This is a genomic window from Paenisporosarcina sp. NPDC076907, assembly GCF_050269735.1.
GTDB lineage: Bacteria > Bacillota > Bacilli > Bacillales_A > Planococcaceae > Paenisporosarcina.
This window is the reverse complement of record NZ_JBNNIX010000001.1, coordinates 793,766-851,436: the sequence shown is the minus strand read 5'-3', so window position 1 is coordinate 851,436 and position 57,671 is coordinate 793,766. Positions and strand designations below refer to the sequence as shown.

The 57,671-nt window shown below is 37.5% G+C and carries 54 protein-coding genes (2 of these 54 running past the window's edge); 12 read left to right on the top strand and 42 right to left on the bottom strand.

Features of this window, described 5'->3' with window-relative positions; all coding sequences use genetic code 11:
• The 6 genes from ACQKEV_RS04140 to ACQKEV_RS04115 form a co-directional block, all read right to left on the bottom strand.
• A protein-coding gene (locus ACQKEV_RS04140; protein WP_427443628.1) for a hypothetical protein crosses the window boundary here: on the bottom strand, positions 1-1,326 show its start. 2,757 nt of this gene lie to the left of the window's left edge; the window shows 1,326 of its 4,083 coding nt (coding positions 1-1,326); the start codon lies at positions 1,324-1,326; the stop codon falls past the left edge of the window.
• 107 nt (positions 1,327-1,433) lie between these two features.
• Positions 1,434-2,264 carry a flagellin gene (locus tag ACQKEV_RS04135; RefSeq protein WP_427443627.1) on the bottom strand — a complete coding sequence of 277 codons (831 nt, stop codon included), beginning with the start codon at positions 2,262-2,264 and terminating at the stop codon, positions 1,434-1,436.
• A gap of 179 nt (positions 2,265-2,443) precedes the next feature.
• Positions 2,444-2,665, bottom strand: a complete 222-nt coding sequence (gene csrA / locus ACQKEV_RS04130) for a carbon storage regulator CsrA (protein ID WP_427443625.1) — start codon at positions 2,663-2,665, stop codon at positions 2,444-2,446.
• A 3-nt stretch (positions 2,666-2,668) separates the two neighbouring features.
• Positions 2,669-3,118, bottom strand: a complete 450-nt coding sequence (gene fliW, locus ACQKEV_RS04125; protein ID WP_427443623.1) for a flagellar assembly protein FliW — start codon at positions 3,116-3,118, stop codon at positions 2,669-2,671.
• A 260-nt stretch (positions 3,119-3,378) separates the two neighbouring features.
• Complete coding sequence (locus ACQKEV_RS04120) at positions 3,379-4,041, bottom strand: ribonuclease H family protein (RefSeq protein WP_427443621.1); 663 nt, start codon at positions 4,039-4,041, stop codon at positions 3,379-3,381.
• Positions 4,042-4,227: 186 nt separating this feature from the next.
• Positions 4,228-4,728 carry a C40 family peptidase gene (locus ACQKEV_RS04115; protein ID WP_427443619.1) on the bottom strand — a complete coding sequence of 167 codons (501 nt, stop codon included), beginning with the start codon at positions 4,726-4,728 and terminating at the stop codon, positions 4,228-4,230.
• Positions 4,729-5,124: 396 nt separating this feature from the next.
• Here ACQKEV_RS04115 and ACQKEV_RS04110 point away from each other — a divergent pair, with 396 nt between their 5' ends.
• Positions 5,125-5,781: a hypothetical protein gene (locus ACQKEV_RS04110; RefSeq protein WP_427443617.1), complete on the top strand. Its 657-nt coding sequence runs from the start codon at positions 5,125-5,127 to the stop codon at positions 5,779-5,781.
• 203 nt (positions 5,782-5,984) lie between these two features.
• Positions 5,985-7,082 carry a hypothetical protein gene (locus tag ACQKEV_RS04105; RefSeq protein WP_427457729.1) on the top strand — a complete coding sequence of 366 codons (1,098 nt, stop codon included), beginning with the start codon at positions 5,985-5,987 and terminating at the stop codon, positions 7,080-7,082.
• A 175-nt stretch (positions 7,083-7,257) separates the two neighbouring features.
• Here the strand turns inward: ACQKEV_RS04105 and ACQKEV_RS04100 are convergent, their stop codons facing one another.
• Positions 7,258-9,351, bottom strand: coding sequence for a DUF2628 domain-containing protein (locus ACQKEV_RS04100; protein ID WP_427443614.1), 2,094 nt, complete (start codon positions 9,349-9,351; stop codon positions 7,258-7,260).
• A 448-nt stretch (positions 9,352-9,799) separates the two neighbouring features.
• The gene (locus ACQKEV_RS04095) at positions 9,800-10,552 is read right to left on the bottom strand and encodes an N-acetylmuramoyl-L-alanine amidase family protein (protein WP_427443612.1); all 753 of its coding nucleotides are present in this window, start codon (positions 10,550-10,552) and stop codon (positions 9,800-9,802) included.
• 371 nt (positions 10,553-10,923) lie between these two features.
• Here ACQKEV_RS04095 and ACQKEV_RS04090 point away from each other — a divergent pair, with 371 nt between their 5' ends.
• Positions 10,924-12,024, top strand: a complete 1,101-nt coding sequence (locus ACQKEV_RS04090; protein ID WP_427443610.1) for an SGNH/GDSL hydrolase family protein — start codon at positions 10,924-10,926, stop codon at positions 12,022-12,024.
• A gap of 143 nt (positions 12,025-12,167) precedes the next feature.
• On the opposite strand, the gene ACQKEV_RS04085 is transcribed toward ACQKEV_RS04090, so the two are convergent.
• Positions 12,168-14,453 (bottom strand): YncE family protein, encoded by a 2,286-nt coding sequence (locus ACQKEV_RS04085; protein ID WP_427443608.1) that lies wholly within the window; start codon positions 14,451-14,453, stop codon positions 12,168-12,170.
• A gap of 318 nt (positions 14,454-14,771) precedes the next feature.
• On the opposite strand from ACQKEV_RS04085, the gene ACQKEV_RS04080 reads away from it, so the two are divergent.
• Genes ACQKEV_RS04080 through ACQKEV_RS04070 form a run of 3 tightly spaced genes read left to right on the top strand, consistent with a single transcriptional unit; the run spans position 14,772 to position 15,930 of the window.
• Complete coding sequence (locus ACQKEV_RS04080; RefSeq protein WP_427443606.1) at positions 14,772-15,191, top strand: double zinc ribbon domain-containing protein; 420 nt, start codon at positions 14,772-14,774, stop codon at positions 15,189-15,191.
• A gap of 28 nt (positions 15,192-15,219) precedes the next feature.
• Positions 15,220-15,579, top strand: coding sequence for a DUF2085 domain-containing protein (locus tag ACQKEV_RS04075; protein ID WP_427443604.1), 360 nt, complete (start codon positions 15,220-15,222; stop codon positions 15,577-15,579).
• 39 nt (positions 15,580-15,618) lie between these two features.
• Positions 15,619-15,930, top strand: a complete 312-nt coding sequence (locus ACQKEV_RS04070; protein WP_427443602.1) for a zinc-ribbon domain-containing protein — start codon at positions 15,619-15,621, stop codon at positions 15,928-15,930.
• A gap of 56 nt (positions 15,931-15,986) precedes the next feature.
• Here the strand turns inward: ACQKEV_RS04070 and ACQKEV_RS04065 are convergent, their stop codons facing one another.
• From ACQKEV_RS04065 to ACQKEV_RS04040, 6 genes are all read right to left on the bottom strand, one after another.
• Complete coding sequence (locus tag ACQKEV_RS04065) at positions 15,987-16,499, bottom strand: hypothetical protein (RefSeq protein WP_427443600.1); 513 nt, start codon at positions 16,497-16,499, stop codon at positions 15,987-15,989.
• A gap of 38 nt (positions 16,500-16,537) precedes the next feature.
• Positions 16,538-17,065, bottom strand: a complete 528-nt coding sequence (locus ACQKEV_RS04060) for a GNAT family N-acetyltransferase (RefSeq protein WP_427443599.1) — start codon at positions 17,063-17,065, stop codon at positions 16,538-16,540.
• A 164-nt stretch (positions 17,066-17,229) separates the two neighbouring features.
• On the bottom strand, positions 17,230-18,099 hold the full coding sequence (locus tag ACQKEV_RS04055) for a polysaccharide deacetylase family protein (protein WP_427443598.1): 870 nt from the start codon (positions 18,097-18,099) through the stop codon (positions 17,230-17,232).
• Complete coding sequence (locus ACQKEV_RS04050) at positions 18,096-18,554, bottom strand: poly-beta-1,6-N-acetyl-D-glucosamine biosynthesis protein PgaD (RefSeq protein WP_427443597.1); 459 nt, start codon at positions 18,552-18,554, stop codon at positions 18,096-18,098. The genes ACQKEV_RS04055 and ACQKEV_RS04050 overlap by 4 nt, the downstream gene beginning before the upstream one ends.
• Positions 18,518-19,771: a poly-beta-1,6-N-acetyl-D-glucosamine synthase gene (pgaC, locus tag ACQKEV_RS04045; protein ID WP_427457727.1), complete on the bottom strand. Its 1,254-nt coding sequence runs from the start codon at positions 19,769-19,771 to the stop codon at positions 18,518-18,520. The genes ACQKEV_RS04050 and pgaC overlap by 37 nt, the downstream gene beginning before the upstream one ends.
• A 636-nt stretch (positions 19,772-20,407) precedes the next feature.
• Entirely contained in the window at positions 20,408-21,721 is a 1,314-nt protein-coding gene (locus ACQKEV_RS04040; protein ID WP_427443595.1) for an esterase/lipase family protein, read from the bottom strand.
• Positions 21,722-22,174: 453 nt separating this feature from the next.
• Between ACQKEV_RS04040 and ACQKEV_RS04035 the strand changes: the two genes are divergently transcribed.
• Complete coding sequence (locus ACQKEV_RS04035) at positions 22,175-23,044, top strand: LCP family protein (RefSeq protein ID WP_427444822.1); 870 nt, start codon at positions 22,175-22,177, stop codon at positions 23,042-23,044.
• 172 nt (positions 23,045-23,216) lie between these two features.
• Here the strand turns inward: ACQKEV_RS04035 and ACQKEV_RS04030 are convergent, their stop codons facing one another.
• Genes ACQKEV_RS04030 through ACQKEV_RS04020 form a run of 3 tightly spaced genes read right to left on the bottom strand, consistent with a single transcriptional unit; the run spans position 23,217 to position 24,581 of the window.
• On the bottom strand, positions 23,217-23,504 hold the full coding sequence (locus ACQKEV_RS04030) for a hypothetical protein (RefSeq protein WP_427443594.1): 288 nt from the start codon (positions 23,502-23,504) through the stop codon (positions 23,217-23,219).
• 7 nt (positions 23,505-23,511) lie between these two features.
• Positions 23,512-23,871, bottom strand: a complete 360-nt coding sequence (locus ACQKEV_RS04025; protein ID WP_427443593.1) for a hypothetical protein — start codon at positions 23,869-23,871, stop codon at positions 23,512-23,514.
• Positions 23,868-24,581 (bottom strand): hypothetical protein, encoded by a 714-nt coding sequence (locus ACQKEV_RS04020; protein ID WP_427443592.1) that lies wholly within the window; start codon positions 24,579-24,581, stop codon positions 23,868-23,870. The genes ACQKEV_RS04025 and ACQKEV_RS04020 overlap by 4 nt, the downstream gene beginning before the upstream one ends.
• A 305-nt stretch (positions 24,582-24,886) precedes the next feature.
• Here ACQKEV_RS04020 and ACQKEV_RS04015 point away from each other — a divergent pair, with 305 nt between their 5' ends.
• Positions 24,887-25,963: a hypothetical protein gene (locus ACQKEV_RS04015; RefSeq protein WP_427443591.1), complete on the top strand. Its 1,077-nt coding sequence runs from the start codon at positions 24,887-24,889 to the stop codon at positions 25,961-25,963.
• A 286-nt stretch (positions 25,964-26,249) separates the two neighbouring features.
• Here the strand turns inward: ACQKEV_RS04015 and ACQKEV_RS04010 are convergent, their stop codons facing one another.
• Both ACQKEV_RS04010 and ACQKEV_RS04005 read right to left on the bottom strand, forming a co-directional pair.
• Complete coding sequence (locus ACQKEV_RS04010) at positions 26,250-27,878, bottom strand: hypothetical protein (protein ID WP_427443589.1); 1,629 nt, start codon at positions 27,876-27,878, stop codon at positions 26,250-26,252.
• A 506-nt stretch (positions 27,879-28,384) separates the two neighbouring features.
• Complete coding sequence (locus tag ACQKEV_RS04005; RefSeq protein WP_427443587.1) at positions 28,385-29,047, bottom strand: hypothetical protein; 663 nt, start codon at positions 29,045-29,047, stop codon at positions 28,385-28,387.
• A gap of 318 nt (positions 29,048-29,365) precedes the next feature.
• Here ACQKEV_RS04005 and ACQKEV_RS04000 point away from each other — a divergent pair, with 318 nt between their 5' ends.
• On the top strand, positions 29,366-29,692 hold the full coding sequence (locus tag ACQKEV_RS04000) for a hypothetical protein (RefSeq protein ID WP_427443586.1): 327 nt from the start codon (positions 29,366-29,368) through the stop codon (positions 29,690-29,692).
• A complete protein-coding gene (locus tag ACQKEV_RS03995) occupies positions 29,692-30,306 on the top strand; it encodes a transposase (RefSeq protein ID WP_427443584.1) in 615 nt (204 codons plus the stop codon). The genes ACQKEV_RS04000 and ACQKEV_RS03995 overlap by 1 nt, the downstream gene beginning before the upstream one ends.
• A 77-nt stretch (positions 30,307-30,383) precedes the next feature.
• On the opposite strand, the gene ACQKEV_RS03990 is transcribed toward ACQKEV_RS03995, so the two are convergent.
• The 11 genes from ACQKEV_RS03990 to ACQKEV_RS03940 form a co-directional block, all read right to left on the bottom strand.
• Positions 30,384-30,800 carry a hypothetical protein gene (locus ACQKEV_RS03990; RefSeq protein ID WP_427443582.1) on the bottom strand — a complete coding sequence of 139 codons (417 nt, stop codon included), beginning with the start codon at positions 30,798-30,800 and terminating at the stop codon, positions 30,384-30,386.
• A 69-nt stretch (positions 30,801-30,869) separates the two neighbouring features.
• Positions 30,870-31,403 carry a hypothetical protein gene (locus ACQKEV_RS03985; protein WP_427443580.1) on the bottom strand — a complete coding sequence of 178 codons (534 nt, stop codon included), beginning with the start codon at positions 31,401-31,403 and terminating at the stop codon, positions 30,870-30,872.
• A gap of 510 nt (positions 31,404-31,913) precedes the next feature.
• Positions 31,914-32,831, bottom strand: coding sequence for a type II secretion system F family protein (locus tag ACQKEV_RS03980; RefSeq protein ID WP_427457724.1), 918 nt, complete (start codon positions 32,829-32,831; stop codon positions 31,914-31,916).
• A 3-nt stretch (positions 32,832-32,834) separates the two neighbouring features.
• A complete protein-coding gene (locus ACQKEV_RS03975; RefSeq protein ID WP_427443576.1) occupies positions 32,835-33,782 on the bottom strand; it encodes a type II secretion system F family protein in 948 nt (315 codons plus the stop codon).
• The gene (locus ACQKEV_RS03970) at positions 33,779-35,116 is read right to left on the bottom strand and encodes a CpaF family protein (RefSeq protein WP_427443574.1); all 1,338 of its coding nucleotides are present in this window, start codon (positions 35,114-35,116) and stop codon (positions 33,779-33,781) included. The genes ACQKEV_RS03975 and ACQKEV_RS03970 overlap by 4 nt, the downstream gene beginning before the upstream one ends.
• Entirely contained in the window at positions 35,116-36,291 is a 1,176-nt protein-coding gene (locus tag ACQKEV_RS03965; RefSeq protein ID WP_427443572.1) for an AAA family ATPase, read from the bottom strand. Before ACQKEV_RS03965 ends, ACQKEV_RS03970 begins: the two co-directional genes overlap by 1 nt.
• A complete protein-coding gene (cpaB, locus tag ACQKEV_RS03960; protein WP_427443570.1) occupies positions 36,291-36,863 on the bottom strand; it encodes a Flp pilus assembly protein CpaB in 573 nt (190 codons plus the stop codon). The genes ACQKEV_RS03965 and cpaB overlap by 1 nt, the downstream gene beginning before the upstream one ends.
• 30 nt (positions 36,864-36,893) lie before the next feature.
• Complete coding sequence (locus ACQKEV_RS03955) at positions 36,894-37,814, bottom strand: pilus assembly protein TadG-related protein (protein ID WP_427443568.1); 921 nt, start codon at positions 37,812-37,814, stop codon at positions 36,894-36,896.
• Positions 37,814-38,194, bottom strand: coding sequence for a TadE family protein (locus ACQKEV_RS03950; RefSeq protein ID WP_427443566.1), 381 nt, complete (start codon positions 38,192-38,194; stop codon positions 37,814-37,816). Before ACQKEV_RS03950 ends, ACQKEV_RS03955 begins: the two co-directional genes overlap by 1 nt.
• Positions 38,191-38,700 (bottom strand): A24 family peptidase, encoded by a 510-nt coding sequence (locus ACQKEV_RS03945; RefSeq protein ID WP_427443564.1) that lies wholly within the window; start codon positions 38,698-38,700, stop codon positions 38,191-38,193. Before ACQKEV_RS03945 ends, ACQKEV_RS03950 begins: the two co-directional genes overlap by 4 nt.
• A 64-nt stretch (positions 38,701-38,764) precedes the next feature.
• A complete protein-coding gene (locus ACQKEV_RS03940; protein ID WP_427443563.1) occupies positions 38,765-38,932 on the bottom strand; it encodes a Flp family type IVb pilin in 168 nt (55 codons plus the stop codon).
• 137 nt (positions 38,933-39,069) lie between these two features.
• Between ACQKEV_RS03940 and ACQKEV_RS03935 the strand changes: the two genes are divergently transcribed.
• Positions 39,070-39,393: a DUF192 domain-containing protein gene (locus ACQKEV_RS03935; RefSeq protein ID WP_427443561.1), complete on the top strand. Its 324-nt coding sequence runs from the start codon at positions 39,070-39,072 to the stop codon at positions 39,391-39,393.
• A 220-nt stretch (positions 39,394-39,613) separates the two neighbouring features.
• On the opposite strand, the gene ACQKEV_RS03930 is transcribed toward ACQKEV_RS03935, so the two are convergent.
• The 9 genes from ACQKEV_RS03930 to ACQKEV_RS03890 all read right to left on the bottom strand — a co-directional run bounded on the left by ACQKEV_RS03930 (position 39,614) and on the right by ACQKEV_RS03890 (position 53,866).
• The gene (locus tag ACQKEV_RS03930) at positions 39,614-39,799 is read right to left on the bottom strand and encodes a hypothetical protein (protein WP_427443559.1); all 186 of its coding nucleotides are present in this window, start codon (positions 39,797-39,799) and stop codon (positions 39,614-39,616) included.
• A 478-nt stretch (positions 39,800-40,277) separates the two neighbouring features.
• Positions 40,278-40,880: a hypothetical protein gene (locus tag ACQKEV_RS03925; protein WP_427443557.1), complete on the bottom strand. Its 603-nt coding sequence runs from the start codon at positions 40,878-40,880 to the stop codon at positions 40,278-40,280.
• Positions 40,868-44,122, bottom strand: a complete 3,255-nt coding sequence (locus ACQKEV_RS03920; protein WP_427443555.1) for a RecQ family ATP-dependent DNA helicase — start codon at positions 44,120-44,122, stop codon at positions 40,868-40,870. Before ACQKEV_RS03920 ends, ACQKEV_RS03925 begins: the two co-directional genes overlap by 13 nt.
• 1,310 nt (positions 44,123-45,432) lie before the next feature.
• Complete coding sequence (locus tag ACQKEV_RS03915) at positions 45,433-46,572, bottom strand: S1C family serine protease (protein ID WP_427443553.1); 1,140 nt, start codon at positions 46,570-46,572, stop codon at positions 45,433-45,435.
• A gap of 15 nt (positions 46,573-46,587) precedes the next feature.
• Entirely contained in the window at positions 46,588-47,805 is a 1,218-nt protein-coding gene (locus tag ACQKEV_RS03910) for a zinc ribbon domain-containing protein (protein WP_427457721.1), read from the bottom strand.
• A 471-nt stretch (positions 47,806-48,276) separates the two neighbouring features.
• A complete protein-coding gene (locus tag ACQKEV_RS03905; RefSeq protein WP_427443549.1) occupies positions 48,277-48,675 on the bottom strand; it encodes a hypothetical protein in 399 nt (132 codons plus the stop codon).
• A 254-nt stretch (positions 48,676-48,929) separates the two neighbouring features.
• Positions 48,930-49,871 carry a hypothetical protein gene (locus tag ACQKEV_RS03900; protein WP_427443548.1) on the bottom strand — a complete coding sequence of 314 codons (942 nt, stop codon included), beginning with the start codon at positions 49,869-49,871 and terminating at the stop codon, positions 48,930-48,932.
• A complete protein-coding gene (locus ACQKEV_RS03895; RefSeq protein WP_427443547.1) occupies positions 49,861-51,720 on the bottom strand; it encodes a hypothetical protein in 1,860 nt (619 codons plus the stop codon). The genes ACQKEV_RS03900 and ACQKEV_RS03895 overlap by 11 nt, the downstream gene beginning before the upstream one ends.
• Entirely contained in the window at positions 51,698-53,866 is a 2,169-nt protein-coding gene (locus tag ACQKEV_RS03890; RefSeq protein ID WP_427457718.1) for a hypothetical protein, read from the bottom strand. The genes ACQKEV_RS03895 and ACQKEV_RS03890 overlap by 23 nt, the downstream gene beginning before the upstream one ends.
• Before the next feature lie 582 nt (positions 53,867-54,448).
• Here ACQKEV_RS03890 and ACQKEV_RS03885 point away from each other — a divergent pair.
• Positions 54,449-55,414 (top strand): hypothetical protein, encoded by a 966-nt coding sequence (locus ACQKEV_RS03885; protein ID WP_427443543.1) that lies wholly within the window; start codon positions 54,449-54,451, stop codon positions 55,412-55,414.
• Between the two features lie 279 nt (positions 55,415-55,693).
• Here the strand turns inward: ACQKEV_RS03885 and ACQKEV_RS03880 are convergent, their stop codons facing one another.
• Together ACQKEV_RS03880 and ACQKEV_RS03875 are read right to left on the bottom strand one after the other, a co-directional pair.
• On the bottom strand, positions 55,694-56,425 hold the full coding sequence (locus tag ACQKEV_RS03880) for a hypothetical protein (RefSeq protein WP_427443542.1): 732 nt from the start codon (positions 56,423-56,425) through the stop codon (positions 55,694-55,696).
• A 547-nt stretch (positions 56,426-56,972) separates the two neighbouring features.
• Positions 56,973-57,671, bottom strand: partial view of an ADP-ribosylglycohydrolase family protein gene (locus ACQKEV_RS03875; RefSeq protein ID WP_427443540.1) — the 3' portion only. The gene runs 567 nt beyond the window's last position; only the last 699 of its 1,266 coding nucleotides appear in the window; its start codon lies beyond the right edge, outside the window; the stop codon is at positions 56,973-56,975.

Below are 57,671 nucleotides of genomic sequence, written 5' to 3'. Positions count from 1 at the left end.
TGCACCATACAATGTACGACCTGAAATGCCAGATAATTGATCTTCCACTTCAATCATTAGTTTTACGGTTGCCTGTTGTGTTGAAGTTTGCTGTACTTCAATTTCGCCATGAACAAACTCGGGTCCTTCCCAATCAGGAGTTGTCCCCGCTACAGTGACAGTACAATGGTTAAAATCCTTAGAATTATCATTTAAATCAACATAACCTGTTATCGTTCGAACATTTCCAACTGCATCATGCAAAACAACTGACGTTAATATCCATTTCCCATTCTCCTCATATTGTCCTACAAGGTATGAACCCACATAGTCGCCATTTGCATTTTCATGTAAATATAGTGACTTTAATTGGCCATTTGGAGTCTTATAATTAACTGTAACGAAGCTTACACCAGATTCATCGTCCGATATGCTTGCTTTTACTCCAATGCCCTCCTTTGCTTTAACTTGAAGGGAAGTAACAGCAATCTCATGCAGCAATGGGGCTTGAGAATCTTTTATTGTTCCAACAACTTCTATATTACAATGATTTAAATTTTTACTATTATCTTCATTATCTATATAACTAGTGATATATTTTGAATTTCCGGCAATATCACTAACCACTACTGATTGTAAAATCCAAGAGCCACTTTCATCATATTTTCCAATGGAATATTCTCCATAATATTGACCATTTTTTAGCCCTAAACGAATAGTCTTTGTCTTTCCGCTAGGCTTTCTATAAATAGCTTCGACACTTGCTACGCCAGATTCATCATCTGCCACTTCAGCTGTTACTGCGATTTTGTCATCTATGCTTAATTGTGAAGTAGCAACCGAAATATATTTCAATACTGGGGCAAGTTTATCGGTTGATACAGGCAAGGCAACGCCTGATACATTCAAAGACAGCGTAGTAAAATCCACTTTCTCCCCATTTGTTTGAGACATCCCATTAGTTAGATTAACTGAATTTTGCTTGTTATCTTCAAGAAAGATAGAGTGGGCTTTCCATTCTCCAGCTACATCTATTTCTGTAACACTGATATAAGCTTCATATTTCCCAGTGGCTGTATTTAAGAGAAACGGTCTTTTAAGTATCTGGCCATTGGGCTTTGTATAGGTGATTTCTCCTTTATTGAATCCAGATAATTCGTCTGATATTTCAGCTATTATTTTCACAGGTTCTGTCGGAGACAATTCCTGGCTCGATAGACTAATTGAAGTAATCAAGGGTTCCTGAAGATCAGGAGTCATGCCGGGAATTTCCACATCAATTGCATACGCAATCGTTTGTATAAATATCAAAAGGATGGTAATAAATGTAACTAATATTTTTTTCATAGAGACCTCTTTATAAGTAATATTGAACCAATACAAATGACCTATGCTTTTGGTAAAAAAATAAACTCTGGATATTCCAGAGTTTATTCCTTTGAAAAAAGTAATTATTAACGAAGTAATTGAAGAACACCTTGTGGCTGTTGGTTAGCTTGAGCCAACATCGCTTGTGCAGCTTGAGAAAGAATTGAATTTTTAGTTTGTTGCATCATTTCTTTCGCCATGTCTACGTCACGAATACGAGATTCAGCAGCAGTTAGGTTTTCAGAAGAAGTGTTTAAGTTATTAATCGTGTGCTCTAGGCGATTTTGTTTTGCACCTAATTGAGAACGTTCATCTGAAACTAATTTGATTGCATCATCAATAAGTGTAATAGCAGCAGTTGATGTTGCACTATCAGCTCCTAAATCAATTAAGTCTACTCCTAATGCACCTGATTGCATGTCAGCAAAAGTAACTGTTAAAGTCTGGTCTTCATTAGCACCAATCTGGAAAGTAAAATTGCCGTCTGTAGCAGTTCCACCTTTCCCGTCTAATAATTTTTGCGTATTAAACTCAGTAGTTGTTGCAATACGATCAATTTCCAGAATTAAATCCGCATTTTCTTTTTGAATCTGTGCTCTATCATCTGCAGTATTAGTATCAGATGATGATTGAACAGCTAATTCGCGCATGCGTTGAAGAATATCGTGAGTTTCGTTCAAGGCACCTTCAGCTGTTTGAATCATTGAAATACCATCTTGAGAGTTTTTAGATGCTTGCTCTAATCCACGAATTTGTCCGCGCATTTTTTCAGAAATTGATAAACCTGCTGCGTCATCTGCTGCACTGTTGATACGAAGACCTGAAGAAAGTTTCTCCATGTTTTTCATTTGTGCATTACTTGCGCTACCTAATTGGCGATGTGTGTTAAGTGCTGCGATATTGTGGTTAATTCTCATTTTGTATTACCTCCGTGTAATGTTTTTTGTTTTTTTGCAAGAGTTCAAATCCGTTTGAACTTCCTTACAATATTAATATCGGAAGTAGATTTAAAATGTTTAGCGTTTTTTGAAACTATTTCTTTAAAATTTTTAAAAAATAAAAAGCCTGCTAAAATATCGCAGGCTTACCCATAAATTCACTTCTTCATTTTCAAGAAATCACTCAAGTTAATGACATTCGAAGTTGCTCGTCGATTCTCTTCCTGAATCTCCAAATAAATTTCCTTCCGGTGGATAGTGATATGCTTTGGTGCTTTAATCCCGAGTTTCACCGTTTCTCCTTCGATAGCAGTAACAAAGATTTCAATGTCATTATCAATAATGATGGATTCACCTTTTTTTCTTCCAAGCACTAACATCTGCTACACCTGCCTTGCTTCAGCACCTTGGAATAAAGGCTGCTTAATTAAATAGTCTTTGTTATCCAAAACAATCTGCATGCCAAGTTGTCTATTGTTATTGATGACAAGCGGTGCTTTTAAGTTAGTTGTCGCATCCTTAATTTCACCCTTTGCTGTAACCGTTGTTAAGACGATTGCATCAGTTGGATCTTTCAATTCAAGTCTATCTACCATTTGTTCTTCTAGTTTAATGTCGTATTCCTTAAAAAACGAGAAAGGATCTACTAGAAAGAAGTTCACTGCTTCTTCCTCTATCGATTGCAGGAAAAAGAATGGGGATTCCTCGTTTTCATCTGCCGGCAATAATGCATATTTTTTAAATTCCTCAAATCCTGGAATCCCTTTATCGAATGTAATGATACTGCTATCAGCTACTTCTCTTTCACCAAAACGGCTTGTATGTATCTTCATAATGTCTCTCCCTTCGTTTCTATGAGCGATTCGATGTTTATACTATTTCCTATTTTTACACAAATCGTGTTTAGTCGCAGTATATATTATACATTCACTGACGATGTTCTTATGGATTATCACCTTGCTGATAAAAAATCTTCTATTCTCTTCATATATACACTCCAACTTATCCTACTAATTCTATACAAAAAAATGCGACCGAAGATAACATTTCGGTCGCTCCTATATTTGGTACGGAATTTTCACTGTCTGTTTCCCTACTCTGCTTTTATCTCACTGGTAGCCGTTATTTCAGTCCCATTCAGTGCTTGTGTAGCCAACCTGTCCGCTTCTGCATTCGATTTTCGCGGGACCAGTTTGTACTCTGGTTGGATACCGAGGCGTTTCAGCTTATCATCAATTCTGTCTGCCCACTTGGATAAGTTCGACTCGAGCGCCGGCCACTCCCCGTTCATTTGGTTAATGACCACCTGCGAGTCACCGATGAACAGCACTGGGAGATGGTGGACATTTAAAAGCTCCAGTTCCTGCAGGCACAAATAAAGCGCCGCATATTCAGCTTCGTTATTTGATATGAGCTCGGCAGATGGTGAATTCCGTCGCAACCTGTACGACTTTCCACTTTGGTCATAATAAATAACGCAACCCAAGCCCGATCTGCTGGTTTCAATGTCGAAGCCGCCGTCGAAATATACTTTGATGTTATGTGCTTCGGTTTCTAATCCTTTTAAATAACCCTTCATTTCCTTTACTGTCCACGTTGCATCAAACCGATCAATGAAGGTCATTTTTTTTGCGCGTCCGGTTCTCTCCATGTCCTCCGCAAGCAATATTGCTTGTGCGACCGGCATTTCCTCGGAGTTAAAGACGGTTTCGGTCCCTTTCGGTGTTCGATAAACCCATTCTATTCGGATATACATCGCTAGTCCTCCCTCTACCAGTAAGCCTGTATTCTTATTATTTTTCCCATTTAACTGCTCATTATAAACCGTCTAAGTTTCGCCAATGCAAATAGCGCATTGTTTTCTACTAATATACTCTAACTTAAACAAAAAAAGCCTTGTCGCAATCAATATGCGTCAAGGCTTTATTATAAGTTTTAAGTTTTATTTTTTAGATGAAGCTACTTGAGTTACTTTTGCAACTCGTTTAGCACCTACATATTTAGAACCCCAATAATAAGGATCATTAATGCTTGAAACAGAAACACCTTTGCTTGATCTAGAATGAATGAACTTTCCATTACCGATGTAAATCCCTACGTGAGAAACACCTTTACCTAAAGTATTGAAAAATACTAGATCACCAGTCGCAAGGTTACTCTTTTTAACTGAAGTACCAGTAGCGTACATACCTGCAGACGTTCTTGGTAATGCTACGCCAACTTTTTTATATACATAGCCAATAAATCCAGAGCAATCAAAGCCTTTAGTCGTTGTACCGCCATAAACATATTTAATACCCATTAATTTATTGGCATTTGATACAACTTGTGTTGAATTGACATTACTTGCGGCATCCGTTTGGTTTGCAAATGGTGCCATCATTAAAAATAAAGCAATTGTACTCATCAAAATGACTTTAAGGAACTGAGATTGTAATTTCATAAATTTGAATCCTCCGGTATACGCATGGCTGCAATATATTTCTGAAAATTTAACTAAAGTCAGTTTACCATGTTTTAAACCTATTTTATTTTACATTTATGTAACAAACACGTTACATTTAACTACAAATAATTCTAAATTTACTGTTTATATTAATTTTAACAATATTTTTTCTATTATTACGACACAATAATCAATTAGAAAAGTTATAACAGATATTGCTTCCCTTTCAATTGCAGGATAAGTACACCAAGTTATAGAACTTATTTTAATAGAAATTGAGTATCTAGATAATAGAAGGAGGTCTGCCATTCTATAGTAGATTGTATAGGTAAATTAATTCTTTGATTCTGCCTTTGGAATGTTGAAACTAGACACTGAATGGAGGTAATTTTTATGAAAAAAATCGTTTCTGTCATTTCATTGTTATTCTTATTTTCACTTGTATTTACTCCCTCCAATGCTGAAGCAAAAGTGATGTGGGGTAAAACGGAACTCAAAGTTGGACAGTTGGGGAAAGTAATCGTTTTGACAGACACCAATTTGTATAAAATTAAGGCAGATCAGACTTTATCAGTTGTCCGTTTGTTGAAGAAGGGTGACGAGTACCGTGTTTACAGTTTTAAAAATAATCATGGCGGTTTATACGGAGTCGGTGGAGGTACGTTCATTCAAAAGGCCCTATCAATCAAATACGAAACTCCTTCTAAAAATAAATTAGCTCTACTAGCATTAGAAAATAATGTAGATTCCAAAGAACCGAAGGACTTGAAGACTTATGAAACTGAACAGACACCGTATGAGTTTTATTCGTTCCATGAACGTTTTAAAACGATCTCTGATGGTTGGGAAGTTTACCAAGGCACGACATATGATAAAGTTTACACAGTATTAGGAAAACCTTATATGATTAGAGATTTGACGGACTCCGGCTATCCAGGTGTAACGCAATGGAAATACCAACACGTCTACACTCATGGCGGCTCTTATAGCATAGATTATGTATTAGTATATTTTTATAATGGAAAAGTAATAAGTTCATTAGAATTGTAGAGATGACTAAATGACTCCGGAATTTCTCTGGAGTCATTTTCCTTTGAGTAATACTAAATTACTATAACCTTATACCTAGAATAGTATCTACCATATTGAAATTCCGATTATTGATTGTTAGAATTTAACACAATAAGAAGATAAAATGATAACAACTTCCTATTAAATAAAAATACATAATGACTATTTGGAGTGACCGATTGGTGAAAACAGTGAATGCTTTAATAAATACAATAAACAGTGAGTTGTGGTCTGCTTTAATTGGCGCAATTGTGGGGCTTCTCGTCAGTGTGATATTTGACGATTCGTTGAGAGAGTTGAAGAGAAACATGAAAAGAAGATATAAGCGGCTATTTACTGAGAAAAATGAATTTAAGTCCCACCTATTTACGATAGGAAAGACCTCAACCAACTTTTTTGTAGTAGATGGAGACGGACTAACTGAGATAAAACCCGAAAATATAGAATGTAGAGTCAGTAATGATCCAATTCAACTGCCCGAAGAATTGGAACAATTGAAAAAAGAAATTGCTGATAATGAAGCATTAAAAGAATTAAATGGGATGGAACATAAGTGGAATGGTCCTTTGTATAGTTTGGTTAAATACCGCAATAGTAGAACCGAGCATAATGAAGACATGACCGTTTTATTCAACTTCCATAAAACAGATTATTTTACTTTTCAGGCTCTAAATATGCAGTTAAGTCGACAATTAATGTCCGGGAAAACAATAGCAGAAGAATATATTCCATATAACCGATTGGAAACTTTACAACCGATTTTAGCAAATGGATTCGGTATTGGCTTGGTTATCATAACATCCGATCAAGATATTATTTTCACCCAGCGAACCGAATATAGTGGTACAAGAGGGAGTCAAATGGACATCAGTGTTGTTGAAGGCGTGCATCCTCACTTGGACAACAATCCTCCCGACTTATTCAATACTGCTATTCGGGGAGCAAAAGAAGAACTTGGCATTACTATCACGAGGGACATGATTAAATTTTTAGGCTATGGAATAGATTTGGATTATTACCAATGGAATATGATTGGTTTTGCCGAGGTCACTGAATCAGCAAAAGAAATCCAGAAAATCAGAAGTAGAGGTTCATCCGGCAAATGGGAAAATTCCTTACTTATTAATAGAAACTTTAAACCTCAGGAAGTAGCAAAAATAATTGTAAATGAAGATATGTGGTCAACTGCCAAAGTGGCCATTTATTGGACAGCCGTCAATCAATTAGGAAAAAACGATGTGGAACGTGCGCTGAACAAAGAATTGAAGAAACATAACTAACAAAGTTAATAGCTTCAACAATCGCAACTTAAAATTACTCTGTGCCAATACAAGAAAAAACGAACGAAGTGAGCAAGTCACTTTCGTTCGTTTTTCTGTAGCTACTATTTAATTATTACTATTCTGCAATTTCCCCTCTAAGCCCCTATATAATTCGTTTTGCTTAGCCAATTTTTCATTCATTTACATTTATTGCACTAAAAACAGTTTCTTCTTGAGTTGAACTTTCAACATATTTTATGTTATTGGAACTATATTGACCGATATCTTTAAACTCCTTAAATTGCTGATCCTTTAAATTCTGAAGAATTTCCTCAGCCTGATCTCCATCACCTAAAGTGTTGATGATTGCATAGACAGCACACACATTTTGGTTTGCAATTACTGTTGCTTCTTCGATTGGAATGCCAGGAATGCTATTTGCAGAAATAACGTTAACCGATGTTACTAGTGTGTCTGGATTATATCTACCTATTATTTGTACATAATCATTCAGTATCAGATTAAAATACCCTTCGTCATCAAAAGTAAATTCTTGACCATTAAGATGACCTTCATAGCCTATTTTTTCTAAATTGTCCTTATAATTTTCTAAGAAAAGATAAGTGAAATCTTCTATATTAATATCAAGTGATAAATTGTGATTTTCAGTTTCTGGTTCTTGAGTTGAGGATTCTTCTACAACATCCTCAGTGGACACATCATCGGATGCAGCAGTTTCTGAGATAGAGACAGTTTCGGTTTCAACATCCTCTGTCAATTCTAAGGAGTCATTGAAAAAATAAGTATCTTCGTTGGTAATTACCTCATAGGGATTAAATTTCTCAATACTTCCAACTAGTGTCGTAGAATATTCTAATCCATCGGGGAAGAATTGATATAGATCAACGGTATCTCCTCTGTATCCAGTTTCATAGAATAGTTCCATCCATCCATCTTGGTCTAGATCATATAGATAAAGAACTGGCGCATCGTCTGCAACAACTGAAATTGGAGTCCTTCCACCATCTTCGAACTCTACAATTATCTCTACACTACCATTAGAGTAGCTGTCACCTTCTTGGGGTCCCCCATTAAAAATTACTGTTTCTAAAGTTCCATCATTATTGACGTCGATTTTCTCTGAGAAAAAAAAGTCAAACATTTCTGGTGCCTTGAAAGCTATATAATTGGATTCATAAGTGGCAGAACCATTATCAGGTGTTGACACACTATCCTCTTCATAATAATGTACGGTCTCCACCTCAGTTTCGAAAAATTTCCAAAGTCCTTCTTGAGGTTTTAGTGTATGTATGAAAACGGACTCATTGTCGCGAAACTCTTCTCCCGCTATCAGAGTAGTGATTTGAGTTAATCGAATCGTTACTTCTTCATCTGATACCGACAAAAACTCAATTTGTCCAATGTCATATGATAAATCATAGGAATCAAACATTTCTTCTAACATTTCTTGTGTTTGATTATACACGGATGAGTCACTGCTATTATAAATCATGGACATATACTCTTCTATATCTTCATTTTCAAGTGACTGTATGTTTTGCTCCACAAGATTGATAATGTCTGCTTTAATCCCTTCCTGCAAGTCTTCCTCACTAATTGAGGTTTCCAAGGTTTCATCGTCTTGGATTTCTTCAGAGGAGTTAATGGAAGGAATAAAAGTAACTATAACCATCATTAAAATAATATAGCTGATAATTAAGCCAAAAGATGCAACAACACCCTTCCAACTTCCGCCTCCACGCAATTGGATTTCATGGTCTAAAAGATCAGTTTCCTTGTATCTCTCCTTCAAAGAATCAATGCTCTTGATGGCATGTTGTTTGTAAAGATGATTACCCCAAATACCCAAAGTGATTCCAACAACAATTCCAATCGAACTGCTGAGGTAGTTGTCATTAATTCCCAGTAATGCAACCACTACATCGATGAGCAAGAAAATTCCCAACATGATAAAGATTGATTTGAACATCTTGCGATAACCAAGCCACAATACACCTAGGAAAAATGCAGCCCAATTCCAGGATTGATTCCCTTTAGACCATTTTTGTAGATAAAAATCCGCCTCTTTTGCTCCAACAAACTGTCTAAGTAATTCATGGTTATTTTCTAGATCATTGCTAGTTGTGTGTTCAGAAGATCTCAGTAATGAGCGTCGACTCTTCTTTTTCATTCCATCCGTTTCTTTTTGTTCAGAAATCCCTTTTCCGCAACTTTGGCAGAATTTTGCACCGATGTTTTGTTTAGCTCCGCAATGAATACAAAACATTTGATTTCCTCCTAACTTCAACTTGCATGTAAGGTCACTAGTTTTTTAGACATAAACAATTACACTCTAACAGTAATATTCTACCAACTATACAATTAGAATTATAGTTCGTATTCCCCAAAAATTTTTTTGTTTGTATACGCTTGCCTTTAAGAAAAACTCGAACTAGCCCGGCACTTTCCAAACAGGAGCGTAGCGAAAACAAAACCATTTAATCTTAAACCTGAATGGGAGCCATTCCGCTAATTCGCTCCAGGCTCTTTTCTGTGAGTGACGCGTGCTACTATCAAAAAACTTCGTTTAACAGTGCCAAAGCAATAAAAATACCATGAACACTAGGTTCATGGCACTTCAATATTGTATTCTAATCATCCGATCGGATCACCGAGATAAAGTTTCGGTGAATGATCTTATCGATTATCAATCCCGGGAATCTAATTATTCTTCCTTACTTTAAGGCATCGTTTTCTTCCAAATCTCGAATTAAAGCAGCAATAATCGTAATCAACGCAACCATTTCTCCACTCATAACCTTGTAATCATTTGCCATGTATCCACGCCGCACCAAGACATCCTTGTCTTTTTGCTGATTCACGGTTAATTTAATTTCATTTTCCACAAGCTCGTCCACCTTCATTTTTAATCCTAAATACTGTGCAATTCCTTGAGCAATCGCTTCGCCTTGTGCCTTTAATTTCACATCATTCCTCATCACTGCAACATCAACCTGGGAGTCCATAAAACCGCCTTCCGTGAGAATGGCCGGAGCTTTTATTTCCCGAAGCATGTGGAGATTAGCTGACTTGACTCCACGATCTTTTAATCCCATCGCTTTAACGATTAGCGGCTGTACAATATTGGCTAGTTTCAGAGACTGCTCATAATTTTGAGTACCTTTCATAGCAAATGTTTCAATTCCCAAACCAAAAGGGACCCAATTAAATCCCAATGCATTATGGTGTACATCTACGTGTAGGTTTGTTCCCCATGCATTTGCCTGGTTACTTCGCTCCTGTAATGGAATGTCACGCAACCCAGTTGGGTCATCCAGTCTTAGTTGTGCAACGTCTTCATATTGAGCAAGAAAGCTCATTCCGGCTCGAACTACTTTATCGTTGAATGTCCACTCCTTTTGGCCATCCGGTGTTTGCTTGCCTGGTGTCAATAGTCCATGTCCAGCTGACCATGTAACTTTTTTCATTTTTTCACCCCCTGTCTTATCGTGGTGCTTCATACGTTCTAGTTCGCCTGGTATCTGTAAATCCGTAGCTTCGAAATTTACTAAAACACCACACAAAGCTGAAACTAGCATGAACTCATCCACATAGTTATAATATTCAGTGAAATCTATCGCACCTGAGCTATTTGCTAGGAAATTTATTTAAATAGAGCCCCCTAAACAGGGAGCTCCGAAGTTTGGTTAGTATGACTGGGAAACAAATAATGAACTCGAGTACTAGATTTCAGACCTCTAGTCACTTCGCTTCGCCATTATTAAAGTTTTTATTGTGCCCATTTGATATTTAATAGGAGACTGTCGCATAGGTTGTTAAAAAGGGAGGAAAGTAATAGATGAGTATAATTAAACGAAGTAAAAAATTGTTTTCATTAGTATTGGCTTTTGTATTGGTAGGATTTAGTTTGATTCCTGCAATGGTTTCGGCAAACAGTACAGCTGAAGCCCAGATTCATTATGTGGCATTAGGTGATTCACTTGCTGCTGGGCAAACGCCTTATAAAGAAATCGGCAAAGGATATACCGATCTGCTTGCTGAGAAATTTGAGAGTCTAGGATATTTGAAAAGTTTTGATAAACGATACGCGGTACCGGGATACACTACTGAAAATGTATTGGCTGATATTCGAAATGATGTAAAGAAAGATACATTCACACCTGATGTGCTGGGTATTAAGGCAACCATTAAAAATTCAACCACCATCACACTGGATGTCGGTGCAAATGATTTACTCAAGCAATTAAAGATTGATACAACAACGGGTGCCATTTCAATTGATCCTGCTATGGTTCCACAAATTATTGGACAACTAAGTAAAAATGTGGCAGAAATTGTGAGTGAAATTAAAAAGATAAATCCTACAGTAAATGTATATATTATGGGCTACTACAATAGCTTCCCTTATGTGCCTAAAGAACAGCAACCACAACTTTTATTGATATTAGATGGAATGAATAAAGCAATCCAGCAAGTTTCTGCGCAAACTGGCTCCACATTCGTACCTACAGCAGAAGTAATTGCTCAAAACTACCCACTCTATCTTCCAAATCCAAAAGATATCCATTTAAGTTTGGCAGGATACGAAGCTATTGCAAATGAGTTTTGGAAAGTGATGGAACCAAAAGTTGTGGAAGTACCTGAGCAGCCTAAGCCTACTGAACCTGCCGTTAAAGTATATTGGGAAGGTCTTTTAATGAAAAAAGGCCAAATTGGAAAAGTAACGATCCAAACTCCGATTAACTTATGGAAGCGCAATAGCGAGAACCAACTAGAATACGTTCGTACATTAAAAGCCGGTGAGCAATACAGAGTTTATCGTTATGATCATTTGCATGGTGGCCAATATGGACTGGGAGAAGGTTACTACGTGACGAACATCTCAGGTTATGTGAAATATCAAACCCCATCAAAGAAAAAGTTAGAATTGGTTCATTGATACTTTTGTGACTTCCGTGAGTGACATGTTGAACTGAACGACACCAGATACCCTCTTAAAAAGCAAAGAGCCAAACCTAGTTCAATAAACTAAGTTTGGCTCTTTTTCTAATTAGCACGGAAACAACCCGTCAGCTACTTCTTCTACTTCACGTCTTTCACATGGTTGTACTTAGTAAGCGTGTTTTTTTGCTCATTTAAAACGTACACTTCTTCTGTATTTGTATTCATTTGCGCTGAATGAATGCGGTTGGTGAATACTTTTTGCTTAATTAATGAAGCTTTATCATAGTATCCATCGTTGGTAATTAGATAATCTTTTCCTACATAGACTATTGGAGTATCGGTAATCTTCTCCACATTTTTCAAGTCCGCATTGGGCGAACGGAATTTACCATGATAAAAATTAGGTCCATCAAGAAAAATTTTATTGTCTCCTGAAAACGCGTGAAAGTCAGATTGCTTTATTGGTTGGAAGGTTTCCGCATCGATTGCATGGATTTGTGATCCTGCGTTATTGTCAATGTAGAGAACTTCCCCGCTTGGATCAAGTTTTAATTTTGGACTGTAAAACCATCCTGTTCCATTTGTAACTTCCACAATGCTACCATCCCGCTTATCATAAGCGTTTAGTCGATATTCGGAGGATCGGTAGTAAATATAGTTCTTCCCAACTTCCATATCAGTTGGTCTGGCATTTACGGTTACGTAAGAGATTGGAGAAGCTTGGTTTGTACCCGCGACCGCGATTAGATGTGCTTCAGATAGTGCAACATAGATGGAATCTCCATAAACGACAAGATCCCATGGGCGTGAGCCAATGAAAACCTCTTTCTCCACCATCAATGTATCTGCATTAATATAGAACAGTTTATTGGTATCCATGCTTATGGCAAGGATTTTGTTCGTCTTCGGATCGTATTCCCAATCAGTTACTTCCTTTTCGAAAACAAGTTGCTTTTCAGCCTGTTTGAATGACGGTAGGTGAATGGGAAGGATATTCATTTTGATTTTTCTGAAAGTCTCTTCTTCCGTGTTCAAGGCATATACGTTCATGGATGAATCTACTGTTATAGCTTCATATGAATAGGTCGGCATAGAACGCAAAGGTACAAAATTCTCCCTGTCATATATGAACATTCCACCGAACACATACTTCCCTTTCACAATTGATACTGGATCATGGCCACCTACATATTTGCCTGTAATTTTGCCTAAGTCCGATGAAGCGATTTTATACCCGTCAACAAAGAGTTCCCCGTTATCCCAAATATTACTTGCGCTTTGAGCGGGCCAAAAGCCAGTGTTTAGATCTCTCGCAATAATCTTTTTCGTTTTTAAATCAATAGCTTTCAAATGGTTATTACTAACAAATAAAATGTCTGATGCAGGATCGACTGACAATTTAACATGCAAATCAAATTCATAATCTTTCGGGTTATTCTCATCGGTAATCGGTTTGGTCGTTTTCAGATTCATATCATAATCCTGGATTTTCGACTTGCCTCCACCAGAAACGTAATATATATGATCTTCATGAATAGTGAATGTCTTAATATCCGTTAATTGCGGATCTATTGCCATTGCCGACATCGTTGCTGGGTCAAAAACTACCATTGATTCCGCACCGATATACAATTTACCTTTATACATTTGTATGTTGGTCGTATTGTTGACTGGCAACTCTTTCACAAGTGACAGATCCTCTGTTGAAAAGATATATAACTTGTCATCAAACATGGTACTCACATATAAGTAGCCTTTTCTTTCGTCTATCTCCATATCAACAATATGCAAATCAAATGGAAAATCCCTTTGTGCCAGAACTTTATAGCCTTGTGTTAATACTTTCAACCGATTTACAATCGGTTCGATTAATTTAGGCTGTTTGTACTTTAAAGCATCCAGTTTCGTCTGAATTCTTTTCGAACGCTCTTCAATTTGCAACTGGGTTTCATTATTTTTTAAGGCAGCTTCCAGACCGTTGACTTCTTGAGTCAGCATGTCCACTTCTGTCAATTCAGGAGTTGGAGTTGGAGTAGGCGTTGCTGGTGTAGTACTCGTACCGTAAACACAAGCCTTTGCTTGCAGCTTTGACTTACTTGGTGTTTCATATCGGATTTTACTATCTCGTGTCACATAATACCCACCACCAACGTCAAGCATGCCGGGCTTGAAGGAATAAATGCGGTAATTTTCATTTGCTTTTAGCATCCTGCTAAAGACTTGCTTATCACCTTTTAGAGAGAAAAGAGGAGTATCTTTCATGATGAAAAGACGGCCAATCTGTCCTTTCTTCAATTCAACTCCATCCCAATAAACTTTAGTCATTCCTTTATAGGCCGCGCAAATATCATTAGCTGCAGCATGTGGTTGAAATACAGAAGTAGCCAAACTTAAGGTTAATAGTAATACGATGATACGTTTCAATTCATTTCCTCCATTGCATAAAGTTCCTATCAATCCTAATTTTATATGAAAATATTGCAAAAAAAAATACCGAATTGTGGGTGGCACCACTTCCTTCTTTGGTACCTGTGCAATTTCTCCATTTTGGTGCCACCCATACTTCTATACAATGAAGTGAAGAATATTGTCGAAATACAGGATTTTATAGAAAATCTTCAGAGTTCTTGTAAATTATATTTCACATCATGTACATACAATTTTTTTCATTTTTGGTATTCTTAAATTATCCAATTCAATTGGACCAAAGAGAAAAAAAGAGAAAAAAATGGGGGAATAACAATGCACTGTACTAATTGTAGTGAGGTAATTTCTGATCAAGCTGAAATTTGTCCTAAATGTGGTGTCCGTACATTTACAGTTAAAAAATACTGTTCTAATTGTGGCAAGAGTGTAAATGAAAATCAGGAAATATGTGTAGCTTGCGGCGTAAGTTTGAAAAACAAGCGAAACAGTAGTTCAAACGGAGAAAAAGAGCCATGGTTAATGGCGTTGCTTTCTTTCTTAATTTCAGGCCTAGGGCAAATTATTTTAGGTCAGACAGCTAAAGGAATAACTATTCTTGTGGTAAGTCTTATTATCGGAGTTATTACTTTTGGATTCTCTAGCTTTATAACTGTGCCTATTTCTGTTATTGATGCGTATTTAATTGCTAAAAAGAAAAAAGAAGGAAAAGTTGTTGGAGAATGGGAGTTTTTCTGATTCTTAACATTCAGGCGAGGTGAAACTAGTGGACAGATTAGTAGGTTCTTTATTTATGTGTCACCGCATGCCAGAGCGATCTTTCTTTTTTAAAGGTAAGCAATTTCCTATTTGCGCAAGATGTACAGGATTAATATGTGGATACATAATAGCAGTCGTTTGCTTGTCTTTTGTATTACCATTACCATTCTCATTCCTATTTTCTATTTTATTGCTTATTCCAATGGTTATTGATGGCACTGGTCAACTTTACAATAAATGGATAAGCACTAATAGTAGAAGATTTATTACTGGCTCTTTAGCAGGTATTGGCATCATCTTATTGATTGTGAAGATCACAATGTTTAGTTTTACTCAAGGTCGAAACTTTTATCAATTATTTTATTAATAGTTTCAAATAATATTATTTATGGTTGGGGGATTTTTTATGTTTTGTCCACATTGCGGTGAGCAGATCTCTGCTCAAGCTGAAATTTGCCCGAAGTGCGGCGTTCGTGTTAAAAATGGAAACGCAGTAACTTTAGGAGAAGATAAACCAAATATTGCGGTAAACCTACTTTCATTTTGCTGTATTCCTTTATTAGGGATCGTCTTATTCTTCGTTTGGAAGGATAGCAAACCAGTAGCTGCAAAATCAGCACTTATTTGGGCATTAGTTTCAATTGGAATTTGGCTCATTCTATCTTTCGTTCTAGGCTTCATGGGCGCGTTTATAAGCGACGACTCATATAGCTATTAAATAAATGTGAAAAGAGTAGCGTTCAAATGAATGCTACTCTTTTTTGTGGGTTTTTTTCACTGAAAATCATAAATGTCTACAATACGGTCAGCCCTAACCCGATTATGGCAAAGCTTTAATACCTGATCCAAAAAGACTTCCATTTCCCTAGTTGAACTCGGAAGTGGAATGTTCATTGTTGTCGATCCAAAGGTTTGCTTATAATACGACTTTCGGATGTCGTTTTTACCGTCTCTTTTTAACGGGTTGTATTTCCACGATAGAAAATTCACGTCATCTTCTTTTATTATTTTATTCAGCTCGGCTAGTGTAGTGGATTTATCATGTGCATAGATGACCAAATAGTAATTGTCATTGCGGTGCCAATCGATAAACAAAAAGTAATAGCGCTCGTCTCCAATTTTAGAGACATCAAAAGCAGCGATGATTGGTTTTCCATTTGCCCATTGATGGAATTGAATCAAGGTGTTATTGGGAGTCGCCATTTTGTTCAATTCATATTTTGTAGAATTGACTTCGTTCCATTGCTCTAAATAATTACTTATGAGCACAGCCAGTTTTTTCTCCATTCGCCCAAATCCCTTATTGTTAAATTAAAGTACACTCACTACTTGTTTCTCATAACCGTGATAAAGCCATCCAAGATTTCATGACTAACCGTAAACCCTTTACGTTGATAGAATTCCAGTGCGGGGTCATTCCCATTCGAGACAAAGATAAATATATCTTCCACATCGTCAAACTTCTTTAACCACTCCATCGACATGTTGAAAAGCGTCGATCCGACTCCATATTGCCTGTATTCTTCCTTAATATAAAACTGCGACAAACAACCTACATTCTTTCCACTAACCGTTGCGAGATCAAAAAAAGTGGCAAATTCATTCGAATAGGTTTCTTTCGGCGATACATTTGAATAAACATACCCCACAATTTGTTCCCCATCCTTAACGACAACCGTGTAATTATGTAATGCTTTCTTAATTGAAGGCATCAATCGCGTATCAAAGTTCATATGATCAAACAGCTCTGGAGTGATAGATGCTTTCGATTTTTGAAAGACCATGAGCTCATTGCAAGAATCTCTTAGACACTCAATTTTCTCGTCAGGAAGTATTTCGTAAGTTAAGTTCATTTAATTCACTCCTTATTCTTAAGTAAAGTAATCTCTCTTCATTCCATTATAAAGAAAAGCCGAGGACAGTGACTACGTCACACCTCAGCTCATTTTCATCAGACACGGCTGATATGTATAACTTCTTGAATTTCTATACGATAAAGGAATTTACTTCGCTCGATTCATTGTCTCTTTATAAAAGGTAAGATCACTTCATCAAAAGTCGTGGAATTGATGACAATTCGGTTGAGGTGAAAGTTGTTATCTGAAGGTCGGATCGATTGGGGAGCAAGGATGTAGCCCGCCTCAAGCCCCTCTTCTTCAATAATGCTTGCTGTCGTGTCATCCGTATTCCCATAAGGGTAAGCGAAGCTCCTTACTTTTATATCAAGCTCAGACTCAATGGTTTGTATACTTTTCTGCAAATCTTTTCTGAAGTTTTCTTTTTGTTCAGGTAAGAGGAACACGGCTGTTTCGTGTTCGAAGCGATGCATATCGTATGTGTGCGATCCAAAACTAACAAGCCCACTTTCTTGCATCTCTCGCAGCTCATCCCATGTTGCCATTTTTAGATTGCTGAAATCCCTATTCCCTACATGTCCAGCAATAATAAACATCGTAAAAGGAATACCTGCTTCTTTGAGGATCGGGAAAGCATGTTCATAGACAGAGGAGTCGATGTCATCAATGGAAACCCATACACATTTTTCTGGAAACTCTCCAGTTTTCTTTGCTGCCAATAATTCTTCCTCAGTAAGAAACACAGCTCCGGCATCACTTAATGCAGTCATTTGTTCTTCTAGTTCGCTTGTCAGCACAGTGAATTTTATGAGTTCATCAGAGTTTAATAGCCATCTGGCTGATTGATTCATCATATTATCAGGCAAGACTCGATGATAGTTCAATCCAAGACATCCGCCTTCAGTGAGTTCTTCAGGAAACGTCATAGCGGGCTCGTCCAATGTAAAAAGCGCACTAATCTGTTCATAACGGAATAAAAGAAACACAACCAACATTCCCATTATTACAATCAAGGTGAGTTTCTTCATCATGAATGTTTCTCCTTTTTCAAAGAAATAATCGGGTTTTCTTCAAAGGTAATGTAATCTTCTGATTGGAGTCTCTTAATCGTTTCCTCATCCATTAATTCCAATTTATTTAAGTCTTGATTGGTTACCAGTTTTGGGTAGGTGCGCCGTGCTAAAGAGCCAAATCGTTTTTTGTTGTAATACCGATTAGTTCGCAGCAACACATAAAAACTGCAGAAAAAAATCACGCCAATCAGGAGAAGGATTCGAACCTGGCTATTCGTCGTGTTGAACGACATATTCAGGATTCTCGAAAATGAATTGCTATAGCCCACCATTGCCGAAACAAAAAAGGCTATGACAAGTAAGCTGTAGACCCAAAAGAATAATGTCAAGATTACATCAATGATGAATCTGAATGTCGAGCGATTGCCTACGATAATTAAACCTTCTTCAGACCTCTGTCGGGACTGCTCCATACGGCATAGCCTCCTTTCAACCGCGATTTAATGGCACGAGGCACTGCAGCCATCACGACTGCGGAATTGACCATCCAATAAATAGAGGGATACCAAGCAGCCCAGAAATAATATTTAAGAACGCGGTTATATCTGGACTCAATGAGCAAGGCGATAAATAGCTGAATCATGCTAATAAAAACAAGTGTAAAAGAAGTCAAGGTAAACCATATAAATAAATCTTGAATTTCGTCTGATAGAAAGACCAGCAAGACAGTGACAAAGAGCCAGCAAAAAGCCCAAATCGTACTGATAACCTGTTCAAGATAGATAGGCCAAAAGCGTCGCTGTTTCCAGCTGAATATTACACGCCAGTGACGCAAGACAACTTCCTGTCCCCCCTGCGCCCAGCGAACACGCTGTTTCCAGATGCCTGACAGCGTTTCCGGAACAAGCATCCAGCAAAGAGCTCGTGGCTCATAGCGGACATCCCAAAAACGTTTCTGCAATTTCCAACTGACGGCGATATCTTCCGTGATCATGTCACGGTCCCACAATCCAACATCGACCAACGCTTTTTTGCGAAAAGTCACAACCACTCCTGATACGGTCATCACTTTTCCAAGTAGCCTCTGTGTACGTTTAATTGCTCCGATGATAGAAGCATATTCTACTAACTGCATCCGACTCAAAAGGGTATTCCGATTTCGAATGCATGGATTGCCGGTTACAGCACCTACCCGCTCACCTTTCAAAAAGAATTGTCGAATCATGTAATAGGGGGCAGTGTCTGAGAGTAGCGCGTCTGAATCAACGCATACCAAATATTCAGCTCGAGAAGCGAACAATCCGACTTGTAAGGCATTCGCCTTACCACGATTTTGAAGAAGCTGTATCACTCTTACGTTTTCATAAACTTGAGATAACTTCTCAAGAATTTGGAATGTACCATCCGTTGATCCATCGTTAATTAATATAATTTCTTTTTTAGGATAAGAAAGACCAGCAAGATTCCTAACTGTTTCCTCCACTGTCTCCTCTTCATTGTAACAAGGAACCAGAATACTAATCATCGGCCATTCAAAGCCTTCAACATCCAATGTGTCATTTCTCGGTTCTTTTGTACGTAAGAAAAGAATTGAACCAGCCATCCAAAAAAGCGCCATTAGAAAAGGGTACCAAAAAACAAAACTGGTCAGCCAAGCATAGGGACCAGTGAAAAAATCCAATATATCCATTATTTCCTCCATGTAATTACTATCAATATTCATTTATATTACTATAGTGATAGACCTTGTGGTGCAAATAATGTGCGACCCGCGTTTCTCAGTGGGTGGCACCTTTTCTCTTATTGGTACCTGTGCATTTTCGAGAGAAAAGTGCCACCCATGAATATTTTGATGGGAATTGGTTGGTGTTAGAAAAGACAAACGGCAACAAGCCGAGTGAATTGACAATGTCATTTTCACTCGGCTTATTTATTCTTCTTAGGTAATTCTGCAAAGGTGTCTACCCTAAATCACTTCGCTTGATTTTCGTTTTTTAAAGAATTGGAAAACTACATGGAGAAGCTACTGAAAACAATTAGGTGCCAGCCTAACTTAATTTAGGGATACCTCCAATGAATTCTTATTTAGAAAAGGCAATAAATTATTACCAATCCAAATTGTTCACCAAACAGTTATTGCCCATTTGCTATGGGTGGCACCATTGCATTTATGACAATTCACGAAAATGAAAGTTTATGACGCAGGCTCCTATAAAAAACCATAACTCTCAGCTTATTTGAAGTTCCACATGCAATTGTCTTGAATAAATTGAATATTTTCTTGCACAGGTACCCACTGAAGAAGACACGGTACCCACTGAAGACACTACTTCAAATAATTAATCGCTCGTTTTAAGTAAATATCTATATCCGCTTCCTTAAAGTACGTAAAATGATTCCATTCACTCGTCGTGTGAGGTATTTTGATTTCGTTAATGGTCACCATATTGTCTGTATGTACGACTCCGTCATTCAAAAGACCAAGATTTTTCCCAGCTAGTGCAAAGTATTTTTTATTGGCATCGATTAAATCACTTGAGTTTAATTGGCTAATAAAGCCTGAGTTATTGGCCAGGTCATTGAAACCTTGTAACTTTCCCGGTCTGACCAAGTGCCAGAAGTCTTCACCTTTAATTGCGTTTTTACCTTTTAGGTTACTCAGTATGCCATACAGGATTAAACACTTTCTTGCTAACATCGGGACACTGATTAAGATCGAACCATTATTCGGCGTTCCAGCCATTACGATTTTATCAATCGGCGCTTTTTGTTCGATATAAGCAGAACGGCTGACCAAGCCCCCCATACTATGAGCGACGATCAATATCTCCTTATTAGGGTACATTTTCTTTAACACATTGACCTCGTTAGCTAACAAGATTCCACTATCTCTTACTCTTTCATTAACGGTCAGATATTCAAAACCGAATACGTCATAGTCTTTTCGCAGAGAATTAAACAAATTGAAGTATGCAGCACCTATATTGGAAACCAATCCATGAACGATGATTGCAATTGGTTTGTCATGTTCTAAAGGCTTTTCAGATAGTTTTTCCTTTCGAAATGAGGCTCCATCTTCTATTAATCTGAAAAGACCGAGATCACTCGGTTCACTTCGAAATTTATTTAATACAATGTAAAAACTTTTATAAGAAGACATTGAGTTTAAACTGTTCACTTGATTTGAAATTTTTTCACGATCTTCTAACGAATTATTGATTAAGTAGTTCATTTGCCGTCTATTAATTTTAGCCTCTACGGCGTTATTTCCTTCTGAGTGTGTGAGCACTTCGATTTTCGGAGAAATTCGAGAAAATAACTCAACATCACGATTTATGTCATCCATCTCCAGCAACTGAAGAAAATGATCTTGAATCGCAAAAAAATATTCGTCTTCTTTGCCTATTAGCCGAAAGGATTTTTCTAAGTTATTGCTTTTGACGTTCACTTTAAATAACTGTTGATTGGTCGAATGCGGCATGTCACTCAGGAAGTTGTAGTTCCTCTTTTCAACCTTTTCTATGGAAAGTTCTTTATTCTTAATTAGCAATGTATCTTCAACATTTAAACTGTTCGCTTGAGGCGATAGTGTATTAATAATAATTTCACGATCATTCACAGAGATAAATTCTTCATTCATCTTGTTTCCTCCTTTTAACGCTTAGGAACTCCTTTCGACAATATGCGTTTGAAAACCTTCATTAAAAGAGTTAGCCAGTTTTAATAAAATACTCTTCTCACATATCAGGCGACCGAAAATTCATTCGGTTGCCTTTCTTCTTCGATAAACTTTCTTCCTATATACCCTCGAACACCTGCACATATGAAACTTGTTCTGATTGATTAATTTTCGGAGTAATTCTTCCCCATCATGTCCTTCAACCTTGTTATCTGTCAGCTAGTACTAAATGTAACGAATGATGAATATTTTGAAATACAAGGGATGACCGAAGACAGTACGATTAAGGATGGAGCAACACTTAGTCCAATGTCCTTCGAATAAGCTTCACATGAACATATTGGAGGATATCAAGTGGAGTTTTCAGGTAGTAAGAAGAATTATAAATGGCTTTGGGCCGCTGGAATTTTAGGAATGTTACTAGTATTAGGTGCTTATTATCTTTTAAACGTGTATTTGAGTTTCACTTCTACTTTGGAAGAAATTCATAGTCCAATCGAACGCCCAGTTTCTGATATGCGAGAGGTAGAAATCAAACTTAACGAAAAAGACCCTTTCGCGGTTTTAGTACTTGGGATTGATGAACGTGAAGGAGATAAAGGACGGTCTGACACAATCATCGTCATGACAGTTAACCCTAATGAGAAATCAACGAAAATGGTAAGTATTCCACGAGATACTTATACAGAAATTATTGGCAAAGGCAGCATGGATAAAATAAATCATGCCTATGCATTTGGCGGGATCGATATGTCGATGGCTACAGTTGAAGAACTACTGGATATTCCAATAGACTATGTGGTCCTATTGAATATGGAAGGTTTCGAAGAAATTGTCGATTCAGTTGGAGGAGTCACCGTAAATAACACTCTTGAATTTTCTGTTGATGACTTCAATTACCCATTGGGTGATATTAAACTGAATGGTGAAGAAGCTTTAAGTTTTGTGCGCATGAGATATGACGATCCCAATGGAGATTTTGGGAGACAGAATCGTCAAAAACAAATTATTCAAGGTGTATTGCAGGAAGGCGCATCAGTGAAAAGTTTGTTAAATTACCGTGATATTTTCAATGCGTTAGGTTCAAATGTACAAACCAATATGACGTTCGATGAAATGGTCAACGTCCAGAAAAATTACCGAGACGCCTTAGAAAACGTCGAACAATTTTATTTTAAAGAAGGTACAGGTAGCAAAAAGAACGGAGTTTGGTATTATCAAATGGACGAAACCGAATTAGCCGAGAAACAGTCTTTACTGAAAGAACACTTACAACTTAATTAATTACGCTGCCTTATCCATAAATGAATGGATGAGGTTTTTTTAGGTACCGTTGTTGAAGAAGGTGCAATCCGCTTTACTTTATCCTAATGAACGCGAAAAAATCGAAGTGATTTTGTCACTTCGATCTTTTCGGTATCCTTTAGATTATTTCTTCCCATGTATTAATAAACCATTATTTTAGTCCTGGATACTTATTGTTCTTTAATTCATTCACTCTACTCTTAAAATTCGTATCAGTTATTAACATATCATCAGGGTCAAAGTAATCAGGTTTTGAAAATATTAAAAAATCTTCCCCAGATCCAACAAATCTACTAAAACCTCTACCTACTGAATAATCTATACATTCCATAAGGAAGTTTTCGTCATTTATTGATTTTTTACCAATGTCATCTAATCGTAAAGTTAGTTCATAATTGTCTGTATAAATTTCATTCACACCATGCACCTTTTTATCCACATGAACCCTACTTTCTAATAGTGATTTGATTAAGTAATTGTTCTAAGGTAGATTTTCTCATTCCATATAAATCTTTAATTGCTAACCCCATAGCTAACCAATATGTTGTTCCATCTGAATTTGTCTCCATAGGACCAACTGTTCTTTCGAATAATGGGAATAACTCATTAGTCTGCTCTAATCGATAACGTACATTATATTCTTGGAGATTTTTTATTACTGAAATAAAATCCGATTGCTGATTTCTACCATTCTCTTCTGTCATGGAAGTTTTTAATGATTTTTTCGGATATTCGTATACATTCTCAAAAATTTCATTTAAAAGTTCCTTCGTTAAGTAAGGAAGACCCTTATCGTTAGTGTTCATGATTTTTCATCACTTCCTCTTGGAGATTGTAAATAGTCACAAACTCTGTTTCGAAATTCCAAAAAGGACAATCCTTCTTTACCGTAATACATAAGGTGTCTACAAACAAATACAGCAGCGTATTGTCCGTCTTTATATTGGAATTCATGTATAGGACTATTTCTTTTTTCTATTTCTGAAACAGGGTAAGTTAATTCTTCTGTTTTTATTATTTCCAAATTATTTTTCAAAAGAATTTCATTAAAAATATTAATAGCTTTTTTGCTATGGAATATTAATACCCTAGGCTGAAAATGAAAGAAGATTTCTTCAAAAACTTCTTTCGAACGCATTAATACCTCAGGTGATAATTCTTTTAAATCATTCTCTTCTTTTGTTGGATAGGAGATAACATTTGTTTCCAATATCGTGTTACCCGTTTTATTCTGCACATGATTTACAAAAGCGTTAATGCCTAATCTAGTTCTTGAAATCTCGGGTAGATTATTTTTCAATCGCTCGCTCGTGTACAATTCGTCAAATTTGTCCCGGTTATTTATGAGTTTGATAAACTCATCAATTTCCTTATCATTACCGATGGTTGAGGCAGGATTAATACCAACCAAAAAGACCTTAGGTTTGTCTTTTCCTATTGGCGGATAATATGGTCGGAAATAGGGATCTCCCAAACGTAATGGCTTACACAGATTAGTTAAAGATAATTGGTTCACAGACTTTCCCCCTCTATTCTATTGAATTCGACTTATAGATATTAATTCCTTTATACTATTTCGTTATTGAAAAAATATTAGGTGGTTTTATGAAACAGAACGGGCGGTCAGTGAGCCTCGGACCAACGTCTGCTAGAGGTGTCATCGATTGATTATTTTTTGTATGTAAATTTAATGAAAAAGCATAAAATTATTATCAAAAATAGTTATAATTACTGCTAGTATAAATACTATAAGTATATTATTCTAACTAAGGCTTATATTGGAACTATAAGACTTTCTTAGTATTGGAGAACAATAACAACATGAAAAAATTACTATCCATCGCACTGGCTCTTGTGATTGCCGGAGCAACAATTTTTACACCTATTAACGTGGAGGCAGCTTCAATCTCAAAAGCTGAAACTCTAGTAATAGCAGCGGAGAAACAGGCAACGGCTTTAAAATGGCAAATTTCATTTGAGCTTACAAAACAAGTGAAGTACCCAGATATGAAAGTTTTCAATCTGACTAAAGATGCCTACCTGAAAGCTAAAAAAGAATTGCTAAACGTAAACGCTAAAGATAGAGTCTTATTAGAAAAACGTCTGGAAGCAAATGTGGGAATTCATTATACGCGTGCAATTGCTTACATTGACGCAATTACAAATGGCATGAAAATGGTGGATAAAGCAAACCAATTCAATAAGCAATATGCTGCTGATCCGACAGCCATTACAACTGAAAAAAGTTACCATGAACTATCCGGTACAATCCGTAAAAATGCAATGTTGCTATATCGTGTATACGGGAAAACCACTCGTGATGCTATTCTAAAAACGTACAAGGCTCCTGGTGAAAAGGCCATTTTATCCGCACAGGATGTGATCACGGCAAAAATGAACCTGAACAAAATGAATTTATTAATTTCGGCAAAAGCAAATAAGGAAACAGTTGAGACACAAGTTTCAGTATTTATCGACTCCCTTGATGCAATTGAGGATGAAGAGATCATTGATGTCCTTTATACCGCTTACCAAACGAGCATCAGAAACGACTCAAACTTCATTGCACAAGAAAAAGAACTGATCGAATTCTTCACTAAATCAGATGCCTATTATAATGAAGAGAAACTGGAAGAAACATTCGGCTTATACAGCGAAGAATACCCTGACTACGTAAACCTTAAAGAAGGAATACAATCAACGTTCGAAGAGTTTGACGTTGTATATGAAACACTAGGACTCGAAGTTCAGTATATTATTGACGGTACAGCTGTCGTCACTCAAGATCAAAAAGCAACAATCGATCAAACTGAAGAATATTCGTTTACATACACGTACTTGATCGAAAAAGATGATGCTGGCAACTGGAAATACCTAGATACATTGGATGTATACTAAAGAGTAAAAAAGCCGTGTAAAGTGACAATGTCGCTTTACACGGCTTTTCTTTCTACAGGTAATCCTGCGGCTGATGATGTGCGTACCCGCTCCTCTAATTTCTAAGTAATTGTCATGGGTGGCACCGTTAAAATTATGACAATTTACAAGGATGATGATTTATTCATACCATCTATTACTAATCACCTTGCCTACAATATCCAAGAAAATTCGTATGCAATTGTCGTGTATAATCTGAATAGTTTTTTACACAGGTACCTATAGAAGAATGGTCTCCTTTTATCCACTACTCCGAAATATTATCTTTAACAATAACAGACTTCCCGTTGTGACTTGGAAGCTCATAAACGGTTGGGGGGGAACCATTTCGTGCGATTAGACCACTGATCATATTGTCTTTAATGATGATGTGGTCGTTGGTTTTTGAAACTAATCTAAAACCATTTTCATTAATACTTGAACCCTTGATTATATTAGCGGTTATGGTTGCTCCGCTTACATGTGGAACATCGATGTCAATTATATAACCTGTTAGTTTCGTGGCATCTTCTTTTTTAGTGGCTGATCCAAAAGTATTGTTACTGATATTTATTTCAGAAATTTTAAAGTTAGCGGTCAATCCAGGTTTCCTCATTATGCTGATTGGGTTTTCCGTTAAGTTATACGACGTATTGTTATTAAAGTTAAGGAATCTTAGCGTTGAATTTATTCCAGCTTTTGCGCCTTCAACATGAAGAATCTTCCCACCATAATTCTTGCCTTCTCTCCCCGAGAAAATATTTCCCGACATATTGATTCCTTCTCCACCAGTGAAAATGGAAATGAAGACTTCGCTTATCAGTTTAAATGTATTACTATTTATCGTGATATCGTTAATATTTTCAAGAACCAATGCCTTCGAAGATCCTGATAATTCATTGCCCATTATTTCAATCATGCCTACATACGGGGCTAGATTCGAATCCGCAGATGATGGTCCGAAAGTTTTCGAATAAAAATTAATAATCCCTTCCTTGGCAAGGAAATGATCTTCAATTGAATTACCTACAATTTGTGATTGTGAAAATTGGGTTTTTGGCTTATCACAAACCACTTGAATGGCACTTCTTGTATCATTATTCTTCAAATAGCCAACTTCAATATCGTTCCCCATGATTTGAGTGTTATGAACATCTCCATTCTCAAAAAACAAGGCGATTTCGGCATAGGATATGTGATTGTTTGTAAGGATGCTCTGATGGACATTTGCGTTATTATAGTGAATACCATATTCCGCTAAATTCCATAAATGATTTTCAGAGATGATGACATTTCGATTTTTATTAATAAGTTCAATGCCTTTTTTCAAATTGTAAAAATGGGACTTTGTTACAATCACTCCAAAACTACCATCCAAAATTAGGGCCGTGCCTCGATGATCTCGTGAGAACACATGGAGTGAATCAATGACAAAAGAAAACTCATCCTCCAATCCCACATTTTCTGTAGGTCGAGCACCACCATCCGTTTTATTTCCTTTCAGATGAAATGCTGGTAAATCAGCGTCCAGAAGAATCTTTGCATTATTTCCTTGAATTCCTTTTGCGATGGCTGGATTCAATTCGATGGTGCTACTGATCAAGTAGGTTTTACCCGATTCCAAAGAAATTATTCCATGCTGTCGGGCAGCCTCTTGGAGTGCCTTAGTGTCATCCGTCCTACCGTCCCCAACAGCTCCGAAACTGCTGACATCTATATGGGTCGAAGCTTCAACATGATGTGCATTTTTTTCTGAAAAGCTAATATTTAGGTCTGCGATATACAGGATGATTGCAGAAGTCAATATAAACGTGATTATTCCGAATACACTCCATTGAAGCTTTGCTAAATGTTTCGTATCTTCCGCCCCCCAAATACAACTTCGAATATACTCCACAATATATTTATTTCCTTATATTTATTACAAAATGTCCCTCAGTTTATACCTGCAGCAGATTTTAGAGGTAATTATCTTTATGCCTTTGTAGTGGGCAAATTTTAATTGTTTCATTACCAGGGGGGATGTTCTTCCTTAAGAGCCTTGTTTTTCCCCACCTTCCACTGCATTTCAACGAGGAGAGAAGCACTTGATCTTACAATCAAAAAGCGGCCGATGAATTTCGGCCGCTTTTTGATTTCCTATATAGTTGAACGTAATTTATTAAAAGTAATAGCTCCATACGAACGGCATGAAAAAGCAGAAACATGATAAACATCAAAATTGTTCACAAATAAAGCTGTTACTAAATTGTCATGGGTGGCACCGAATAAATTATGACAATTTACAAGAATGATGATTTATGCAGACTCACGGATTAGAAACGCCTTGCCTAAAACTTTCAAACATTTTCATATGAAATTGTCGTGTATAATCTGAATAGTTTTTTACACAGGTACCCGACACTACGAAAACATTCTTTTCAACTCCGTTAATCTTCTATTAATATTCAGCAGCTTAAGTCTTTTCAATGGATTTTGACGTTGCCCCTTTGAAACAAGAAACAACCATGCAATTATTGAAACGGTAGTAATGAAGGTACAAAGAAAAACAAATGTTGCTTGCAACGTGATCCAATAGCCATTCTTCCAATTGACCTCGGTTAACGTTTTTCCTGTATACCCTTCAATCACCTGCGGTCCGAATGTAAGCACCGTCAAAAAAGCACCAGCTAAAACTAACATAAAGGTCCAAATCTTATACGTTTTATACCACCCGATCCCAAGCATCAGCACTGAAAGACCCAATGTAAGTAATGCATATCCACGAAATGCCTCAAGAAAATCATTCAAAACAAACGACAATATCAGCAAAATCATCATAAATAGAACTGGAATTGACATAACAGCTGTATAACCAAAAACATCAAAGATGGATCGAATAAAACCAGCACTTTCAATATGATCAATTTCCTTTACTTGCTCACTTTTCTTGAATTTAGTGATTTTCTTTCGATTCGTTTTCCTATTATCCACATTCTTTTTAAAAGGGACAGTTTGACTAATGTTTTTCAATCCACTTAATAATGTCTGCTTGAAAAATTGTAAGTGATTCTTTGAAAAGTTCATGGGAATACCTCCATCATTTTACAATCAGTATTCCTAGTCTATGATTCAACCTACATATTTTATACCTACACTGTGAAAGAATAATAATTTGGGTGGCACCTTTTCCCCTTTTGGTACCTGTGCAATTTGGGTTAAAAGGTGCCACCCCGTTAAAATGATATGTTTTCTAAAAATACCCCAAAATAAAATTTTGCCCCTCTTTCCTAGCTGTTTTCTCCCTGTACAGGCCTCAAAATTGAATTTTGCCCTCTTTTAAACGATCAAAATTCAATTTTGACTATTGTCATGAATATCGCCGAACCCTTGGGGCACTTGCGATTGAGCTCTCATTTACGCTATGCTTCTAGTAAATGGCAGAAAGTTGGTGACAGATTGTCCTCATACATACTAAGTGTTGGGTTGAATGGTTTGAAAGAGCAGAACATTTCAGCCAAAGCGACTTTCCAAAGCGAAAAAGAGCAATATATTTTCATTGGTTTAGGCACAATAAAAGAAGCGCGTGAACGAGTTCTAAACAGTCTCCAATTAGCTGTTAATGTCATAAGTTTGGAACCTACCATTGCGAATTTGTCAGGCACTGAATCTATTAAATGGAAAATGAAAACTTCATCCATACATACAGCGATGATGTGTGGAGGAGCATGATGCCACGACGCAAACGCAATTGGCACCCTGCCGGCTGGTTCCACGTCATCATGCGCGGCAACAATCGTCAACAAATTTTCACTACACATGAGGACATGCTCGCTCTTTTCCGTACGATTGAAGAAGCGCGTGAACGCTATTCATTCACGATCATTGCTTTTTGCATCATGACAAACCACTATCACCTGCTCATCCGTTCTCCAGAAGTTCCTTTAGATAAAATTATGGCACGTATTAACCGTCGCTATAGTGATTACTACTCCAAAAAATATAACCATGTCGGTCGCATTTACGAAAAACGCTACTATTCAAAAGAAGCTGTTGGACCCTTCGCCCTTCTTGCCGTTAGTAGCTATATCCATCGAAATCCGATCGAGACGAAAAAGCCGATGGTCGAAAACTTAGCAGACTATCCATATAGTTCTTTCCCTTTGTACTGTTCAGACGAACCCTCACCAAGGCCATGGATAGATCTAGATTTGCTCCCTACCTTTCTTCCAATGGGCATCAATCAAACACGCCATAACTATAGTTTATATTGCCAGCTTTACCGGCAAGCCATTGAAGAGGACAAAAAATTAGCACTTCTATTAAGTGAAGAAGCTTGGTTGTAAGGTTGCTAGAATAAAAAAGAAGCGGCCGATGCAATGTCGGTCGCTTCTTGTTTACATATTAGTTGCGATTGATGACCCTAATTTTCTCCATATTCTTCTTGAAGATTTTCTAAAGCAGGAAGCAGAGATTCATCAACGTAGAAGGTACTTTCTTTTCCTTCGTATTCATCTTCCGTGTAAACCATGTTAATACCTGACGTTTCATTAAATCTCAAATTAATTTTAATAGTTGAGTCACTTTCATCCGTATAGATTTTGTCAGGATTATTTAACATCAATACGCAAAATTCTTTGACCATTGTAGAAATATCAAATTCATTTTGACCGTATACTTTGACATTTTCCATGTTCATAGAATTAACATCGGTAGATAAATATTTCCAATCAATTTCTTCCACTGATATTGGATCACGAACATCATCTGCAGAAGAACAAGCCGTTAAGAGAAAACTTATTAATAATAATGTTAGCAAGTTTTTAATGATTAGAATCATGCTCCTTTCGAGCCCTTTAATCTTAGGATATTTCGCATAAGTTTGTCGTTTCTTACACCGGTACCTGATTTAACCTTCCAGCAAATTATGTAGATTCCGTAGTAAGAATTCTCTTCCCATATCATCAAAGACGATTTGTTGATACGGGCTTCCATTATAGGAGCGTTCAATAGTAGATATGCCGTAGCTAGCGGACGTGTCATTGGTGACCGAGCGTTTCTTTCCTTCATCAGTAGTTTCTTCTGACAAGATGCCAAGTTTCTTGAGTTTGTCGTTTAAGATTTTGCCGCTGAGCTTTTTGGAAACGGTGAGGTCGAGTTGTTCGTTGACTCGACTGCAGAAGTCATTGATTCCAATCCGATGGTTTGGGAACTCCACTGCATCCAACTGTTTTTGTGTGATGATATACTTTTTTGGTGATTTCTTATGGTTTGAGTTTGGCTCATTCAGGTGATTCAGTAGTAGAAACAATGGTCGGATGACGCGTGGGTCTTGCAAGAAATGATGCTCATCTAACGGTTGATCCGTTAAGGGATGGACCCCATTTGCCATTTTTTCGAGTACTTGTTTCGCCTCTAAAAGTCTCATCTGTTGATTGGCCATTTTATTCCCTTCTTCCTAACTTTCTCTTCCCTACTACCATTTTTCGACAAATGCCCATTTAATTCCTTCTAAAACTTTGTAATTCAACAATTGTTTGTTGCACTTGCAGCCGATCTAAGCTCTTTTTATGTTTTCACTTATTTTCTTGAAAGTAGCTGGCGGAAGCCAGCTACTTTCGAAGGTTGTGGGCTAAATCTGCGCACCTAATTAAAGTGCCAGCTATACCATACAGCCTGAAGAAAACGAAAAGATCGAAGTGGGGTTTCACTTCGATCTTTTCGTTTTCTTATATGGCATTATACATTTTCTATTTATATACTCGTGGGTGGCACCACTTAAATTATGACAATTTACAACAATGAAAAATTATACAGACTCCATCTTGGGAAATCCACTGATTTAAACCTTCCGGTTTTTCCGCATACAATTGTCGTGTATATTCTGAATTATTCGGTGCACAGGTACCCCCAAAAAAAAAAACAGGTACCCCCCAACAACAACACCACCACCCTACAAAACCGAAACAATCAAATAAACAATCATCGGACCCAACATCACTATAAAAATCGCTGGAAAGATAAAGAGCAGCATCGGAAAAATCATTTTAACCGGAGCCTTCATCGCTTGCTCTCTCGCCATTTGGGTTCGTTGTTCTCTGATTTTCACGGTCAAAGAACGGATGACTTTTGCCATTCCCACACCAAGCATATCTGCCTGAATTAACGAGGTAATAATGGTTTGAAAAGGTGGGACTGGAACGCGACTTCGTAAATCTGCATAAGCTTCTCTTCTGGATTTACCGAGTTTCATGTCTTCGAGTGTCAGTAAAAACTCTTCTGATAGCGGTCCTTTTGTATGCTGACAAACTTTTAGGATGGAAGCATCTAGCCCCATCCCCGCTTCAATGGACAAGTTGACCATATCAAAAAAATCCGGCATCGATCTTTGTATTTCGCTTCTGCGCTTTTTAATTAAGACACTTAAGTAAAAGGACGGGTAGTACATGCCTGGCGCAGCCAGTATTCCCGCAACTACCATACTAGAGAGGATGTTCGCATCCATTCTGATCAGTAATAAAAAGACCATCATGAACAATACAACCCAAATTAGCAGCTGGAGAAATTTGAAATCCGTTGGCGATAAATTGAAAGGATAACCGGCCTCTCTCAATCGTTGGTCCAAATCCTTCTTCTTGGAAGCTTTTGTTACCTGGTCAATCACGCGCTTGACTCGATCATTTATCAACTTCATAAATAGAAGATGCTTTGTATTTCGACGACTTTTATCAGGTATCACTTCGTCAATCGTAAAGTAGCTGTCAATTCTTTTCCTGATAGCAATTTGTTTTTTATAGATATGTGTTAATAGGGCTCCAATGAAGAAAAAGAAAGATAGGCAAGTAAATAGAAAAGTAAATAAGACAATCACAGCCTACACCTCAAAATGAACAATTTTATTAATAATCAACCATCCAACCACCATACTGATTGATCCGAAGATCACCATTGCCCAACCTAAAGGATGCGAAAATAGGAGTTGGAAGTACTTTGGGTTTGCGAGTTTAATGTAGATGGCAAGTGCGATTGGAAGAATCGTAATAATAATGGCAGACAACTTCCCTTGGGCAGTCAAGGTCTTTACTTCATCGCGAATTCGGGATCTATCAAAAATGGTCTCCTGCATGGTTTCGAATAAATAGGCTAAATTCCCACCAGTGGACCGTTGAATGATAAGGGTATTTAACACTATTTCAAGCTCTTTATCTGGTAATCGTTCAAGCATATGTTGAAAGGCCACATCCACCGGGATGCCGAAATTGATTTCTTGCAAGGCTTTCAGGAATTCAGGTCCAAGTGGTTCGCCAATTTCGTTCGCTACTAAATCCATTGCTTGCATAAAACTGAAACCGGCTCTAAGGGCATTGGCCATCGTACCGAGTGCTTCTCCGAGTTGGGTTGAAGCCAGCTGTAAACGCTTGGTGCGTTTTTTCTTCACATAAAGGATTGGTACATGAAAACCAATCACGCCTAACAAAACAATCAGTATCAAATGCATGTTGTAGACTTGACCGACTGACATACAGATCACTGTGAAAATGACTCTGCTAAGAAACAACTCGCCCAGTGAGAGTTTTACACCTGACTGTATAAGTAACTGCTGGTGTTTTGTCAGATTGATCAGCTTTTCAATCCCGTTACTCACTTTCTTTAGTCGTGAGTTTCTGGCAGGTAGTTCATTCTTCTCTTGGACTTTCTCCTCGTAGACAACATACTTTTTTAACCGTTTTTCATATTTCCCTTTATTCGCGATGTTGGTAAACACAATTTTGAAAAGAGCAGTCGTCAGAAGAAAGGTGATAATTAGGAGGAGTGGTGTCATCTCCACTCCTCCTTAAACATTGCTTTTATGTTAGGGTCTGCATGCGTTAGTTTATCGATGCAATTTGGAAGAATGCCCGTGGTACTGAAGCTCGGTTCTAGCTTTCCAGACGATAAAATTCTCCGTTCGTTGTAGATGAAAATATCTTGAAGGACGATGGTATCCCCTTCTAAACCTAACACTTCAGTAATTCGTGTAATCTTCCTTGAGCCATCCTTCATTCGTGCTTGTTGGACAATCAGATCCAGCGCCGCTGCAATTTGTTGGCGGATGGCTTTTACAGGCAGGTCAAATCCTGCCATTAAGACCATGGTCTCAAGCCTTGCGAGTAGATCCCTTGGGGAGTTCGCATGTCCTGTTCCGAGACTTCCTTCATGACCTGTGTTCATGGCCTGCAACATATCGAGTGTCTCAGCACCTCGGACCTCTCCGATGATGATTCGATCAGGACGCATACGGAGGGCATTTCGCACAAGATCGCGAATCGTAATTTCCCCTTGTCCTTCAATGTTTGGTGGCCGTGCTTCTAGCGCAACAACATGTTCTTGAAAAAGTTTTAATTCTGCCGCGTCCTCAATCGTCAAGACACGCTCACTTTTCGGAATAAATGAGGAAATCACGTTCAGTGTACTCGTCTTACCGGAACCGGTTCCCCCGCTAATGAAAATATTAAGCTTTGATTCTACTGCTGCTTTTAAGAAACTGGCCATATGGTCATTTAATGAACCCATTCGCAACAAATCTTTGATTGAAAAAGGGACTGTAGAAAATTTCCGAATGGTCATCGTAGGTCCATTGAGTGCGAGTGGCGGGATAATGGCGTTGACGCGAGAACCATCTGGTAAACGGGCATCTACCAATGGCACACTTTCATCAATTCTTCGTCCGAGTGGTGCCACAATTTTTTCAATGACGCGCAGCACGTGCAAATGGTCGCGAAACCGAATGGACGTTTTTTCTATTTTTCCGTTCACTTCTATATAAACAGCATCTGGACCATTGACCATGATTTCTGTAACGGAAGAATCCGCAAGAAGCGGTGAAATCGGACCATATCCCGTCAGTTCATGTATCACATCATGTTTCAATTTCTTCTTTTCCTCGAATGACAGATGACTTCCTTCCTCGCGTAAAAAATCATCCGTGTACGTTTCGATCAGTGGTTCAATGTCCTTCTTTTGATGGACAGGTTTTTTTAACTCTGCTACGAGAAGATTATGGAGCCTTATCTGCAATTCGGTTGACTGACTCCCCGCGCTAGTCGGTTTAATGATCTTTTCTTCTTTGATTTCCGGTAGCGTCTGTTGCCCACTTAAACGTGTTAATAAGGACATTACCTACGTCCCCCTACCCGTTCTTTCAATCGGCTCTTTTTCTCATTGATCAGCGTCTCGCTACTCGGATTATATAAAGACTCTGCGAGTCGAAAAATCTGTTTGGCCACTGGAGACTTTGGAGTAGAATAGCATAAAGGCTTTCCTTCATTTACCGCTGTAAGCATTGCTTTATCCATTACTGGAATGGCAGTATGAATTTTTCTCCCCAACACCTTTTCAACCATATCTGTTTTAATCCCTTTTTCTTTTGACTGTCGATTTAATACGACTTTCACGCGTTCCCCTAGCTCCAAGGACACCAATGTATCAATTAAGAGCTTGCTGTTTTTTAATGTGGGCAAGTCGAGGTACGTCATCGCTAATATTTCATCCGCATGCTCGAGCGCGACCAGAACGTTTTCATTCATATGACTGGATGCATCAATGATTACCACGTCATATTCCTGTTTCAACTGACCGATCGCCTTTTTCACATCCTTGCCTGTTATCACTTCCGCAAACTCCGGTCGTGGTGGAGCAGCTAAAATCGAAAAGCCATCTTGGTAAGGGGTCATATACCGCTCTATGTTCTCACCTTCTTGATCTTCTTTCACCCATTCATAGATGGATTGCTTCGGCTTTACATCTAAAAACATGGCCACATCACCAAATTGAAGGTCTAAATCAACAACGGCCACTTTCATCATTTTCTTTGAAAAGGCTACTGCCAGATTGACAGCGACTGTTGTTTTTCCAATGCCGCCCTTGGTACTACACACAGTAAAGACCTTGCCATTTTTTAGTGGATTTACTGGATGCTGCTGTATCCACTTACCGTCACTTTTTTCAATCGCAAGATAGAGATCTTCTTTTATTTTTGAAAGGTGTGAAGAAATAAAAAGAACATCATCTGCACCAGCGCGTAAAGCACGTTTCATATCCAAATCTTCTTCAGTTGGAAATGCGAGCAGAATCGATGTTAATGGATACTTCTGTGTAATGATGGAACTGATATGGTACACATCATACGTATTGGAGTATGGCAGTAACACAATACATGGCTGCACGGATTGTAGCTGCTCCATTAACCTGATCTCGTTTGCAACCCAATAAATATGGAGTTCAGTGTCCTCGATTTTCTTGATTAAGGCAATCCATTCTGTGCTTTCAGGGATTGATAGTATGTTAACCATTACTTAAACACCCCTTTGTGTAATTCATTTTCGTGAACATGTGTATGTTCAGGTTGTAGCTGATCGTCCCCATCCGGTCTAAGCATGAGATACAGTTCATATTTCGAAGAAAAGCCCAGGAACAGACCTTCTTTAGGTGTGACTTCTAGCGTAACCATCTGATAACGTTTCATCGTCTCTTCGTCGTCTGCTGCATGTCCAACCGCTAAAACGTTTACATTTTGCAACAGCATCGTCGCAGAATCGTGTTGGGATTCCTGTACATTTTCTTCTGGAGCTTCCATGACAGCAATCACATCCACTGAGGAACCGGGACGAATTAATCCTGCGACACCTTGAACATCCGTTACCTCAACTGTCATCGCACGTTTGCCTGTTGCAACGGTTATGACTTCTTCCTCTTTTTTCTCTTCATCCGGTTTTTCAACTTCCTCTGTTTCTTTTTCCTTGTCATTTACAGAAGTCGTCGGTTTGGCAACTGGATCTGACTTCTCCATAAACACTACATACATCAATCCTGCAGCAATTACCCCAAATACCATCGCTAGTAACCACACTTTTTTCGTCGTCATCCGTTCACCCGCTTCTGTGAATTCACTTGATTATTTTACGAGCTTCACTCCATAGATCCCAAAGTCTTCCCCCGGGGAAAACGTGCCACTTTTAATAATTTCAATAAACCGTCCAGTTATTTCATGCTTGTTTACTGATTCAATCCAGTAGGCAGCGAAGCCCACCACCAACACGTCGGATCTTCCATTCACGTGGTCATACGTATCAATCAACGGCAAAATGACGACTCGTTTACAACTAGCGTCTGCTTTTTCGTAGGTAGAGCAGTTCGGGTTGTTTTTTTGATCTTCTTCTATCCTGTAAGAAAACCCAGCTTCAACTTTCCCCCAATTTTGTCCGGGTTCGGTCTCAACTTCTTCCCCAACTACAACCGTTTTCTTTGTGCCATTCGCTATTGCCTGTCCAAGAACATTTGCGCCTCGTCCATCGATGGCAAGATAGTTATAGTTTCCTTTTGTACCTTGTCCAGGCTTAGCATTAAGAGGATACAGAGCCCCTTTTTGATACGTGGTATTTTCCAAACCCACAGGGATGACTCCGTTTCCTTTCACTAATGCCCCTTGGATTTCAGCCCGAGCGAATGCGCTTACGACCGTATTTTGAATACCTAACACTCTGGCAAATGTCAGTTCTTTCGTGACTGTTTTCTGTATTTCAATATAGTTATCCCCAGTCGTGATTTCATCCTCATTTACGGTAAAGCCATTTTTCAATGCGAGATCGATTGCCACTTGTATGGCGTCAGACTCGGAATCTTTGATTAACTGGGCACCGCCAAGAACAGCTGAATCAATGGCTTTTTGCAGGCGGCTTTTTTCAACATACAGCCCCCCTATATCGACTACGAGGGCAATGAAACCGATTAACATGAACATACTTAACGCTACGATCAGCAAAGCCATTCCACTTTCATCTTTCAGGGACGAGTTGGACTGAATGATTCTATTCACTATTCCACCCTCATGACGGTTGTGTCTTCCAAATTAAAAGTCCCGATCAGTTGTCCAATAATCGGTGTTAAAAAGTCGACTGGATACGTTAATTTAATTGTCGTTTCGCTTCCACTTGCTCTGTTGGCTTTGCCGTTTGGTGTGATGGAAACGCCTAGTTTCTGTTCATCCAAACTACTGGTAGAATCAGTTATTTTTAAATGAATAAGAGAATCTTCCGTTCCGACTGTGGCCAGCCGCGCCGCTTCTCTCCCTGCATGGTCAAGCGTTAAGTACACATGAAATACACGAGCGAAATCAGTAATGCCAAATAGAATTAATAAGAGAATAGGAAGTATCAATGCCGTTTCCACTAATGTCTGGCCTTTTTGTGACTTCATCCAAACGTCTCCATTAAAAAAGTTGATAGCACACCAAGTGCAATCGGAACTGCATAAGGAAGCGAAAGTGCTCTAGGCATTTCATTTTTTATGAGTAAGGCACCGTTTGTACTTTTCAAAACGACGGCAGAAAATAGCATTTGTTTGATGGTATAGCCAAGTTCTCTTCGCTTCAGCAGCAGAACGATGGCAATGAGTCCACCGAGTAGTCCAGCATATATGCCGGTATAGAAAATAAAAGTAGTCCCTTTCCAAGCCCCAACAGCAGCAAGTAACTTCACGTCCCCGGCCCCTATGCCCCCAAGTAGAAACGGGATGATTAATAATCCAAGTCCAACCAAAAAGCCTTCCCCACTATATAAAAAGCCTTCTAACCCAGAAACAAAGGAATGATAAATGAACGCAAGTAATATGGCTGGAAGCGTAACGAGGTTAAATATTTTACGATGGCGAACATCGGTTATGACGGAAATGATGAGTATAAGGATGATGGCTACATTTGTCATAAGGTGAGCTCCTTTTGTTCAGTAAAGTAGCCCAACCAGTAGGAAGGGCTACATTTCTGATGAGTTAAACAGCTGTAAGTCTCGTTAGGATGGTATTAAAAATACGTACCAGTTGCGGCCCGATCAGTGCCAACACGGCGACGACGCCGATTGAAATCAATCCGATTAACAGTCCATACTCCGTCAAAGCTTGTCCTTCTTCTTCTTTAAAAAGTCTTTTTAATTGACCCATCTTTGCGACCTCCCAGTTAATACCAAAATCATTCGTGTAACACTCTACACTATATAAACGTGCACCTCACTTTAGAACATAACCGACATACAAAATCATATAGTGAACAAACAAATTATTTAGGAGTTGGTAGGTTCATGGCCAAAACAATAGACTTACAAATACAGATTACGCATGCAACCAATTTTGGGAGTCGGTTCAAAGGTCTACTATTCCACAGAAAACCCATCACAGAAGAAGGGCTTCTGCTGAAACCCTGCAACTCCGTTCATATGTTTTTCATGAGATTTCCGATCGATGTGGTTTTTCTTGATTCATCAAATAAGGTGGTAAAAGGCGTGTCTGACTTAAAACCATGGAGAATCGTTCCCCCTGTTTCAGGTGCTCATTCTGCACTGGAACTACCGACGGGGACGATTCGTGAGAGGGAGATTTGTGTTGGGGATTGGATAAAGGTATGAGAATAAGGTGAGTGGGTTGAGTCTTTCGTCCTTTTGGTACCTTTTTTTCTGGGTGGCACCTTTTCTTCTTTTGCTACCTTTCTTTCTGGGTGGCACCTTTTCTTCTTTTGGTACCTTTCTTTCTGGGTGGCACCTTTTCTTCTTTTGGTACCTTTCTTTCTGGGTGGCACCTTTTCTTCTTTTGTTACCTGTGCATTTTCAGTCAGAAAGTGCCACCCACTCAAATAAACTCTTGCAAGTTTTGCAGTCCGATCTCCACTCTGTCAAGACCAGCTTCCAACTTTTGTTGGCCTACTAGCAGACTTTTTTGACCAGTCTCCAAGTTTTGTTGACCTACTTCCAGATTTTTTTGACCGATTTCCAACTTTTGTTGACCTACTTCCAGACTTTTTTGACCAGTCTCCAAGTTGGCACGTGTTCATTTTCACCTTTTAAGTACCATTCCTGTCATAGATTAAGGTTTAGTTGAGCTTCCTAAAGCAATCAGCTCTACTATGATGCGCCTGTAGAAAACGAAAAGATCGAAGTGACGTCACTCACTTCGATCTTTTTTGTGTCTTATAAGGAGATTAATATGTCGTTAGAAACTAAAAACTTCTCATGGGTGGCACCACTTAAATTATGACAATTCACAGCAACGAAAAATTATGCAGACTATACCTCAGAAAACCCATTGATTTCAACTTCCCAGCCTTTCTTCATGCAATTGACGCGAATAATCTGATTTGTTTCTTGCACAGGTACCTAATGATTTGTTTCTTGCACAGGTACCTAATGATTTGTTTCTTGCACAGGTACCTAATGATTTGTTTCTTGCACAGGTACCTAATGGATGTTGCACAGGTACCTGATGGAATGGATCGAAAAACAATTATTATTTGAATTCACACAATTCTTATTAAAATAATTGCTATTAAAAGAATAATTGTCATAATAATGGAGCTCTTCTCTAATCGTTTTATTGACAGCGTCTGATTTTTATCAGATTGTTTAACCATTTCTTTCAATTCCAAGTTTTTTTCCACAAGTTGATTGATGTTCCTTTGCAACTCTATTACTGAATTGTTGACAGTAGATACACTCGAAGACATTGATACAACTTGTTGTTCAAGTATATTAGTTTGTGAATGAAGATCCCAAACATCCTTTCCAACTTTAGATGTCTCTAGCTTAATGACCCCTATCTGTTCTTTTAAATATTGCTCAGTCTCAGAAAAAGAACTTACTATTGTAGAACTCAACTCTTTAAATCTATTTTCATTTTTGTTTAATTGCAATTCAAATTCGTTCGATTTATCAATAAAATGCGTTTGGATGATTTCAAGCGCATCTGTTGTCAGCTTCACTCGTTCTAACTGCTTCTCCACCAACAAATGTTGTGCCTCGATCTCCCTTAAATATGTTGATGCTTTCTTGACATGTTTAATTTCATTTCCTAATTCATCAATATATGACTCTAATTTATCAATTTTCTCTAATTGTCCCACGGATATTCACCACCTATTCTTACTTCTTTAATTTTAGAATTTACATGTTTTACAAGTTGTCCATAAGAAAATTCATCTTCAAAAGATTTATTGACAATTTTTTTATCTTCTATCGAATTAAAACCATTAGTTATCAAAATTTTGCTCAATATTAATTTTTCTTCCTGTATTAAAAATTCATTTGCTACATCTACAATGGATAACAATAATTCTTTACGAAGGTCATCTTCTAATTTAGTGATATGTTTAATAGATTGAATTAAACGCTGTTTAGATTCTTTAGTTAAAGAGCCGCTGCTTACTAAAGTAGTAATTCCTTCTATTAAATTTAATGCTGGATCATTTTTATAACTTTCTAGAAATCGACTTAATGTAATAGATAAATCTTTTATCTCATTTTCATTTTTGGGTACTGTTTTATCGTTTGTTTCCACATAATAAATTTTCCACCAATTATTTAAATTATGAGGAATGGCTACTGTTTTTTCTAATAAATACACATCGTCATTACGTTTAAAATAAGTTTCTAATTTATGTTGAAAGTCATCTGAACCTTCAAATTCAAGTACGTAATTAAACATATTTTTTAGTGATTGTTTACGGGAGTATATAACATTATCGTTATACCATTTAAGTAAAATATAAGCATACTTATATAAAGGTGAAAAAGAATGAGATTCATAAACCTTTAAATAATCTTGCATCTCCAAATTGTTGTATATAGCTGATTCAGTAAAGGTAGAATCATATTTTTGAATATGTTTAAAAACACTATACTTAATATTGTTCTCATCATAATCATTTAGATGCACAATAATTGAATTCGACTTCCATTCAATTACCCAATCGTCTACAAGTCCAAGAAGTGCCAGCCTGTAAATTATTTTTTCATTATCTCCCTGTTTTGGGATATGGACTTTCCCGTTGTCTTTCAGATATTCAAAATAAAAATCACTGACTATTGAAGTTTCTTCATCAACATCCTTTAATCCTTTTTTCATTAAAAACATGATGCTATTTAAATCGCCTTGTAAAACTCTTGTTGTTTTTTCTATTTCATCTAACTTCGTATCTAATCCAAATAAAATATTTCTTTGATAATCGGTTAGCTTGTCTTTTGTAAATAAAATATAACAATCAGAATCATAACGATCCCTTCCTGCTCTACCTGCCTCTTGGTAATATGATTCTAGAGAAGCAGGAATACCGTAATGAATAATCGAACGAACATCCGACTTATCAATCCCCATACCAAATGCCTTTGTAGCTACTAATACATCTAATTTATTATTCATAAATGCACTTTGAACGTTCTCTTTATATTTTGCAAAGTCTTGCGTATGGAAGTCCTTTGGTTTGCTCCCACTATAAAAAGCCGTTTTTAAGCCCAATTGATTTCTCAGCTGATTACTTAGCTTAAAACATCCGTTATGCCCGCCTGCAGTCGGTGTAAAAACAATAAGAGGATAAGGTTTTTTATCTTCTTTTACCACCTCAGCTAACTTATCTTGTTTCTTAACCCTGCTAGCCTCAACAACATGAAAATGTAGTTCTTTTCGTGTAAAGTCTGAGATCGTTTTAATGTTTTGGCTAGAAATATCTAATTCATTACGAATATCTTGTAATACTTTTGATGAGGCTGTAGCGGTTAATGCTAAAAAAGTTGCAGTTGGAGCATATCTTCTTATAGTTCTAGCTAACGCTAAATAAGATGTCCGAAAATCATGTCCCCACTCGGATAGACAATGAGCTTCATCCATCACTGCATATGCAAATTGCTTTTTTGCTTGAATCATCTCGATTCGATTGCGAAATTCCTGTTGTTGAAACCTTTCCGGTGAAATAACTAAAAATAGAAATTTTCCTTCTGTAAAACCATTTAAATTATCTGATGCACTTTGAGGTGGCAAATCTCCGTTAATATAATCGATACAATCCACAAAGTGTTTATCCTTTAAACTTCTTACTTGATCGACCATTAACGATTTTATTGGTGCAACAACAAAACTGATAGCTGGCTGTAAGAAAGTGCAGATTTGATACGTTAAGGATTTACCACCCCCAGTTGGTAAAAGTCCTATAGTGTCATTACGATTTAATGTATTAACAATAATATCAATTTGTCCTGCATTAAATGTGCTAAATCCATAAAGCACATTTAATATATATTGGAGTGACGCCAAATGTTGCTCTTCTTTAATTGCATAATTCACGATATATCCTGTATTCATCGTACGGTAATTAGTTTCTTCAAAATAATCGTCCCTTATATAAATGATAGAAGGATCATTCAATGTGTCATCCCAATACTTCCCAACTAAATTGTCTATACAAATGTATTCTTTTTTCATCGAAGAATGGACATATATTTTAGGAAGTGAAATGGTATCATTAAACAGTTCCCCAATGACTTCTAACCATTTATTTAAATCCTCCAAAGCGAGTTGAAGTGATTGAGCCTGCTGCTGAGTACTTACTGCAAAATCCCACTGTTTATCGCTAAATAGAAGTTGCTCAGCTTTGACTAATTCTATAATCAACATTTGAAAGCGGTAAATCTCGGTTAACTGATAGTGCAATTGATATGAAGATGGATTTTCTAAATACTTTTCAAACAATTTTATTTTCGATTCGTGTAAATAATAGTTTTCGCGAAGCTTTATGGTAAGATTTCTATAATCTTTATTTTTAATTTGCGCAGTTGAAATCCGAATTACAGTGATTCCATATTTACTTAAAAACTTGTCACGTACTTGATCTAACTTTTGTTGTTGACTATCTTCATGATTGATTCCATCCACTTCTATGACTAGTTTTAACAGCGGACTATAGAAATCTACTTCTTGCTTTTCAAAATTACTTTCAGGAATAATATGAGTGAGTGGACATTCTGCAATAAATAAATCTGCTAAAAAGCTTTTTTGATTATATATTTGACGTAATTCTTGGTAAAGCGTTAAAGCAGGATAAAACTGATTTACATCATCTCCCCGAATTGAACGACTCCAATCTGTTGGTAAAGTTTGTAAAAGCCGAACATCAGCCATTTCATGGAGATAAGATTGTTTTAGATGAAGTTTCTGACGTAAAAATGGTGTTGCAATAGTTGGATTTCCTCGAACAATCAAGTTTTGAATTATAGAAAGAATAGGATTATCCGAAGTCTTAGAAGCCTTATGAGGAACATTTTTTATCACAAAATGGTTATTAACCTTTGCGTAACCGGAATTATAATGAAGCATCAGAAACATCCTTTAAATTATTTGTGTTAAAACAGGATATGATTTATATGTTCTTTATTTTGTCACTACGTCAGATATATTACACACCATTCCATAAAATCCTTTGTATACACTAAAAGATAGACGAAACATTTAGTCTCCATCATGCATTCGATTAAAGACTCTTACTACTAGGTATGAAACTTTTTCTTCTGCCTTCAATTATAACCATCTTATACCATTCATTAGATTAAAAATAGTCTTAATAACCCTTATATAAACAAATAAATGTAAAAAACACTAGTTAAAAATGTTCATATAAAGTTATTTGAATTTTAAAATTTCAAGAACTCTTGCATTCTTTAAAAAAATCAAATTATATATTGAATTAAAAGATATGCCTTCTTTTTTTACTTCACGACATTGCCGAAGAAATAGAAAATGCCTTTCTGACAAAAGCCGGAAAGGCATTTTTTTTGAAACAATGCGTTGATCATTTGACGCTTATAAATATAAATTGACTCTTTCAAGCTTCGCGGTATTCAAAAATCGTTCTCAAGCTTTTCCGTATTTACTGCTTTACCTTGAGTTTCAGTTAAAGTTGCCTCCCATGCTAAGTAAGGTTGCAATTTCTAAATAATTTTATAGAATTAAATCAAAAAATTGTTGCACTTCAAAATTGATTATTAAAAATAATCGACTTAATTTTTCTGAATGGCACCACTTAAATTATGAAAATTTACAAGTTTAATCATTTATGCAGAACCTATCATATAAAAACGATCCCCTAAAGCTTTACGGATTTCAACCATGTAATTATAGTGAATAATTCGAATAGTTTTTTACACTGATACCCGATTTAAAGGTATTATAAGAATAATTTTATTTGGCGAAAGTCTTACCTCCTTTTGGTACCTTTCTTTCTAGGTGGCTCCATTTCCCTTTTTGGTACCTGTGTATTTTTCAGCTATTGAAGCTTCCTAAAGCAATCAGCTCTACTATGATGCGCCTGTAGAAAACGAAAAGATCGAAGTGACGTCACTCACTTCGATCTTTTTTGTGTCTTATAAGGAGATTAATATGCCGTTAGAAACTAAAAACTTCTCATGGGTGGCACCACTTAAATTATGACAATTCAAAGCAACGAAAAATTATGCGGATTTTATCTCAGAAAACCCATTGATTTCAACTTTCCAGTCTTTCTTCATGCAATTGACGCGAATAATCTGATTTGTTTCTTGCACAGGTACCTAATGGAAAGGTGAACAAAAGCAGCATTCATCTGAATGCTGCTCTTCTTTACTCCTATAAATGTGGGCCGACAACCACTATCATTCTATCTTCTCGCCTTTTCCGGACAGTAGTTTCATCTGTCCGTTTTCATCCCCTACTTCATATTCAAGTTTGTATTTAGAATATGTGCTTCCATCATTCTTGAGTTCCTCTGCCGTGATGAAAATCATCACACTCACTTCATCCCCATTTGAATCGGTGAGCAGTTCATCAATGGCAACAGCTTTCGTGTACAAATAGCCATCCCTGAATTCTTCATAGGAAGTTTTGGACTGCCAGTTGCTTCCCAATAGGGAATAGGCTTCTACAAAATCGCCGGATTCTATGCAATCATAAAAAGCAATGACTAATTCCGATGCTATGTCCTCCTCTGAATATGACTCTTCTTCGGATTCGGATTCGTTTTCTTCGGCTGCAATTTCCGGCAAGTTTTCGAGTGGGGTTGACGACCAATTTTCAATCAGCGAATAAACGGAAGCAATCGGAATGCTGAAACCAATGGTACCTTGATCCATTCCTGCCGAATTTATGCCGATGACTTTACCTGTCTTCTTATCTATTAACGGTCCGCCACTATTACCTGGAGCAATTGGTGCGGAGATTTGGTACACGTCTACGTAGTGAAACGGTTCGAGATCAAAATCGCGGTCAACTCCACTGATGATTCCCGTCGTGACTGTATTCTGGAGTCCCAATGGTGTGCCCAACGCCAACACTTCATCACCGATTTCCGCTTTACCTTCCTTATCAATGATCATTGGAGCTGTCGTAGAAAGTCCTGGCACTCGGACCAATGCCACATCCGTGTCTTCACTGATTCCGATTACCGTCCCTTCGAATTCGCGTTCATCTTCCGTTATTACCTTCACTTGTTTAGTGTTGGAAACGACGTGAGCATTTGTAATCACATCGCCTTTCTTGTTGTATAAGAATCCAGAACCAAGCGACCCATCGTCCAGTTCAATTTTAACGACAAGTTTTTGTGAACGCTGAATGATTCCCTTCAGATCGGTCGAAACGAATTCTACATCGCCCTCTGCCACACCATTGGCAGACTTGAAAGCAGATGCTGCCGTCAACTGTCGAGGAACCATTTTATCAATATACCAATAGCCAAAAGTGCTCACGCTTAACAAGGCAAGCGTCACCACACTGCTGACCAACCATCTAATTGACATTCCATTGCCTCCAGACTATTCCAAATACCATGTGATATTATCAATTTCTACAGTGGCACCTTCGTCGTAAATCCCATAATACGAATCGCTAAAGGAACCCTTTTCCCCAACATTCAGATAATAAGTATCCAGAGTGGTGAAACTATCAGTCACATAACTTCCAAAACTGTCATAAATCGAGTAATAGATGGTGATGGATGATAGATTGGAGGTTGAAACATTCTCGATATCCCCGTACAAATTCAGATCACCATACTCGTCTACTTCCCATTCAATAGAGATGACATCGACAGCCGCGGTACGGTTCAACAAATCTTCCTTTGCAGCTTCCTCTAGCGCTTTTTCAATGCGAGTTCTTTCAGCTTCCTCAAATGCCAACTGTTCCTGTTCAATTTTTGTCTTGTAGGCAGTCAGCTTTTCATGGTTTGTAGCATACTTCAAACCACTTTCTACTGAGGCTGCCGCTTCACTGAACTGGTTATCTTCCAACTTTGTACTGGCATCCTTTAAGGTCACCTCTACAATCTTATTGATAACCTGTTTTTTAACCGCTTCTCCCTCCGAAGAAGATATTGTATTTAGAACGGACAGCTTTCCACCCAGCTCCGCTACATTATTGAGCGGCTCTATTTCTTTTTTTATGGAAATTACTTTCAAGGTGACGGCTTGTTTGTCTGCTTTTTCAACGAGCGGGGCATACAATTCACCCGACTGGCTGGAAAGACCTTCTTGAACTTCGGTCAGAAGTTTCTCGGATGCGGCATAATCCTGATTTTTTATCAATTCCCCTGCACTTGCCAACTGGTTGTTAAACTTATGAGCCAACCGCACGGCGGAAAGACTTTTCTGCACGGCCTTATAGCCAGGTCTCAGCTCGACTGCCGAGTCCAATTTTATGATTGCCGCTTCATAATTCGCGGCAAGAGCTAGTTGTTCACCTTTTTGTTTAAGCTCTATGACTTCAGCGTTTATGGTTTGCTCATGAAAATAAAAAACAGTAAGAGTTGCCACCATGAATACAGCTGTGAAAACAGGAAGTGTGATAGAGAATACAACGGACTTCTTGCTTTTCTTGGTCGTTTCCAGATGAATTTTCTCAGGATTTCCAGCGACAGAATTCGCTAAAATCGCCTTACCGCTTTCATTACTTAAATTATTCAAAATTATTGTACCGCAATTCGGGCAATACAGCTCGTTCCCCTGTATTTTCCGTCTGCATTGTGAACATTTCATTGTTAAAACCACCCAATATATACCAATTTATTTCATTTCTATTTTATCATATTATGAGTTAGCTATATAGTACGATTGTCGCATTACGAATAATATTGTCTAACTGTCCTAGTTGATAAATCCAGCTCACCTTCAAGCTTTAAATGCAGATCTTCACTCTTCTTTATGTCGTTGCCAACTCCTATAGTATTCAATTTCCCGCAGGCACAAACGCCTGAATTCCAATGCAACTCATGAAGGTTTCTAAACGACCCATTTCATGAATTGTTATCAATTGTCAGAATTGTTTTCCCGGGTGGCACCGTGAAATTTATAACAATTGAGTGATATGCATTTTTAAACGCCAAAAGAATCCAGCAGATCGATGACTGCTGGATTCCTGAAATATCATATACAATTGTCGCTAATAATCTAAATAGTTTGTTGCACAGGTACCTCTAATTCCATCATGCAGTTGTGACATGGGATGATTTATTGATATTCTATTCTAGTTTTCTTTAGTTCTTTTCCATTCCAAATGAATCGAACAAATACCTCAGTGTTGTCTTCCTTCTTAGCTTTGCGATTTAATGAACCATTGGATATAACAGAATATATCTCATATTTCATCGCATCTTCCCAAGATTGAGCTTTAAATTGCTTATGATACAAGACTATATTTTTATTGAATTCTTTAAAATACAACAAATCTTCACCGTTGATATGGTGTTTAGCAGGATAATTGATGTCCCCTTCTTTTTCTCGAAAGGGTTCAACATTCAGGTTTACTCTATCACTTTTACTCGTCCAAAAAACAAAATATCCACACTTTGGAGTTGTAATCTTAAATATTCCCACAGTTACTTCTGGTAAATTGTCTATATTATCCATGAATACTGCCCCTTTGTGCCCAAGTTCATTTTTTGTGTGCCCCTGTGTCAAGAACTTTAAAGAAAGTTTAAAGAATCATATTTATTAAAATTGTCATGATTGTTTTTGACACAGGCGGGAAAGGTAAAGATGAATGGTGCTCGACCGACACTATCATTCTATCTTCTTGCCTTCTCCGGACAGTAATTTCATCAGCCCTTTTTAACCCCTACTTTTTTATAATCTAAATAGTTTGTTGCACAGGTACTTCAAATCTAGAAGAAATACAACCCTGTCCCAACAGCAACTGTAATACCCTGAACGATAGAAAGTGTAATTAACCATTTGCGCATCGATTTACCTTGCTCTGCCTGCATGGACAGTAATTGTTGAAGTTGCTCGTGCTGTTCTCTTTGCATTAGCACAAAATTACCTACTTGAGTATCCTGGACTTCATTTTGCTTGATAATTGCTAACTCTTGTTTTGATTGAGTTTGTTCTACTACCTGTTCTAGATGTTCAAATTGTGCAGTTGCCTTTGTTTGCTGCTTTGTTTGCTCTGATATCAATTCCTTGTTAATTTGTTGCACTCCTGTAAGGACATGCTGAATATCCTTAAATTGCAAAGTACTTGCTACTTCAAAAGTCTTTAATCGTTCTTCATACTTCGCATCGATATCATTCGCAAGTTGTTTCCAGTTTGCTTCTCGCTTCTCAATTTCAGCTTGTTGATTTTCTACAAGGTTTGTTAACTGCTCATGCATGTTTGTAATCGAAGCTTGATAGGCGGTCAATGTAGATGATAATTTGCCATTCATGTCCGCTATATTCTGCTCTACTTGTTTAATAAAATGTTCTTCTACAAAATGCTTTTGCTGCTCGCCAATTTGCTGGAATGCAACATATACTTGATTCAGCTTAGTCATTAGTTTTACTGTTTCTTCAGATAGAACTGTCTGAATGACTTCGTCAGCGTTTTTTGCTGCAATACGCATCTCAGCAGTTGCTTGTTGAGAAGTTGCTTGAAAGCTATGCTCAATTTGTGCCATAGATCGTGACACATATTCCGCAGACTTCTCAACTTTTTGGAATTCATCCTCAAGCCTCGCTAAGTGAATGTTCATTTGATTCTTTAAATCGTCATAGAATAGTGCATCATTCACTTCTTGTAAATCGCGTAATGACTGCTTATAATTTGCGACTGTTTTACTCGACATAATCTATAATCCTCTCTGCCTGCATTTTCAAGACATTCCAATATTGATGCGCATACCATTTCTCGTTTAAATTTGAATTCACATCATCCAATTTCCTTTTATATTCATTGGATTGATCGACAAAGCTTTCCATCAGGAAAAAGTCTAATTGGTTCGCTCGAGCAATATCGGACTTCCATTCCTCTTTAGCCTTTAGCTTCTCATCAAGTAGCGCTTGGAGTTTGTTGTTTTTTGCATTAAGTTGTTTGTTCATCTGTTTCAATTCTTCTTTTTCAAGCTTAATTGCAGCTTTCTGATTACGAAAAGGCTCTTTTAACAAGTCACAGCATTTTTTAACATGTCTATTGAGTTCTTCCTCGAAGCGATCTATTACCTCTGCTAGTTTCCGCTTCGCATGGCTTACGTCACTCGAATAGCTAGACTCGAGTAAATAGCGGTCTATTAAATAATCAAAATGTAAGTTTGTTCGAAATATCTCCTCAGGAAAATCCATTTCAGGTAAATTAATGGAAATCAAACGGCAATCTCCGCGAATTTTTATATTTAAGAGTTCAACTTGTTCCTTCGCAAAATCTTCTAACTCTCGGACATTCCCACGGAATTGAGATTTTAAATGACTCGCCTTTTTAGTTCCTACCGTTAGGTTACTCCAAGAATTAAAGTTAACCGAAGGGAACGCCGGAACGTTAAACCTGGACCAATCTTTTTGAACATCTTTCAGCCGAGTAAGCTTTCTCTCTTCCTTCTCCAGCAGCTGTTTCATATGATTGATATTTAGTTGGAACTCCTGTTTCTCCAGATTCATTATCTCAATTTCATGCTGCAGTCGGTTTAGCTCATCTTGACTCTCTTTCACGATAAACCGCTCAATCGATTTCAGCTTTTTAATTTCTTGTTCAGGGGAGTTTATATTCGTTAAATCTTTAACAAGTTCTTCAAAGATTTCATCGACCCATCTACTCGCCAGATTAAAAATTTTCGGATATGCTTGCTTCAAGTCCACCCACGAATCGCCAAATTCCAATGGATAAATAGCAGTAGCTAGCTCATGTTCCTCACAAACTCGTGCGAGCTCGTCATGATATATCTGCTTAAATTGTTCAGCAGATATTATTTGCTTTGCAACAATCTGCTCCATAACCGAGCTATTCGATACACTCCGAGTCAATAAAATGCGAAACTGTTCCGGTAGGACAAGCCAATCTTTAACTAGCTCCTTTTCTAACTTTGTGAGCGCTGTCATCTGACTTGATATTTCCATAATGATGCATACCTTACAACGTGCAATATACTCTTTTAATACCCGATTAACATGGAGCATTTCTTGACTATCTTTGCTATCATCACCAGGCAAATCGATAATCGATAAATCCCGGACACGACTATCAATATCTGCACGGTTAAAATACTTTTTCGGGATTTTTACGATGACAGGCTTTAGCGAAAAGGATTTGTTCTTATAAATCGAAACTCGTAGATCACCCATCACTTTTTCAAGATCATTAAATGTCTTTGCCAGATGGATTTCTCCAGATGGCCAAATCACTTCAAAATCAGCGGTTGTAGAACGTTGAAAAATCGTACACGTAATAGTTGCAGACTTTCCTTTCTCCCGTCCCCCACGTAATGAATCTGATAGTTTGTTCAAGTGAGAGAATCCAATACCCAGAAGTCTTAATATAAACGTTGTCTTTCCCACTTGAGTTGGACCATAGACTCCTACATAGACTTGCTCTTTATCATCAATTTTCTGATCGAATCGCTTAAATCCATTCATGAAAAGGGAGGCAGCAGACTTCGTCCAATCCCACTTTGTTTCCTCATACTTATATAAATACGGTTTGTTCATATTTTTCCCTCTTAATTTTATTGCTTAACAATGAGATTTTTCGAATGGTATAGTTGATTTGCTCTACTTCACCGACCTTATCATGCTGTCCTGATAGCTCAAGATGTCTGGATAAAAGCTGATCTGCCATTCTCTCGTAAATGCGGCGTAATGAATTGGTGAATGCTTTTGCTTGAATTAGCGGAAGCTCGTTGAATACACGTTCCCCAGCCTGAGCTAATTGAAGTTGTCTTTCATTTGCTTTGCGCATACTTTCCTGGATTGCTTTTGCCGCGTAGGCAGCAGCGAAACCTGCACCCATAATGGCTAAAAGTTGAGGGGCAGTAATAGAAATACCTACACTGGACAAAGCTGACACTGCATGATTGACCAAATCCAGCTCACCATCAATAATGCCATCTACGCCAAGAATAAGTGGAATTGATTTTAGTAGTTTTGGTGCAACTACAGCTAATTGATTCATGTTTGAAGCTAAATCAAACTCAGCTGATGCTTTATCAAGCAACTTTTCATCCAAGGTTGCATGACCATTTTCATGTATATCTTGTGCGATGAAAGATTCACGAATAAGCATGGCTCCCATAACAGCCATCGTTTTGTAATCATCATGTTTCAAAGATGTTGGCAATGTATCATTATTTGTAAAGTATGCATCGATTCTATCAATTGGAGTTGACTCTAAGAGCTGTGGTGACCGAATCTCTGTTGCTGATATTTCCTGCATCATCAATTCCAGTGGAGAAAGTTCTTGTCCCGAATCATTGATTTCCTTTTTATCATCGAAAGCTTTAATTACTTGCTTACCTTCCTGCGCAACGTAATTGGACACCACTTTTAAAATTTCCAAGTTCGGTTCTAAATATGTTTCTGGCTTCTCCTCGCCTTTGTTTAATATGCTTACTTGTTTATTATTAGGATTGTTCCAAATGGCATGGATTTTATTTTCTAATGCATATAATTCTTCTGGCCTTTGACCGAAGAATTTCGTTTTTAGCTCCTTTGTCCATGATGCATTGGCAGCTAAATAATTCCGCAGTTCATCCGTTGATGGTTTAACACGCCGTGAAAGCTCCGAGCTGATCGCTTCCTCTAAATCGCTCAAGTATTTCTTATATTGGACCTCAAATTGGAGCAAAACATCATAACGATCACCTGAAAGTTGATTGTTCAACTGTCGACTCTTCATTTCTTGTTCCATCATTTTTCGTAAATCCAACATCACATCATCGATTTGTTTCGTTAAGTTTAGAATTAATTGAGTTTGCAAATTATCAGTTGTACTGTTTCTATAGCAATATGTATCTATTGAAGCCATTAATTCCTGTTTCCAGGTTTGTGGATAATCGGGGCCTTGACCGGTCACTACTACCCGATTGCTTTCTGCTGGCTCGATTTCAAATTCCTGCAGGATTTCTAGTTTGAACTTGTCGTTTTGCTCTGGATTTATATTTCCAAAGGATAGGGCAATAATTGGTTTTACGTTTCTGTATACTTCTTTCACTTTTCGCATCATTATTTGAGTTGATTCACGGGCATAAGTATCTTTACGCAATACCATTACTGAAGAAGTGGATAAATATAAGATATGCTCAAGAAGCATCTGGGAAATGTCTTCATTATCTTTTTCAAATCCCGGGAGCAACACGATGGATTTATTCTCATCAAATAAATATCGGTTTGGGACGATACACTCCAACCATAAATCTTTATTGAGTAATGGATATAAGGAGATTTCATTGAATTTTTCTATGGAGATTGATTCACGCCCAACAGACAATCCATTTTCATTCGATTTTGCACGATAGACATAAGTTTCAATTACTTGTACATCTTTCTCTGTAATAAAGACAGGGAGACGTTCCCCACGTGAACTATTCACCGGCAAAAGAGAAGCCGGTAAATCATACAAGGTTTTTAGAATTGTGGTTTTACCAGTTCCTTGTAACCCCGTAATAGCTAATAACGTACGATTTCCCATTAAATTTGTGAGAGTTAATTTGTTGTATAGTACCGATAGCTTCTGTGAAATCTCCTCTTTTTGCTTATCCAAACTTGCCGCAAATGTTGTAGTACCTAGTTCAGTAATTAATTCACGAATATGTCGATGATAACTTTCTATTAAATATTCTTTTTCTTCTTTCAACACATTTACCACCCCTAAAATTTTTAAATGATACATTTAACCCAAATACTTATGGGCATATTATCATTCAGAATGTCCTTCATTTCCCATTCGATAATCACTATTATATCTTATGAATAACTATTTTTCTGGTAAATCTTACATATTTTTTATGTTCCTGTGTCAGAAACATTCCGAGATAGTTTAAATAATCACATTTATTGCGATTTTCAAGATTGTTTCTGGCACTTGAGCATCATCACAACGAAAATGCCTCTCTGACAATAAAATCAGAGAGGCATTTTCTTGTATATAAAACAAGGTAATTATTATTGTGCTTGAAGCTTGAATTGATTACACTGGGCGCCTAGTCTGTGAGAGTTAACAACATCAAACATTTGTAATTTTACACTCTTAAGATAAATCGCTTTTGTGCATGTATTTATGATTTTGTTGTGTGTGGAGACTTTGTAAAAATTTCTGTGTTTTTAAAACCGCTCCAATCTATAATGATGAATAAAAGCTATGAAAAGTATAATCATTTCACATGTTTTTCTGGGTCAAATAAAGTATTTTCACGCTACATATCACGATAGGAGGTGTACTATGGACTGTATCATTTGTGGAAAACAAGTAGTAAATGAAAACAATCGGTTGCAAAAGAAAGTGAAAGATTTTTTGAAAACAATCAGCGAACTCGATGTAAAGCACCAATGGATTCAACAATGGAAAATTTGTTATGACTGTAGTGAAACGTATACGAATGGCATGCTTGTAGATAGTTCTGAAGTTCAACAAAAAATAGAGGAACAAAAAAGGCGTAAGAAACAACAGGGAAAAGTATTACATCGGGAGCCTTTGCAAGCAGTGCGAGCTCATTACATCGAGAAATATATCGATTATGCCACTTATAAAGCAGAGCAAAAAGGTATGAATGTAGCTAAACCGCCTCAATTAAAAAATCGTCATCAATACGACACAGCCTATATTGCATATGTGGAACGCAGTGAATCTACTGCTGTGATGATTGTGAGGGATATGGTGAAGAATATAAACACAAATGGAAAGTGGATTGATGTAAGGCTAATGGAGAAGCGATTGTCCAATTATGATTATGATGGGGATGGGGATTTTTCATTTATCATTGTAGAATTATTTCCGAGAAAACAAAAACCAACTTATCCGAAGAAAATAGCTGAAGAGACGGATTCTGATTACAAGAACCGTATAGCGTATATCACTTGGCAAACAGCAACGGCTGACATAAATGATCAGCGAGTTCAAGGAATAAAAGGGGACTTATATATCGTGTTGCCTTTTCTAAAGAATGAACATGAGGAAATGTTTGAAAAGCATTATATCACATGGGATTATGTACGAGGTCACTTCAAGCGCGTTCGGACAAGCAAGCAATATGTAAATATTATTAAGCCACCTAAATGGGAATACGATATCGCTGCTACAAAGAGAATTAATCACCAACAGCTACGTTATATTGAGAAAAACCTGTATCAAATCATAGGCAAAACACATAAAAAGCGCAAGGTAACTTTATCCATGTTCAGCCCGTAAAAGAAAAAATGGACGCTATTAAAGTTATGTTTACAAAATCTCAGGCATCGAGAAAACCCTCCCTAAGTTTGGATTTGCGGAACACAGTAGAACATTCGCTATTTCATAGCCCAGAGAATTAGAAAGAACCGGTTGAAGTGATTCTGTCACTTCGACCGGTTCTTTTTGTTTTATGAAAAAATCACATAAAAAAACAGTAAGTGGAATATTGCGAATCCCTTACTGTTTACTCAATCTCTCTATTTCTGATTCTACTTTAAAGACTCTACCGTCCCCTGCTTATGCCAACACCCGTTTTTCGCTCAGAATCTCCACCATATCCTCCAACCATGCCTCACATCGTTCCGGTATCCACGGATACGGATGCTTCGGATATCCCTTCACTGGATGCCAAACCGCTATCGGCTTCTTTCCATAGGTAGTTAACATGGTGTCCAAATCAAGCAATCCATATGCATTCGCCATTTTCTTTGCTTCTGGCTTTTCTCCCCAACCATATAGGAGTCGATCCGCACTTGATATTACTTTGGACCATTCCGACACTGAATCATTCGCAAATCGAGAATGCACGACTCCCGCATCTTTACATTTTTTTAGTAGCCCTGAAAACTCATTAGAGTTCCCCTCGCACACATCGGATAAATTTACTATCTTTATTTCGTTCCAAGACATGTGCTCCATCAGTCGCATTAGTTGAAACTGAGTTTTATCTGGCATTGCTTCTGTCCACTCTCCGAATTGCGAACCTATAATGGGCTTACAACTTCCCGGATTTAACATCACTATTACTGCATCTGTTCGTTGTTTTTTGGAATTAATCGTACTCGTGTTTTGTCTTCGTTCAATTCGTGCCTCTGGTCGCATCCACGCACAATCATTAGCAATAGTTAATTGAAAAAACTGCCCCCATACTATGTATTTTTCTTTCAATACCGCTTCCGACACCATCTCTATCCCATCTCCCCATATGAATTTATTAATCCCCTTTTCCTTATTTCCTTCTTTCGACAAATATCTGGAAAATCCTTTTGGAATCAAAATAGTTGCAAACCTTTATTCATAATAAACAAGCAGCAAAAGTTTCAACTGTCACAGGTACCCGCTTTCCAAGGAAGCAGTCGATGTAATATCGGCCGATTATTAATTTTGTATAAGGTTAGCGACCATCTAATTTAAGGTGCCATCAATTAATAATTTGTACGCAATATATGCATGTGCAAAGAGTGATAAAGCAAAAAAGAATAAACATCAAAATTTTTCAGCAAAAATCTTTCTTAAAATTGTTCTGAATGGCCCCATTAAAATTATGACAATTTACGAGAATGAGAGTTTATTCAGACGCCTTCTTTAAAAACATCTTACCTACAACTGCCCCGGAAAATCATATGCAATTGTCGTTTATAATCTGAATTGTTTTTTACACAGGTACCCGATTTTTAATGATGACGTCTGAAAAATTAGCCTTCACGTGTGAATTAAATGAAATAAGCCGGCGAATATGCTAATTCGCCGGCTTGATTGTATTATTCAGTCAAATATCAGAAGCAGTGGCGCATTTTCAAAAACTTATCTGTGAATCCAATTCTAATTCTTCCAATTCCTCTTCAGTGAATTGAGGTTCAATTCCACAGTAGCGTTTTCCCATATGTTCAATCATAGTTCTAAGCCAACTTAATTCATGCGAGATTATTATCTTAGGTGCATCGAGGTCTAACAGCCTTTGTGTGCGAAGATATCGCATCACTGACATGCTCCATGTTTTTATTTTCGCCTCGTAATCGTGATCTCCATCGTTGAATGATAATCTGTAGAGGTATATATGATCCTTAATTCCATTAAGCACATTTTGCTTTTCTTCACGCGTCTTCCCTTGCTCAACCATTTCTTCCAGTAGGTTTGCTTGATTGCCTAAGTCCAGAATAACCCGGTCTAAATTTTTGATTATTTGTCCTGTATTTTGATCCCGAATCAGAAATAGGATATAGGCAAAGGAATCAAGGCTTCTTTCGCATAATAGGTTTAATGTATACTTTTTTGGGAGTTGGCTAAAACCAACGTCCAATCCTTTCAACCCTCCTGCAATGGCCGCTATGGTGTCACTGTCATTTCCTTTGTTTGCCGCTTCAATGACAACCTCCTCAAAGGTTTCACAAGTTAGAAGCCAGTAGATGACCCATCTCATGGTATGAACTACATATCCATCTGGCGGACAATCGGGTTCTTGATCATAGTTAGTATCATATCGGGTATCTTTGAT

Coding starts and splice junctions, on each gene's coding strand:
- ACQKEV_RS04135 (WP_427443627.1), bottom strand. CDS start 2,264: ATGAGAATTAACCACAATATCGCAGCACTTAACACACATCGCCAATTA.
- csrA (WP_427443625.1), bottom strand. CDS start 2,665: ATGTTAGTGCTTGGAAGAAAAAAAGGTGAATCCATCATTATTGATAAT.
- fliW (WP_427443623.1), bottom strand. CDS start 3,118: ATGAAGATACATACAAGCCGTTTTGGTGAAAGAGAAGTAGCTGATAGC.
- ACQKEV_RS04120 (WP_427443621.1), bottom strand. CDS start 4,041: ATGTATATCCGAATAGAATGGGTTTATCGAACACCGAAAGGGACCGAA.
- ACQKEV_RS04115 (WP_427443619.1), bottom strand. CDS start 4,728: ATGAAATTACAATCTCAGTTCCTTAAAGTCATTTTGATGAGTACAATT.
- ACQKEV_RS04110 (WP_427443617.1), top strand. CDS start 5,125: ATGAAAAAAATCGTTTCTGTCATTTCATTGTTATTCTTATTTTCACTT.
- ACQKEV_RS04100 (WP_427443614.1), bottom strand. CDS start 9,351: ATGTTTTGTATTCATTGCGGAGCTAAACAAAACATCGGTGCAAAATTC.
- ACQKEV_RS04095 (WP_427443612.1), bottom strand. CDS start 10,552: ATGAAAAAAGTTACATGGTCAGCTGGACATGGACTATTGACACCAGGC.
- ACQKEV_RS04090 (WP_427443610.1), top strand. CDS start 10,924: ATGAGTATAATTAAACGAAGTAAAAAATTGTTTTCATTAGTATTGGCT.
- ACQKEV_RS04080 (WP_427443606.1), top strand. CDS start 14,772: ATGCACTGTACTAATTGTAGTGAGGTAATTTCTGATCAAGCTGAAATT.
- ACQKEV_RS04070 (WP_427443602.1), top strand. CDS start 15,619: ATGTTTTGTCCACATTGCGGTGAGCAGATCTCTGCTCAAGCTGAAATT.
- ACQKEV_RS04065 (WP_427443600.1), bottom strand. CDS start 16,499: ATGGAGAAAAAACTGGCTGTGCTCATAAGTAATTATTTAGAGCAATGG.
- ACQKEV_RS04060 (WP_427443599.1), bottom strand. CDS start 17,065: ATGAACTTAACTTACGAAATACTTCCTGACGAGAAAATTGAGTGTCTA.
- ACQKEV_RS04055 (WP_427443598.1), bottom strand. CDS start 18,099: ATGATGAAGAAACTCACCTTGATTGTAATAATGGGAATGTTGGTTGTG.
- ACQKEV_RS04050 (WP_427443597.1), bottom strand. CDS start 18,554: ATGGAGCAGTCCCGACAGAGGTCTGAAGAAGGTTTAATTATCGTAGGC.
- pgaC (WP_427457727.1), bottom strand. CDS start 19,771: ATGGATATATTGGATTTTTTCACTGGTCCCTATGCTTGGCTGACCAGT.
- ACQKEV_RS04040 (WP_427443595.1), bottom strand. CDS start 21,721: ATGAATGAAGAATTTATCTCTGTGAATGATCGTGAAATTATTATTAAT.
- ACQKEV_RS04035 (WP_427444822.1), top strand. CDS start 22,175: ATGTTACTAGTATTAGGTGCTTATTATCTTTTAAACGTGTATTTGAGT.
- ACQKEV_RS04025 (WP_427443593.1), bottom strand. CDS start 23,871: ATGAACACTAACGATAAGGGTCTTCCTTACTTAACGAAGGAACTTTTA.
- ACQKEV_RS04015 (WP_427443591.1), top strand. CDS start 24,887: ATGAAAAAATTACTATCCATCGCACTGGCTCTTGTGATTGCCGGAGCA.
- ACQKEV_RS04005 (WP_427443587.1), bottom strand. CDS start 29,047: ATGAACTTTTCAAAGAATCACTTACAATTTTTCAAGCAGACATTATTA.
- ACQKEV_RS03995 (WP_427443584.1), top strand. CDS start 29,692: ATGCCACGACGCAAACGCAATTGGCACCCTGCCGGCTGGTTCCACGTC.
- ACQKEV_RS03990 (WP_427443582.1), bottom strand. CDS start 30,800: ATGATTCTAATCATTAAAAACTTGCTAACATTATTATTAATAAGTTTT.
- ACQKEV_RS03985 (WP_427443580.1), bottom strand. CDS start 31,403: ATGGCCAATCAACAGATGAGACTTTTAGAGGCGAAACAAGTACTCGAA.
- ACQKEV_RS03975 (WP_427443576.1), bottom strand. CDS start 33,782: ATGACACCACTCCTCCTAATTATCACCTTTCTTCTGACGACTGCTCTT.
- ACQKEV_RS03970 (WP_427443574.1), bottom strand. CDS start 35,116: ATGTCCTTATTAACACGTTTAAGTGGGCAACAGACGCTACCGGAAATC.
- ACQKEV_RS03965 (WP_427443572.1), bottom strand. CDS start 36,291: ATGGTTAACATACTATCAATCCCTGAAAGCACAGAATGGATTGCCTTA.
- cpaB (WP_427443570.1), bottom strand. CDS start 36,863: ATGACGACGAAAAAAGTGTGGTTACTAGCGATGGTATTTGGGGTAATT.
- ACQKEV_RS03950 (WP_427443566.1), bottom strand. CDS start 38,194: ATGAAGTCACAAAAAGGCCAGACATTAGTGGAAACGGCATTGATACTT.
- ACQKEV_RS03945 (WP_427443564.1), bottom strand. CDS start 38,700: ATGACAAATGTAGCCATCATCCTTATACTCATCATTTCCGTCATAACC.
- ACQKEV_RS03940 (WP_427443563.1), bottom strand. CDS start 38,932: ATGGGTCAATTAAAAAGACTTTTTAAAGAAGAAGAAGGACAAGCTTTG.
- ACQKEV_RS03935 (WP_427443561.1), top strand. CDS start 39,070: ATGGCCAAAACAATAGACTTACAAATACAGATTACGCATGCAACCAAT.
- ACQKEV_RS03920 (WP_427443555.1), bottom strand. CDS start 44,122: ATGCTTCATTATAATTCCGGTTACGCAAAGGTTAATAACCATTTTGTG.
- ACQKEV_RS03915 (WP_427443553.1), bottom strand. CDS start 46,572: ATGTCAATTAGATGGTTGGTCAGCAGTGTGGTGACGCTTGCCTTGTTA.
- ACQKEV_RS03910 (WP_427457721.1), bottom strand. CDS start 47,805: ATGAAATGTTCACAATGCAGACGGAAAATACAGGGGAACGAGCTGTAT.
- ACQKEV_RS03905 (WP_427443549.1), bottom strand. CDS start 48,675: ATGGATAATATAGACAATTTACCAGAAGTAACTGTGGGAATATTTAAG.
- ACQKEV_RS03900 (WP_427443548.1), bottom strand. CDS start 49,871: ATGTCGAGTAAAACAGTCGCAAATTATAAGCAGTCATTACGCGATTTA.
- ACQKEV_RS03895 (WP_427443547.1), bottom strand. CDS start 51,720: ATGAACAAACCGTATTTATATAAGTATGAGGAAACAAAGTGGGATTGG.
- ACQKEV_RS03885 (WP_427443543.1), top strand. CDS start 54,449: ATGGACTGTATCATTTGTGGAAAACAAGTAGTAAATGAAAACAATCGG.